The 54,456-nt window shown below is 66.9% G+C and carries 56 protein-coding genes (1 of these 56 only partly in view); 29 read left to right on the top strand and 27 right to left on the bottom strand.

Going from position 1 to position 54,456, the window contains the following annotated elements:
- Window positions 1-839: the 3' end of a penicillin-binding protein 1C gene (gene pbpC / locus ACFPOB_RS00525; protein ID WP_377795035.1), read on the top strand. It extends 1,237 nt beyond the left edge of the window; the window shows 839 of its 2,076 coding nt (coding positions 1,238-2,076); its start codon lies off the left edge, out of view; its stop codon occupies window positions 837-839.
- A gap of 66 nt (window positions 840-905) precedes the next feature.
- Here pbpC and ACFPOB_RS00520 read toward each other — a convergent pair whose 3' ends face one another.
- From ACFPOB_RS00520 to ACFPOB_RS00510, 3 genes are all read right to left on the bottom strand, one after another.
- Window positions 906-1,886, bottom strand: coding sequence for a tripartite tricarboxylate transporter substrate-binding protein (locus tag ACFPOB_RS00520; RefSeq protein WP_377795033.1), 981 nt, complete (start codon window positions 1,884-1,886; stop codon window positions 906-908).
- Window positions 1,887-2,096: 210 nt separating this feature from the next.
- Window positions 2,097-5,171: an efflux RND transporter permease subunit gene (locus ACFPOB_RS00515; protein ID WP_377795031.1), complete on the bottom strand. Its 3,075-nt coding sequence runs from the start codon at window positions 5,169-5,171 to the stop codon at window positions 2,097-2,099.
- Window positions 5,168-6,277 (bottom strand): efflux RND transporter periplasmic adaptor subunit, encoded by a 1,110-nt coding sequence (locus tag ACFPOB_RS00510; RefSeq protein ID WP_377795030.1) that lies wholly within the window; start codon window positions 6,275-6,277, stop codon window positions 5,168-5,170. Before ACFPOB_RS00510 ends, ACFPOB_RS00515 begins: the two co-directional genes overlap by 4 nt.
- A 136-nt stretch (window positions 6,278-6,413) precedes the next feature.
- Here ACFPOB_RS00510 and ACFPOB_RS00505 point away from each other — a divergent pair, with 136 nt between their 5' ends.
- The 5 genes from ACFPOB_RS00505 (at window position 6,414) to phnE (ACFPOB_RS00485) (ending at window position 10,860) form a co-directional block, all read left to right on the top strand.
- On the top strand, window positions 6,414-7,028 hold the full coding sequence (locus ACFPOB_RS00505; RefSeq protein WP_377795029.1) for a TetR/AcrR family transcriptional regulator: 615 nt from the start codon (window positions 6,414-6,416) through the stop codon (window positions 7,026-7,028).
- Window positions 7,029-7,175: 147 nt separating this feature from the next.
- A complete protein-coding gene (gene phnC / locus ACFPOB_RS00500) occupies window positions 7,176-7,994 on the top strand; it encodes a phosphonate ABC transporter ATP-binding protein (protein ID WP_377795028.1) in 819 nt (272 codons plus the stop codon).
- 75 nt (window positions 7,995-8,069) lie between these two features.
- Entirely contained in the window at window positions 8,070-8,987 is a 918-nt protein-coding gene (gene phnD, locus ACFPOB_RS00495) for a phosphonate ABC transporter substrate-binding protein (RefSeq protein ID WP_377795026.1), read from the top strand.
- A gap of 140 nt (window positions 8,988-9,127) precedes the next feature.
- Window positions 9,128-10,009 (top strand): phosphonate ABC transporter, permease protein PhnE, encoded by an 882-nt coding sequence (gene phnE, locus ACFPOB_RS00490; RefSeq protein WP_377795025.1) that lies wholly within the window; start codon window positions 9,128-9,130, stop codon window positions 10,007-10,009.
- Window positions 10,006-10,860, top strand: coding sequence for a phosphonate ABC transporter, permease protein PhnE (gene phnE, locus ACFPOB_RS00485; RefSeq protein WP_377795023.1), 855 nt, complete (start codon window positions 10,006-10,008; stop codon window positions 10,858-10,860). Before phnE (ACFPOB_RS00490) ends, phnE (ACFPOB_RS00485) begins: the two co-directional genes overlap by 4 nt.
- A 9-nt stretch (window positions 10,861-10,869) precedes the next feature.
- On the opposite strand, the gene phnF is transcribed toward phnE (ACFPOB_RS00485), so the two are convergent.
- On the bottom strand, window positions 10,870-11,619 hold the full coding sequence (gene phnF, locus ACFPOB_RS00480) for a phosphonate metabolism transcriptional regulator PhnF (protein ID WP_377795022.1): 750 nt from the start codon (window positions 11,617-11,619) through the stop codon (window positions 10,870-10,872).
- Window positions 11,620-11,708: 89 nt separating this feature from the next.
- On the opposite strand from phnF, the gene phnG reads away from it, so the two are divergent.
- From phnG to ACFPOB_RS00435, 9 genes are all read left to right on the top strand, one after another.
- Window positions 11,709-12,149, top strand: coding sequence for a phosphonate C-P lyase system protein PhnG (gene phnG, locus ACFPOB_RS00475; protein ID WP_377795020.1), 441 nt, complete (start codon window positions 11,709-11,711; stop codon window positions 12,147-12,149).
- Complete coding sequence (phnH, locus tag ACFPOB_RS00470; RefSeq protein ID WP_377795018.1) at window positions 12,149-12,754, top strand: phosphonate C-P lyase system protein PhnH; 606 nt, start codon at window positions 12,149-12,151, stop codon at window positions 12,752-12,754. Before phnG ends, phnH begins: the two co-directional genes overlap by 1 nt.
- A 22-nt stretch (window positions 12,755-12,776) precedes the next feature.
- A complete protein-coding gene (locus ACFPOB_RS00465) occupies window positions 12,777-13,961 on the top strand; it encodes a carbon-phosphorus lyase complex subunit (protein WP_377795016.1) in 1,185 nt (394 codons plus the stop codon).
- The gene (locus ACFPOB_RS00460; RefSeq protein ID WP_377795014.1) at window positions 13,958-14,992 is read left to right on the top strand and encodes an alpha-D-ribose 1-methylphosphonate 5-phosphate C-P-lyase PhnJ; all 1,035 of its coding nucleotides are present in this window, start codon (window positions 13,958-13,960) and stop codon (window positions 14,990-14,992) included. Before ACFPOB_RS00465 ends, ACFPOB_RS00460 begins: the two co-directional genes overlap by 4 nt.
- Window positions 14,989-15,795, top strand: coding sequence for a phosphonate C-P lyase system protein PhnK (gene phnK / locus ACFPOB_RS00455; RefSeq protein WP_377795012.1), 807 nt, complete (start codon window positions 14,989-14,991; stop codon window positions 15,793-15,795). Before ACFPOB_RS00460 ends, phnK begins: the two co-directional genes overlap by 4 nt.
- Window positions 15,796-15,841: 46 nt before the next feature.
- Entirely contained in the window at window positions 15,842-16,540 is a 699-nt protein-coding gene (gene phnL / locus ACFPOB_RS00450; RefSeq protein ID WP_377795011.1) for a phosphonate C-P lyase system protein PhnL, read from the top strand.
- Window positions 16,540-17,679 carry an alpha-D-ribose 1-methylphosphonate 5-triphosphate diphosphatase gene (locus ACFPOB_RS00445; protein WP_377795010.1) on the top strand — a complete coding sequence of 380 codons (1,140 nt, stop codon included), beginning with the start codon at window positions 16,540-16,542 and terminating at the stop codon, window positions 17,677-17,679. Before phnL ends, ACFPOB_RS00445 begins: the two co-directional genes overlap by 1 nt.
- A gap of 7 nt (window positions 17,680-17,686) precedes the next feature.
- On the top strand, window positions 17,687-18,388 hold the full coding sequence (locus ACFPOB_RS00440; RefSeq protein ID WP_377795009.1) for a DUF1045 domain-containing protein: 702 nt from the start codon (window positions 17,687-17,689) through the stop codon (window positions 18,386-18,388).
- A gap of 86 nt (window positions 18,389-18,474) precedes the next feature.
- Window positions 18,475-19,095: an LbetaH domain-containing protein gene (locus tag ACFPOB_RS00435; RefSeq protein ID WP_377795007.1), complete on the top strand. Its 621-nt coding sequence runs from the start codon at window positions 18,475-18,477 to the stop codon at window positions 19,093-19,095.
- Window positions 19,096-19,108: 13 nt separating this feature from the next.
- Here ACFPOB_RS00435 and ACFPOB_RS00430 read toward each other — a convergent pair whose 3' ends face one another.
- The 3 genes from ACFPOB_RS00430 to ACFPOB_RS00420 all read right to left on the bottom strand — a co-directional run bounded on the left by ACFPOB_RS00430 (window position 19,109) and on the right by ACFPOB_RS00420 (window position 22,348).
- Window positions 19,109-20,665 (bottom strand): outer membrane beta-barrel protein, encoded by a 1,557-nt coding sequence (locus ACFPOB_RS00430; RefSeq protein WP_377795006.1) that lies wholly within the window; start codon window positions 20,663-20,665, stop codon window positions 19,109-19,111.
- Window positions 20,666-20,816: 151 nt separating this feature from the next.
- On the bottom strand, window positions 20,817-22,133 hold the full coding sequence (locus ACFPOB_RS00425) for a zeta toxin family protein (protein ID WP_377795005.1): 1,317 nt from the start codon (window positions 22,131-22,133) through the stop codon (window positions 20,817-20,819).
- A gap of 8 nt (window positions 22,134-22,141) precedes the next feature.
- Window positions 22,142-22,348, bottom strand: coding sequence for a hypothetical protein (locus ACFPOB_RS00420; RefSeq protein WP_092159047.1), 207 nt, complete (start codon window positions 22,346-22,348; stop codon window positions 22,142-22,144).
- Between the two features lie 197 nt (window positions 22,349-22,545).
- Here ACFPOB_RS00420 and ACFPOB_RS00415 point away from each other — a divergent pair, with 197 nt between their 5' ends.
- Window positions 22,546-23,517, top strand: a complete 972-nt coding sequence (locus ACFPOB_RS00415; protein WP_377795003.1) for a KpsF/GutQ family sugar-phosphate isomerase — start codon at window positions 22,546-22,548, stop codon at window positions 23,515-23,517.
- 25 nt (window positions 23,518-23,542) lie between these two features.
- Window positions 23,543-24,445 carry a LysR family transcriptional regulator gene (locus ACFPOB_RS00410; RefSeq protein ID WP_377795001.1) on the top strand — a complete coding sequence of 301 codons (903 nt, stop codon included), beginning with the start codon at window positions 23,543-23,545 and terminating at the stop codon, window positions 24,443-24,445.
- A gap of 5 nt (window positions 24,446-24,450) precedes the next feature.
- Here the strand turns inward: ACFPOB_RS00410 and ACFPOB_RS00405 are convergent, their stop codons facing one another.
- The 7 genes from ACFPOB_RS00405 to ACFPOB_RS00375 form a co-directional block, all read right to left on the bottom strand.
- Complete coding sequence (locus ACFPOB_RS00405; RefSeq protein WP_377794999.1) at window positions 24,451-24,768, bottom strand: DMT family transporter; 318 nt, start codon at window positions 24,766-24,768, stop codon at window positions 24,451-24,453.
- Window positions 24,769-24,828: 60 nt separating this feature from the next.
- On the bottom strand, window positions 24,829-25,749 hold the full coding sequence (locus ACFPOB_RS00400; protein WP_377794997.1) for a DMT family transporter: 921 nt from the start codon (window positions 25,747-25,749) through the stop codon (window positions 24,829-24,831).
- Window positions 25,750-25,777: 28 nt separating this feature from the next.
- Complete coding sequence (locus ACFPOB_RS00395; RefSeq protein ID WP_377794996.1) at window positions 25,778-26,410, bottom strand: glutathione S-transferase family protein; 633 nt, start codon at window positions 26,408-26,410, stop codon at window positions 25,778-25,780.
- Between the two features lie 244 nt (window positions 26,411-26,654).
- Window positions 26,655-27,911, bottom strand: a complete 1,257-nt coding sequence (gene serA / locus ACFPOB_RS00390; RefSeq protein ID WP_091832731.1) for a phosphoglycerate dehydrogenase — start codon at window positions 27,909-27,911, stop codon at window positions 26,655-26,657.
- A 118-nt stretch (window positions 27,912-28,029) separates the two neighbouring features.
- Window positions 28,030-28,836, bottom strand: a complete 807-nt coding sequence (locus tag ACFPOB_RS00385) for a heme ABC transporter ATP-binding protein (RefSeq protein WP_377794994.1) — start codon at window positions 28,834-28,836, stop codon at window positions 28,030-28,032.
- Window positions 28,837-28,838: 2 nt separating this feature from the next.
- Complete coding sequence (locus tag ACFPOB_RS00380) at window positions 28,839-29,951, bottom strand: FecCD family ABC transporter permease (RefSeq protein WP_377794993.1); 1,113 nt, start codon at window positions 29,949-29,951, stop codon at window positions 28,839-28,841.
- Entirely contained in the window at window positions 29,948-30,919 is a 972-nt protein-coding gene (locus tag ACFPOB_RS00375; RefSeq protein WP_377794992.1) for a heme/hemin ABC transporter substrate-binding protein, read from the bottom strand. The genes ACFPOB_RS00380 and ACFPOB_RS00375 overlap by 4 nt, the downstream gene beginning before the upstream one ends.
- Before the next feature lie 210 nt (window positions 30,920-31,129).
- Between ACFPOB_RS00375 and ACFPOB_RS00370 the strand changes: the two genes are divergently transcribed.
- Together ACFPOB_RS00370 and hutX are read left to right on the top strand one after the other, a co-directional pair.
- On the top strand, window positions 31,130-31,477 hold the full coding sequence (locus ACFPOB_RS00370; protein WP_377794991.1) for an antibiotic biosynthesis monooxygenase family protein: 348 nt from the start codon (window positions 31,130-31,132) through the stop codon (window positions 31,475-31,477).
- A 14-nt stretch (window positions 31,478-31,491) separates the two neighbouring features.
- The gene (gene hutX, locus ACFPOB_RS00365; RefSeq protein ID WP_377794989.1) at window positions 31,492-32,022 is read left to right on the top strand and encodes a heme utilization cystosolic carrier protein HutX; all 531 of its coding nucleotides are present in this window, start codon (window positions 31,492-31,494) and stop codon (window positions 32,020-32,022) included.
- A 99-nt stretch (window positions 32,023-32,121) separates the two neighbouring features.
- Here hutX and ACFPOB_RS00360 read toward each other — a convergent pair whose 3' ends face one another.
- Window positions 32,122-32,286, bottom strand: coding sequence for a hypothetical protein (locus ACFPOB_RS00360; RefSeq protein ID WP_377794988.1), 165 nt, complete (start codon window positions 32,284-32,286; stop codon window positions 32,122-32,124).
- An 81-nt stretch (window positions 32,287-32,367) separates the two neighbouring features.
- On the opposite strand from ACFPOB_RS00360, the gene ACFPOB_RS00355 reads away from it, so the two are divergent.
- On the top strand, window positions 32,368-33,711 hold the full coding sequence (locus ACFPOB_RS00355) for a hypothetical protein (RefSeq protein ID WP_377794986.1): 1,344 nt from the start codon (window positions 32,368-32,370) through the stop codon (window positions 33,709-33,711).
- A 112-nt stretch (window positions 33,712-33,823) separates the two neighbouring features.
- Here the strand turns inward: ACFPOB_RS00355 and ACFPOB_RS00350 are convergent, their stop codons facing one another.
- Window positions 33,824-34,546: a fused DSP-PTPase phosphatase/NAD kinase-like protein gene (locus ACFPOB_RS00350; RefSeq protein ID WP_377794985.1), complete on the bottom strand. Its 723-nt coding sequence runs from the start codon at window positions 34,544-34,546 to the stop codon at window positions 33,824-33,826.
- Window positions 34,547-34,689: 143 nt separating this feature from the next.
- On the opposite strand from ACFPOB_RS00350, the gene ppa reads away from it, so the two are divergent.
- Window positions 34,690-35,229, top strand: coding sequence for an inorganic diphosphatase (gene ppa / locus ACFPOB_RS00345; protein ID WP_092159068.1), 540 nt, complete (start codon window positions 34,690-34,692; stop codon window positions 35,227-35,229).
- Window positions 35,230-35,290: 61 nt separating this feature from the next.
- On the opposite strand, the gene galU is transcribed toward ppa, so the two are convergent.
- Complete coding sequence (gene galU, locus ACFPOB_RS00340) at window positions 35,291-36,169, bottom strand: UTP--glucose-1-phosphate uridylyltransferase GalU (protein ID WP_377794983.1); 879 nt, start codon at window positions 36,167-36,169, stop codon at window positions 35,291-35,293.
- 321 nt (window positions 36,170-36,490) lie between these two features.
- On the opposite strand from galU, the gene galE reads away from it, so the two are divergent.
- The 3 genes from galE (at window position 36,491) to ACFPOB_RS00325 (ending at window position 40,270) form a co-directional block, all read left to right on the top strand.
- A complete protein-coding gene (gene galE / locus ACFPOB_RS00335) occupies window positions 36,491-37,480 on the top strand; it encodes a UDP-glucose 4-epimerase GalE (RefSeq protein WP_377794982.1) in 990 nt (329 codons plus the stop codon).
- A gap of 238 nt (window positions 37,481-37,718) precedes the next feature.
- Window positions 37,719-38,954, top strand: coding sequence for a lytic murein transglycosylase (locus ACFPOB_RS00330; RefSeq protein ID WP_377794980.1), 1,236 nt, complete (start codon window positions 37,719-37,721; stop codon window positions 38,952-38,954).
- A gap of 68 nt (window positions 38,955-39,022) precedes the next feature.
- Complete coding sequence (locus ACFPOB_RS00325) at window positions 39,023-40,270, top strand: SGNH/GDSL hydrolase family protein (RefSeq protein WP_377794978.1); 1,248 nt, start codon at window positions 39,023-39,025, stop codon at window positions 40,268-40,270.
- Between the two features lie 168 nt (window positions 40,271-40,438).
- Here ACFPOB_RS00325 and ACFPOB_RS00320 read toward each other — a convergent pair whose 3' ends face one another.
- Together ACFPOB_RS00320 and ACFPOB_RS00315 are read right to left on the bottom strand one after the other, a co-directional pair.
- Entirely contained in the window at window positions 40,439-41,593 is a 1,155-nt protein-coding gene (locus ACFPOB_RS00320; RefSeq protein ID WP_377794976.1) for a winged helix-turn-helix domain-containing protein, read from the bottom strand.
- Window positions 41,594-41,925: 332 nt separating this feature from the next.
- Window positions 41,926-43,440: a methyl-accepting chemotaxis protein gene (locus ACFPOB_RS00315; RefSeq protein WP_377794974.1), complete on the bottom strand. Its 1,515-nt coding sequence runs from the start codon at window positions 43,438-43,440 to the stop codon at window positions 41,926-41,928.
- A gap of 237 nt (window positions 43,441-43,677) precedes the next feature.
- On the opposite strand from ACFPOB_RS00315, the gene ACFPOB_RS00310 reads away from it, so the two are divergent.
- The gene (locus ACFPOB_RS00310; RefSeq protein ID WP_377794973.1) at window positions 43,678-44,979 is read left to right on the top strand and encodes a class I SAM-dependent methyltransferase; all 1,302 of its coding nucleotides are present in this window, start codon (window positions 43,678-43,680) and stop codon (window positions 44,977-44,979) included.
- 4 nt (window positions 44,980-44,983) lie between these two features.
- Here the strand turns inward: ACFPOB_RS00310 and ACFPOB_RS00305 are convergent, their stop codons facing one another.
- From ACFPOB_RS00305 to ACFPOB_RS00295, 3 genes are all read right to left on the bottom strand, one after another.
- Window positions 44,984-45,187: a hypothetical protein gene (locus ACFPOB_RS00305; protein WP_377794972.1), complete on the bottom strand. Its 204-nt coding sequence runs from the start codon at window positions 45,185-45,187 to the stop codon at window positions 44,984-44,986.
- A gap of 7 nt (window positions 45,188-45,194) precedes the next feature.
- Window positions 45,195-45,326, bottom strand: coding sequence for a hypothetical protein (locus ACFPOB_RS00300; RefSeq protein ID WP_377794969.1), 132 nt, complete (start codon window positions 45,324-45,326; stop codon window positions 45,195-45,197).
- Window positions 45,327-45,450: 124 nt separating this feature from the next.
- Complete coding sequence (locus tag ACFPOB_RS00295) at window positions 45,451-45,768, bottom strand: DUF2853 family protein (protein WP_377794967.1); 318 nt, start codon at window positions 45,766-45,768, stop codon at window positions 45,451-45,453.
- 236 nt (window positions 45,769-46,004) lie between these two features.
- On the opposite strand from ACFPOB_RS00295, the gene ACFPOB_RS00290 reads away from it, so the two are divergent.
- Entirely contained in the window at window positions 46,005-46,952 is a 948-nt protein-coding gene (locus ACFPOB_RS00290) for a 2-hydroxyacid dehydrogenase (RefSeq protein ID WP_377794966.1), read from the top strand.
- Between the two features lie 131 nt (window positions 46,953-47,083).
- Here ACFPOB_RS00290 and ACFPOB_RS00285 read toward each other — a convergent pair whose 3' ends face one another.
- The 4 genes from ACFPOB_RS00285 to ACFPOB_RS00270 form a co-directional block, all read right to left on the bottom strand.
- Window positions 47,084-47,611, bottom strand: a complete 528-nt coding sequence (locus ACFPOB_RS00285; protein ID WP_377794965.1) for a L,D-transpeptidase — start codon at window positions 47,609-47,611, stop codon at window positions 47,084-47,086.
- A gap of 386 nt (window positions 47,612-47,997) precedes the next feature.
- Window positions 47,998-48,444 (bottom strand): NfeD family protein, encoded by a 447-nt coding sequence (locus ACFPOB_RS00280; protein ID WP_377794963.1) that lies wholly within the window; start codon window positions 48,442-48,444, stop codon window positions 47,998-48,000.
- Window positions 48,445-48,446: 2 nt separating this feature from the next.
- Entirely contained in the window at window positions 48,447-49,424 is a 978-nt protein-coding gene (locus tag ACFPOB_RS00275; RefSeq protein ID WP_092159092.1) for an SPFH domain-containing protein, read from the bottom strand.
- Between the two features lies 1 nt (window position 49,425).
- On the bottom strand, window positions 49,426-49,989 hold the full coding sequence (locus tag ACFPOB_RS00270) for a MarR family winged helix-turn-helix transcriptional regulator (RefSeq protein WP_377794962.1): 564 nt from the start codon (window positions 49,987-49,989) through the stop codon (window positions 49,426-49,428).
- A gap of 54 nt (window positions 49,990-50,043) precedes the next feature.
- Here ACFPOB_RS00270 and ACFPOB_RS00265 point away from each other — a divergent pair, with 54 nt between their 5' ends.
- Window positions 50,044-50,943: an alpha/beta fold hydrolase gene (locus ACFPOB_RS00265; protein WP_377794960.1), complete on the top strand. Its 900-nt coding sequence runs from the start codon at window positions 50,044-50,046 to the stop codon at window positions 50,941-50,943.
- A gap of 9 nt (window positions 50,944-50,952) precedes the next feature.
- Here the strand turns inward: ACFPOB_RS00265 and hemH are convergent, their stop codons facing one another.
- Window positions 50,953-51,990: a ferrochelatase gene (gene hemH / locus ACFPOB_RS00260; RefSeq protein ID WP_377794958.1), complete on the bottom strand. Its 1,038-nt coding sequence runs from the start codon at window positions 51,988-51,990 to the stop codon at window positions 50,953-50,955.
- Window positions 51,991-52,143: 153 nt separating this feature from the next.
- Here hemH and ACFPOB_RS00255 point away from each other — a divergent pair, with 153 nt between their 5' ends.
- Both ACFPOB_RS00255 and ung read left to right on the top strand, forming a co-directional pair.
- Entirely contained in the window at window positions 52,144-53,664 is a 1,521-nt protein-coding gene (locus tag ACFPOB_RS00255; protein WP_377794957.1) for a bifunctional metallophosphatase/5'-nucleotidase, read from the top strand.
- Window positions 53,661-54,359, top strand: a complete 699-nt coding sequence (gene ung, locus ACFPOB_RS00250) for a uracil-DNA glycosylase (RefSeq protein WP_377794956.1) — start codon at window positions 53,661-53,663, stop codon at window positions 54,357-54,359. Before ACFPOB_RS00255 ends, ung begins: the two co-directional genes overlap by 4 nt.
- Window positions 54,360-54,456 lie beyond the last annotated feature (97 nt).

The following is a 54,456-nucleotide window of genomic DNA, read 5'->3' as shown; positions in this document are numbered from 1 at the left end:
AGCGCTTCCTGTCGCGCTTGAAGGATACCGGCGCCGCAGTCGCCATGCCCCGGGATGGCGGCGCGCCCGGCCTCGCCATTGGCCTCGGCGGCCTCGGCATCACCCTCTCCGACCTGACCAGGCTCTATGTCGCCCTCGCCCGCGGCGGCGAGGTCGTGCCGCTGCATGTGAAGCCGGCGAGTGGCTTGGCCGAGCCGCCCTTGCGCCTCGTCGAGCCGGTCGCCGCCTGGTATGTCGCCGATACGCTGCTCGGCGCGCCGCCGCCGCTCAACGCCCCGCCGGGGAGGATCGCCTACAAGACCGGCACCTCCTACGGCTATCGCGACGCCTGGGCGGTCGGCTTCGACCGCAAGCACACGATCGGGGTCTGGGTCGGCCGGCCCGACAATGGCGCGGTGCCGGGCCTCGTCGGTCGCGTCGTCGCGGCGCCGATCCTGTTCGACGCCTTCGCCCGCATCGGCCTCGATCCGCGCCCCTTCGTGCAGCCGCCCGGCACGATCGCCGCCAGCAGCGCGGCGCTGCCGCCACCGCTCCGGCATTTGCGCCAGGACGTGCCGAAGACCGTCGCGGCGCTGGCGACGCCCGCCCTCAAGCTCGCCTTCCCGCCCGAAGGCGCGAAGATCGATCTCGCTGCCTCCGGGGTCGATGGCGCTCCGCAGCTCAATCTCAAGGTCACCGGCGGCATCGCGCCCTTCACCTGGCTGGTCGACGGCGCGCCCGTGGTGGCGGCGGTGAAGCGCCGCGAGGCGGCCTGGCAGCCGCCCGGCAAGGGTTTTGTCCGGATCTCAGTGATCGATGCCGCCGGCGCCAGCGAGAGCGTCTCGGTCAGGCTGCAGTAGCCAGAGCATTTTCGAGCGAAGTGGCTACCGGTTCGCGTGAAGAAAATGCGATAACCAAAGCAGCCCTCACTCGATCTTGACGCCGCTCGCCTTGATGATCGGCTCCCAGCGCGCGATCTCGGCGCCGACGAATTTGCGTAGGCCGGCCGGCTCCTGCAATTCGGCCGAGGGGATTTCGGCGCCGAGCTCGTTGAGCTTGGCCTTGACCGTCGCATCCGCGAGCGCCGCCTTCAGCGCTCCGTTCAGCTTGGCGACGATCGGCGCGGGCGTGTCCTTCGGCGCGAACATCGCGTTCCAGACCTCGACCTTGAAGCCGGGCACGCCGGCCTCGGTGCTGGTCGGCACGTCCGGCAGGGCCGTGGCGCGGGCGTTCGAGGCGACGGCGAGCGTCTTGATCGTGCCGGCGCGGTGCTGCGGGGCGACGTTGACCGCCTGGTCGCAGAGATAATCGACCTGGCCGGCGACGAGGTCGTTCATCGCCGGGCCGGTGCCGCGATAGGGCACGCCGTTCGGTTTCACCCCGACGACGGTGTTGAAGAGCAGGCAGGTGGTGTGGCTGACCGAGCCGACACCGGCATGGGCGTTGCTGGCCGCCTTCTCGTTCGCCTTCACCCAGGTGACGAACTCGCTGAGCGTGACGCTCGGGTGGGTCTTGCGCACGGTCAGGAAGATCGGATTGGTGTTCACCAGCCCCACGGCTGCGAAATCCTCGACCGGCCGGTATTTCAGGTTCGGGTTGAGCGAGACGGCCGCAGCATGCGTGCCGGTATGGCCGATCAGGATGACATGACCGTCGGCGGGTGAGGCCATCAGGCGCTGCCCGGCGAGCGTGCCGGCGGCACCGACCGCGTTCTCGATGATCACCGGCTGGCCGAGCGTGCGGCTCATATGCTCGCCGACGAGGCGCCCGACCACGTCAGTCGGCCCGCCGGCCGCAAACGGGATCAGCATGGTGACCGGCTTGCTGGGGAAGGTCTGCGCCTGCGCAGTCGCGCTCGTCATGCAGGCGGCGAACGCCGCAGCCTTGAGCCAGAAACCAATCCTCATGCCGTTCCTCCCGTTCTTGTCACGGGCGGCACCTGAGTTCTCGCTCATTGGGCACCGCCGCCGCGACGGTTAGCGCCGGGCGGCGGCGAAAGCGAATAGAGGTTTCCGCTAAGGGCTATCCGGATATCCTCTACCCGGAGCAGAAAGCATGTGCGCCGAAGAGGTGCATGGTCGGGACAAACCCAACCATGCCGAGACATGGCGCAGGTGCTACTCCGCCGGCTGCGGATGGGCCTCGGCCGGGGCGTGGCGCGAGCCGTGCTTGCTTCGCGCCATGTAGCTGTAGGCGACCGGCACGACATAGAGCGTGAGCAGCGTGCCGAAGGTCATGCCGCCGACGATCACCCAGCCGATCTGCGAGCGGCTCTCGGCGCCGGCCCCTTCCGCCAGCGCCAGCGGCACGGCGCCGAGCACCATCGCGCCCGTCGTCATCAGGATAGGCCGCAGGCGCAGTTCCGCCGCATCGACCAGGGCGTCGATCATCTCGTGCCCCTCCTCGCGCAGCTGGTTGGTGAATTCGAGGATCAGGATGCCGTGCTTTGTGATCAGGCCGACCAGGGTGATCAGGCCGATCTGGCTGTAGACGTTGAGCGTGCCGCCGGCGAAATAGAGCGCGGCGAGCGCGCCCGTGATCGAGAGCGGCACCGAGACCATGATCACGATGGGATCGACGAAGCTCTCGAACTGCGCCGCCAGCACCAGATAGATGAAGCCCAGCGCCAGCAGGAACACCAGGAAGATGCTGGCGCCCGATTGCTTGAACTCGCGGCTCTGGCCGGAATAGTCGGTCTGGAACGAGGCCGGCAGCACCTTGGCCGCCCCCTGCTCGAGCACGTTGAGGGCGTCGCCGAGCGAATAGCCCGGCCCCGGCACCGCCGTAATCGTCGCCGAGCGCAACTGGTTGAAGCGGATCAGCTCCTTGGGCGCGACGTTCTCCTCGATCTGGACGAGGCTGGAGAGCTGCACCGCCTGGCCGCCGCGGCCGATCAGATAGATCGACTGCAGCGCCTGCGGCGTGCTGCGTTCGGCCCCGGCGACCTGGAGCATGACGTCGTACTGCTCGCCGTTCATGTTGAAGCGGGTCACCTGGCGGCCGCCGAGCAGCGTCTCCATGGTGCGGCCGATCACGTCGACGCCGACGCCGAGATCGGCGGCGCGCTGGCGATCGATCGAGACCTTGATCTGCGGCTTGTCGAGGATGAGGTTGGTCTCGATATTGGTCAGCGCCGGATGGCCCTGGACCTCGGCGATCAGCTTGTCGACGTTCTCCTTGATCGTGACGTAAGGATCGGAGGAGCGCAGCACGAACTCGACCGGCTTGCTGTTGGCGCCGCCTTGGCCGAGCGAGGGCGGGTTGGTCGCGAACAGGCGGATGCCGGGGATCTGCGACAGACCCCTGTTGATCTCGGCGACGAGATTCTGCTGCTTGCGCTGGCGCTCTTCCCAGGGCTTCAGGCGTGCGAAGGCGATCGCTCGCGTCACGTCGGGAAAGCCGACGATGACCAGATAGGTTTCCACTTCCTGGATCTTGCTGAAATAGTCCTCGACCCGCCTTGCATAATCGGCGGTGAAGGCCATGGTCGCGCCTTCCGGCGCCACGCCGATCGCCGTGATCGTGCCGCGATCCTCGACCGGGGCGAGCTCGGAGCGCAGATTGGTGAAGAACCACCAGCTGCCGCCGGCGACGAGCAGCGCGAGCAGCACGATCACAGGCCGGATCGACAGCGCAAAGCGCAGCGAGCTGCGATAGCCGCTGGACAATGCCTCGAAGAAGCGCTCCAGGATATTGTAGAGCCAGTTGTGCTTCTCGTGGTGCTTCAGCAGCTTGGCGCACATCATCGGCGTCAGCGTCAGCGCGACGAAGCCGGAGACCAGCACCGCGCCGGCCAGCGTCAGCGCGAACTCGACGAAGAGCTTGCCGGTGCGCCCGGTCGAGAACGCCATCGGCGCATAGACCGCCACCAGCGTCAGCGTCATCGCGACGACCGCGAAGGCGATCTCGTTGATGCCCTTGATCGCGGCCTTGGTCGGCTCCATGCCGTCCTCGATGTGACGGTGGATGTTCTCGAGCACGACGATCGCGTCGTCGACGACGAGGCCGATGGCGAGCACCATCGAGAGCAGGGTCAGCGTGTTGACCGTGAAGCCCATCGCATACATCAGCGCGAAGGCGCCGATCAGCGAGACCGGGATCGTGACGAGCGGGATCAGCGTCGCCCTGAACGAGCGCAGGAACAGGAAGATGATCAGGACGACGAGGACGACCGCCTCGCCGATCGTGGTGTAGACCGCCTTGATCGAGCGATCGATGAAGATCGAGGTGTCGTAGGAGGTTGCGATAGCCATGCCGTCCGGCAGGTCCTCGCGAATGCTCGGCAGTGCGGTGACCACGCCGGAGGAAACGTCGAGCGGATTGGCCGTCGCCTGCTTGACGATTCCGATCGTCACCGACGGATTGCCGCGGAACCAGGCGGCGTTGCGCTCCTCGCGGGCGCCGAGCTCGACCTTGGCGATGTCGCGCAGCTTGACCGGGAAGCCGTTGGCGTCCTTGACCGTGATCTCGCGGAACTGCTCGGGCGTGTTCAGGCTGGTCTGCGAGAGCACCGTGAATTCGCGGTCGTTGCTCTCGATCCGGCCGGAGGGAATCTCGACGTTCTGGGCCCGCAGCGCCGCCTCGATCTCCTGGACGGTGATGTTGTAGGCGGCGAGCCGGGCGCGATCGAGCCAGATGCGCATGGCGTATTGGCGCTGGCCTAGGATGCGGACCTCGGCGACGCCGGTGATGTTCTGGACACGGTCGGCGATGAAACGGTCGGCGAAATCGGTCAGCTCCAGCGGCGAGTGCCGCGCGCTGGTCAGCGACAGGTACATCACCGGCTGGGCGTCGGCCTCGACCTTGGCGATGATCGGCTCGTCGATCTCGTCGGGCATGCGGCCGCGCACGCGGCTGACGCGGTCGCGCACGTCGGAAGCGGCGACGTCGGGATCGACGTCCGGCCGGAAGCGCACCGAGATCTGGCTGCGCTCCTGGCGGCTGGTCGAGTTGATGATCTCGATGCCCTCGATGCCGGCGATCGAGTTCTCCAGGATCTGCGTGACCTGCGTCTCGATGATCTCGGCGCTGGCGCCACGATAGGTCGTCTGCACCGAGACGATCGGCTCGTCGATGTTCGGGTATTCGCGCACCGTCAGGCGCGTATAGGAAACGAAGCCGATCAGGACGACGAGCAGGCTGAGGACGGTCGAGAGGACCGGCCGGCGGACGAAGAGCTCGAACAGGCTCATCGTTGCACGGCGCCCGGCAGCGAGCTGGTCTGGACCACGGTCCGTTCCTTGATCGAGACGGTCGCGCCCTCACGCAGGCGCATCTGCCCGGCGGTGACGATCTGCATGCCGGGTTTAAGGCCCTTGACCACCTCGACCTTGCCGGTCAGACGCTTGCCGAGTTCCACCGGCATCCGCTTGGCCTTGCCGTTTTCGATGATGAAGACGGTCTTGCTGAGACCATCCGGGACAACCGCCGTCTCCGGCACGACCAGCGCGTTCTCGCGCTTGTCGACCATGATGGTGACGCGGGCGAACAGCCCGGGCTTCAGCACGAGATCGGCATTGGGAATGGTGGCGCGCAGCTTGACGGCGCGGCCATTGACGTCGACCACCGGATCGATCGCGAAGATCTTGCCGGCGAAGGGCTTTTCGGGCACGGCATCGACCTTGAGCTGGATCGGCTGGCCGACCTTGAGCTGGGTCAGGTAGATCTCCGGCACGCGGAAATCGACCTTGATCGGATCGATATTGGTCAGCGTGATCAGCGGCTTGCCGATGGAGACGAAGTCGCCGACGCCCACCGAACGCAGCCCCACCACGCCGCTGAACGGCGCCTTGATCGTCGCGAAGGCGAGCTTGGCCTGGGCGAGTTGCAGGCGCGCCTCCTGCGAGGCGAGCTGCGCCGTCGCCTGCTCGAGCGCGACCTGCGTTCCCGCCCCGCGCTGGACCAGCGAGCGGTTGCGGTCATAAGTGTCGCGGGCGAGCGAGAGATCGGCCTGCGCCTGCTTCAGCTCGGCATCGAGGATCGCGGTATCGAGCATGACCAGCGGCTGATCCTTGGCGACTCGCTCGCCTTCCCTGAAGCCGAGCGAGACGACCCGGCCGGCGATCTCGGGCGCGATGACGACGGATTCGTCGGCGGCCAGGGTCCCGAGCGCCTCGACTTCCTCGGCGACGGAGGTGAGCTCGATCGTGCCCACTTCGACCGGAATCGCAGCGTTCTGCGCGCCGGCGGCGCCTTGCGCCTTCGCCTGCTGATTGGGCGCATTGTAGTGATAGCGGTAACCGTAATACCCGCCACCCGCCAGCCCGGCGATCAGAACAAGGAGGAGAAAACGCTTCATCAGGCTGGACGCTCCGGTATCACGCGCTTAATTTAGACTGGACGGTCTAGTTTGATAAGAGCCCTTTAGGGGCACAAGCGTGACGGAATGATGGATGCACGGACGTAACGGCTCCGCTGCTGCAGAAGCAAGACAGATGCCGGCCGAAAAATCACGGCCGGATAAACATGACGCGATCACCCGAGCCGCTTCGGAAATGTTCCTTGCCGAGGGCTTCGACCGCGCCAGCCTCGACCAGATCGCCCAGCGTGCCGGCGTCTCCAAGCAGACGATCTACAGCCACTTCGCCGACAAGCAGGCGCTGTTCCTGGCGATTTGCAGCGAACTTACTGAAAAGCTGACGATTCCGCTGCGCCGCCCACGCAGCGAAACCGGCGATTTGCGTGCCATTCTGCTGCGCCTCGGCGAGGACGCGCTGGCGATGATGCTGCACCCCGCCTCGCTCGATCTGCATCGCCTGATCGTCGGGGCGGCCGCGCGTTTTCCCGAATTGGGACAAGCCGCCTACGAGGCCGGTGCAGGCCGTATGATCGCGGAACTTTCAGCCTTGCTGGAGCAGCGGTCACGATCCGGTGATGGGCTATCGCGCGAGCTAACGGCCGGCGAGGCCGCGACGCTGGCCGAACAGTTCATCGGCATGCTGCGCGGCTTCCACCAGGTCCGCGGCCTCCTCGGCATCGCTCCGGTTCCCGAGGCAGAGCGCAAGGCTTACGTCGCCGCCTGCGTCGATCTGCTCCTGCGGGCTGCCTGAGGCTCCGCCTTAGCCCCACGGGCTAGGCGGTATGGTTGACGAACGGTGACCGGCCCTCCGCCCTGGTCGTCCCGGAACGCGCCTCCTGTCACGGCGCTGTCATCTACCGCCGATACCGCATCGTTCCGCAATCGCGGGAGAGTGTTGATGCTGCGTATCGAGGGTCTGACCAAGCGTTTCGGCGGCAAGGCCGCCGTAGACAACGTCACCCTGTCGATTCCGCGCGGCGAGATGGTCGGCATCATCGGCCGCTCGGGCGCCGGCAAGTCGACGCTGCTGCGCATGCTGAACCGCCTCGCCGACGCCAGCGAGGGCCGCATCCTCAGCGAGGACCGCGACGTCACCGCCCTGCGTGGCGCGGCGCTCCGCGCCTGGCGGCGTGACACGGCGATGATCTTCCAGCAGTTCAACCTGGTCGGCCGCCTCGACGTGCTGACCAATGTCCTGCTCGGCCGCCTGAACCATCGCTCGGCCGCGCTGACACTGGTCAAGAGCTTCTCGCAGGACGACAAGGTCCGCGCCATCGCCGCGCTCGAACGGCTCGACATGGGCCATCTGCTCGCCCAGCGGGCCGAGACCCTGTCCGGCGGCCAGCAGCAGCGGGTCGCCATCGCCCGCGCGCTGGTGCAGGAGCCGAAGATCATCCTCGCCGACGAGCCGATCGCCTCGCTCGACCCGCGCAACACCCAGATCGTCATGGACGCGCTGTTCCGCATCAACCGCGAGGACGGCATCACCGTCATCAGCAATCTCCACCACCTCGACATCGCCGCCAAGTACTGTGACCGGCTGATCGGCATGGCCGCCGGCAAGGTCGTGTTCGACGGCCCGCCGCATGCGCTGACCAGCGAGATCGCAGCCGAGCTCTACGGCATCGAGGCCAAGGACGCCGGCGCCGAAGCGCTCGACGCGCTCGAGGCCATTGCGACCTCAGAAGCCAAGCGCGCCAAACAGAACGTCGCCTGAGCAAAAGGCGGCACGCCAGAGCCTGCCCTTAAGCCTGCCCTTCATCAGCAGTATTTTCTCAAAGGAGCACCCACCATGCTGACCCGTCGTCATACGCTTACGCTCGCCGCCGCCGGCCTTGCCGCGTCGCTCGCCACCCCGGCCTTTGCCCAGGACTGGAAGGCGAAGTACCCCGAGCTCGTCTTCGGCATCATCCCGGCCGAGAACGCCTCGGGCGTCGTCGAGCGTTACACCCCCTTCGTCAACTATCTCTCGAAGGAACTCGGCACCAAGGTCACCCTGCGCATCGCCAACGACTACGCCGCCATCATCGAAGGCCAGCGCGCCGGCAATATCCACATTGGCATGTACGGCCCGGCCTCCTTCGCCCGCGCGCTGATGACCGGCGCCAAGATTGACGCCTTCGCGATCGAGACCAACCTCGACGGCACCAAGGGCTACTATTCGGTCTTCTACGTGAAGAAAGACTCGCCCTATCAGAAGGTCGAGGACCTCAAGGGCAAGAATCTCGGCCTCGTCGACCCGAATTCGACCTCCGGCAACAACGTGCCTCGCTTTGCCCTTGACGGCATGAAGATCGAGCCCGAGACCTTCTTCGGCAAGGTCGTCTATACCGGCAGCCACGAGAACGCGATCATCGCCCTGCAGCAGGGCACCGTCGACATCGCCGCCAACTGGTGGAACGACGAGCAGGAATCCAACCTGCTGCGCATGGCACGCAAGAACATGGTGAAAGCTGAGGATTTCCGGATCATCTACAAGTCCGAGCAGATCGTGAACTCGCCGATGGCCTATCTCACCGAGCTGCCCACCGAGCTCAAGGCCAAGATCCGCGACGCGGTGCTGAACCTCGCCGCCAAGGACAAGGCCGCCTTCGACAAGATCTATGAAGGCAAGCAGGGCCCGCTCGTCGCCGTCGACAACAAGGCCTACGACCCGATCATCGAGCTGAACAAGTTCGTCGACGCGCTCCGCAAGAAGAAGTCGTCGTAACTCTGACAGCCGTCATGCTCGGGCTTGACCCGAGCATCTCCTGATCGAGATTCTCGGGTCTGCGCTTCGCTCCGCCCGAGAATGACGCCCAGTCCAGGACCGGTACCAGCCGGTCCTGCGACATGTGTGGAAGCGCTCCCATGACACTCGCGATCGATCGCAACGACCCGGCCATCGCCGCCCATGCCGAGCTCTATCGGCGCGAAATGGCGGCCAAGCGGCTGCAGACGCTGCTTGGCGCGGCGATCTTCATCGCCTGCGTCGTGCTCGCCGGCATCGGCTCCGAGGTCGACTTCGCGAAGTTCGCCGCCAACGCCTGGCGCTTCCCGAAATACATCCTCGAGACCATGCCGACGCTGCGCCTCGCGACGCTCGGCGCCGACCTCAAGGAATGGTACTGGGGCCTCAACGGCTGGCTCAAACTGCTCTGGCAGACGCTCCTGATCGCCTATATCGGCACCGTGCTCGGCGCCGTCGGCGGTTTCCTTCTCTGTTTCACCGCCGCCAGCAATCTTGGCCGCCTGCCCTGGCTGCGCTGGGGCACGCGCCGCTTCCTCGAATTCTGCCGCACCGTCCCCGAAATCGTCTTCGCGCTGATCTTCGTCATCGCCTTCGGCCTCGGCCCGCTGCCCGGCGTGCTCGCCATCGCCATCCACACCATGGGCGCGATGGGCAAGCTCTTCTCGGAGGTGGTCGAGAATATCGACATGAAGCCGGTCGACGGCCTGACCGCAACCGGAGCGAGCTGGTGGCAGACCATCCGCTTCGCGGTGGTGCCGCAGGTGCTGTCGAACTTCGCCAGCTACACGCTGCTGCGCTTCGAGATCAATGTCCGCGGCGCCTCGATCATGGGCTTCGTCGGCGCCGGCGGCATCGGACAGGACTTGATCGAGGCGATCCGCAAATTCTACTTCACCGATGTCAGCGCCATCCTGCTGCTGATCATCGTCACGGTGATGCTGATCGACTATGGCACCGAGCGCCTGCGCCATGCGCTGCTCAGCCTGGAGCACGGCAAATGACGCTCGCCCTCTCCGCCGCCGACCGCGCCGCGCTGATCGCCCGCCACCAGGCCGCGATCGACGGTTCCCTGAAGACGAAGCTCACGACGATCGCCGTCATCGGCGGCCTCGTCGGGCTCTTCCTCTACGGGCTGACCACGCTCGAGACATCGCTCTGGAAGATCATCGCCGGTTTTTCCAATCTCGGCACTTTCGTCGTGCTGATGCTACCGCCCGACCCCGGCTCGTTCGCCCGCGCCATCATCTTCGTCAAGGCGCTGTTCGAGACCATCGCCATCGCCTTCCTCGGCACGATCCTGGCGGCGATCCTCGCCTTCCCGCTCGGCTTCCTTGCAGCCAAGAACGTCGTCGCCAACCGCGTCGTGCATTTCCTGGCGCGCCGCTCGATGGACACGGTGCGCGGCGTCGATGCGCTGATCTGGGCGCTGATCTGGGTCAATGTCGTCGGCCTTGGCCCCTTCGCCGGCATGCTCGCGATCATGACCAGCGATCTCGGCGCCTTCGGCAAGCTGTTCTCGGAGGCGATCGAATCCGCCGATCGCAAGCCCGTCGAGGGCGTCACCTCGGTCGGTGGCGGCAAGGCTCATGAGATCCGCTTCGGGCTGATCCCGCAGGTGCTGCCGGTGATCGCCAGCCAGGTGCTCTATTACATCGAGTCGAACACCCGCTCATCGACCATCATCGGCATCGTCGGCGCCGGCGGCATCGGCCTCTACCTCGCCGAAACGATCCGCACGCTCGAATGGCAGCAGGTTTCCTTCCTGATCCTGCTGATCCTGGCGGCGGTGACGGCGATCGACTTCCTCTCGAACAGGCTGCGCTTCGCCATCATCGGCAAGCGCGCGGTCTGAGCCCGGCGGTCAGTCGCCGAAGGGCTCGACCACCATCTCCATTCGCTTGCCCGCGAAGACGCTGTTGACGATGTGGATCGGCGTCAGGTCGGGCAGCGCGTCGAGCGCATCGGAGGTCAGCACAGCGGCGCCCGGCTCGATCCTGAGCAGGGCCGCCTCGCGCTCGCTGGCCAGCCGCGCCGCCAGCCGCGTCGAGCGCCGGACATAGTCGGCGATGCCGCAGGCCTTAAAGGCAGCCGTGATCGACGAGCCCGCCTCGGTCAGGATCTCGTCGAAGCGCGGGAAGCGCGCGACGCTGAGGTAGTGGATGCCGGTGCCGACCGGCGTGCCGCCGGCCCGGCTCAGGGTCTCGATCGCCCAGAGCGATGTGCCCACAGGCAGGCCGAGCAGCATGCAATGCTCCGCCTTGCCGACAACGACTTCCGAAGCCAGCACAGCACCCGACACCGCGATACCCGCAGCCCCGAAATTCGTGCGCATGCTGACGCGGCGGCCGAGCTTGTAGGGGAAGCGCGGCGCCGTCACCTGCGTGCCACGGCCTCGTGATACCGTCACCAAGCCGCGTTCGGCCAGATGCCGGAAGGCTTGGCGCACCGTATGGCGGTGCACGCCATAGCGCTCGGCCAGGGCGACCGAGGCCGGCAGCGTATCGCCGGGTTCGTATTCGCCCTGCTCGATCGAGGCGGCAAGTGCGTCGGCGATCCGGCGCCATGCCGTTCCGCCATCAGCGCCCTGATTGTCCGGCAAGCCCGGCGTCATCAAAGTTTCATCCAAAATGTATAGACCTTTTCCAACAACATGCTTATTATAGTCTAGACATTAGCGCTTGGCGAGAGGCCGACACGGGTATGACCGACACCGCGACACGTCAGCAATGGATGGCAGTGCTGGCCCGCGCCACGCAAGGCGAGATCGACGCCTTGCTGCAGCAGGCCGGCCCGCTGCCGACACACGAGCTGCTGAAGGCGCCCGAGACCGGCACTGTCATGGTCGAGGGCCGCGCCGGCGGCGCTGGCCGCCGCTTCAACCTCGGCGAGGCGACGGTGACGCGCTGCGTCGTCCGCCTCGAGGGCGGTGCCATGGGCTTCTCCTATGCGCTCGGCCTTGACGGCCGTAAGGCGCGCCTCGCCGCCGTTACCGATGCGCTTCTCCAGGGCGAGATCGAGACCGGCCCGCTGCGGCGCGGTGTCTTTGCTCTGGCGCAGAAGCAGCAGGCTGCCCGCGAGCTCGCCTCGCGCAAGGCGGCTGCCACCAAGGTCGATTTCTTCACGTTGGTCAGGGGCGGCTGATGACTCCCAACGACACCCTCATCGGCGCCGGCTTCGCCGATCCGGTCTTCCAGTCACAAGGCGCTTTCCGCGCCTTGCTGGCCGCGCTCTCCGAGCCTGGCCTCTCTTGCGACATCGGCGTTTCGGTCGAGGCACCCGCTGGGCTCGCGCCGGCGACCGCGGTCGCACTGCTGACGCTGGCCGATTACGAGACCCCGATCTGGCTGCCGGCCGCCCTGCGCGACGGACCGGCCGGCGCCTGGCTGCGTTTCCATTGCGGCGCCGCCCTCGTCTATGATCCCGCCCGCGCCGCCTTCGCCGTGATCGACGGCGCCGCAACTGAGCCGAAGTTCGCCGCCTTCAACGCCGGCGACGACCAGTTCCCGGATCGCTCGACCACGGTGCTGGTCCAATGCGCCGGGCTCGATGGTGGCGAGGCGGTCACGCTCGAAGGCCCCGGCATTCCCGGCCGGCGCAGCATTGCCCCGACCGGCCTGCGACCCGGCTTCTGGGCTGAGGTCGAAAGCAACGCTGCGCTCTACCCGCGCGGTGTCGACCTTCTGCTGGTCCATGGCGCGCAGATGCTCGGCCTGCCGCGCTCGACGCAAATCGTGGAAACCCGCTGATGCCCCGCCGGGAGCTTTATTGATGTATGTCGCGGTCAAGGGCGGCGAAGCCGCCATCCTCGCCACCCATGATCTCGTTGCCGAGGCCCGCCGCGGCGACGAGAGCGTGCCGGAACTCGGTGTCGCGCAGATCCGCGAGCAGATGGGCCTCGCCTGCGGTCGCGTCATGAACGAGGGCTCGCTCTACGATCCCGATCTCGCGGCGCTGGCGCTGAAGCAGGCGCAGGGCGATGCGATCGAGGCCGCCTTCCTGATGCGCGCCTATCGCACCACGCTGCCGCGCTTCGGCTCCTCCGAACCGCTTGATACGGCCAAGATGGCGATCCGCCGCCGCGTCTCGGCGACCTACAAGGACCTGCCGGGCGGCCAGGTGCTCGGCCCGACCTATGACTACACCCACCGGCTCTTCGATTTCACTCTGATGGAGACCGCCGACGTCATGGTCGGGCTTGACCCGACCATCTCAGGACAAGAAGGCGCTTCCCGCGCAAGCGCGGCAGGAGATGCTCGGGTCAAGCCCGAGCATGACGTGAAACCTCTCGACGCCCACATGCCGCGCGTGCCCGACATCCTCGGCGCCGAAGGCCTGATGGAAGAAGAAGCGCCGCCGGAAGGCGATCCGCGTCCCTTCGACCTCACCCGCGAGCCCGTCACCTTTCCGGCCGAGCGCGATGTCCGCCTGCAGGCGATGGCGCGCGGCGACGAGGGCTTCCTGCTCGGCCTCGGCTATTCCGTGCAGCGCGGCTACGGCAACAGCCACCCCTTCGTCGGCGAGGTCCGGGTCGGCGAGGTAGCGGTCGAATTCGTGCCGGAGGAGCTCGGCTTCGCCGTCGATCTCGGCGAGATCACTTTGACCGAATGCCAGATGGTCAACCAGTTTGCCGGCTCAAAGGAGGTGCCGCCGCAGTTCACTCGCGGCTACGGGCTCTCCTTCGGCCATAGCGAGCGCAAGGCGATGTCGATGTCGCTGGTCGACCGGGCGCTTAAATGCCGCGAGTTCGGCGAGGCCGCGACCTATCCGGCCCAGCAGGACGAATTCGTCCTCTACCACTCCGACAATGTCGAGGCGGCCGGCTTCGTCGAGCATCTGAAGCTGCCGCATTACGTCGACTTCCAGGGCGAGCTCGAACTGATCCGCCGCATCCGCAAGGAGCGCGAGCAGCGCCTTGCCGAGCAACAGGAAGCCCTGCCGGAGGCCGCGGAATGACTGTCTTGTCCCACTCCTCCAGCCCTCATCCTGAGGAGGCCCGCAGGGCCGTCTCGAAGGATGCTCCAGCTCCCTATGAAACATCCTTCGAGACGCGGGCTGCGCCCGCTCCTCAGGATGAGGGCCCGCGGAATTCGAAGCCCGCCTACAACTACGCCTATCTCGACGAGCAGACCAAGCGGATGATCCGCCGCGCGCTGCTCAAGGCGGTCGCGATTCCCGGCTACCAGGTGCCGTTCGGCTCGCGCGAGATGCCGCTCGCCCGCGGCTGGGGCACCGGCGGCATCCAGGTCACCGCTGCGATCATCGGGCCCGACGATACGCTCAAGGTCATCGACCAGGGCGCCGACGACACCACCAATGCCGTCTCGATCCGCCGCTTCTTCGAGCGCACCGCCGCTGCGCGCACCACCGAGGCGACCGATGAGGCGACGATCATCCAGACGCGTCACCGCATCCCCGAGGCGCCGCTGAAGGCCGGTCAGATCATGGTCTATCAGGTTCCGCAGCCCGAGCCGCTACGGAAGCTCGAGCCGCACGAGGCCGAGACGCGCAAGATGCACGCCTGGGCCGAATACGGGCTGATGCAGGTCAAGCTCTACGAGAACATCGCCCGCTTCGGCGAAGTGACGACGACCTATGACTACCCGGTCATGGTCAACGGCCGCTATGTGATGGCGCCGTCGCCGATCCCGAAATTCGACAATCCGAAGATGCAGATGTCGCCGGCTCTGCAGCTCTTCGGCGCCGGCCGCGAGAAGCGCATCTACGCGGTGCCGCCGCATACCAGCGTGCGCAGCCTCGATTTCGACGACCATCCCTTCCGCATCCAGAGCTGGGAGCAGCCCTGTGCGCTCTGCGGCGCCGCCGATTCCTATCTCGACGAGGTGGTGATCGACGACCAGGGCGGGCGGATGTTCGTCTGCTCCGACAGCCACCATTGCGAGACGCGGCGGGCCGACGGCCATCGCGGCGCCATGCTCGCCGATGCCTCGGCGCTGCATCTGGTCGAAGACGAGGCCAAGCCATGAACATGCAGGTCAATCCGCAGGAGCTGACGCTCGATCCTGCCCCGCTGCTCTCGGTCGACGGGGTCAGCCGCTTCTATGGCGAGCGCATCGGCTGCGCTGACGTCTCCTTCGAGCTCTGGCCGGGCGAGGTTCTCGGCATCGTCGGCGAATCCGGCTCGGGCAAGTCGACCCTGCTGCGCTGCCTTGCCGGCATCGACAAGCCCGACGAGGGGCAGGTGCTGTTTCGGGGCGGGGTCGAACCGCTCGACATCTACTCGGTCGCCGAGCAGGAGCGTCGTCGGCTGATGCGCACGGCCTGGGGCATCGTCCACCAGAATCCGCGCGACGGCCTGCGCATGGACGTCTCGGCCGGCGGCAATGTCGGCGAGCGGCTGATGGACAATGGCGCCCGCCATTACGGCAGGATCCGCGAGACCGCGCTCGACTGGCTGCAGCGCGTCGAGATCGCGGCCGGGCGCATCGACGACCGGCCGCGCCAGTTCTCCGGCGGCATGCAGCAGCGCCTGCAGATCGCCCGCGTGCTGGTCTCCGAGCCGAAGCTCGTTTTCATGGACGAGCCGACCGGCGGCCTCGACGTCTCCGTCCAGGCCCGCCTGCTCGACCTCTTGCGCGTGCTGGTGCGCGATCTCGGCCTCGCCGCGATCATCGTCACCCACGACCTCGCTGTCGCCCGCCTGCTCACCGACCGTTTGATGGTGATGAAGGATGGCCGCGTCGTCGAGCAGGGCCTGACCGACCAGGTCCTCGACGATCCCCAGCACGCCTACACGCAATTGCTGACCTCGGCGGTGCTCACCGTATGAGCGCCGTCACAACCGCGTCACCCCGAACCCGCAAGGCATCTCGATCATGACCACGATGATTCACGTCGAGAACGTCGCCAAGGAATTCACCCTGCACAATCAGGGCGGCGTGCGCCTGCCGGTGTTCGACAATGTCAACTTCTCGGTCGCTGCCGGCGAGGCGCTGGTACTGGCGGGGGCCTCGGGCGCCGGCAAGTCGAGCCTGCTGCGCATCCTCTACGGCAATTACCGGCCGACCTCCGGCACCATCGCCATCACCCATTGCGGCCGCCCTATCGACATCGTCTCGGCCGTGCCGCGGACCGTGCTCGACATCCGCCGCCGCACGCTCGGCTTCGTCTCGCAGTTCCTGCGCGTCATCCCGCGCGTCACGGCGCTCGACATCGTTCGCGACCCGCTGCTCGCCCGCGGCGCTTCCCCTGAGGAGGCGAGCGAGCGCGCGAAATCCATGCTGGCGCGTCTCAACCTGCCGCAGCGTCTCTGGGATCTGGCGCCTGCGACCTTCTCCGGCGGCGAGCAGCAGCGGGTCAACATCGCCCGCTCCTTCGTCGATCCCTCGCCGATCATGCTGATCGACGAGCCGACCGCCTCGCTCGACGCCAACAACCGCAACGTCGTGGTCAAGCTGATCGCCGAGGCGCGCGAGCAGGGCTCAGCCATCGTCGGTATCTTCCATGACGAAGCCGTGCGAGAGGCTGTCGCGACCCGCTATCTCGACATCACCGATTTCCGGAAGGCCGCCTGATGTCCACCATCCTGACCAATGCCCGCCTGATCCTCGAGGACGAGGTCGTCACCGGGACCATCGCCTTCGACGAGAGCGGCATACGCTCGGTCGACCAGGGCCGTTCCTCCCTGCCGGAGGCGATCGACGTCCAGGGCGACTATGTCGCGCCCGGCCTCGTCGAGATGCACACCGACAACATGGAAAAGCACTTCATGCCGCGCCCGAAGGTGTTCTGGCCGAACGGGCTCGCGGCGGCGCTGGTGCATGACGCGCAGATGGCGGCGGCCGGCGTCACCACCGTCTACGACGCGATCTGCGCCGGCACGCCCTTCTCGGCCAAGGACTATCGCAAGGACATCTTCGCCGACGTGATGGATGCGCTCAGACTCGGCAGCGCCGCGGGCGTCTTCCGCATCGACCACCGCATCCATATGCGCTGCGAACTGACCAGCCCGGACCTGCTCAGGGATATCGAGCCCTATCAGGACGATGCCCTGGTCCAGCTCGTCTCGCTGATGGACCACACCCCCGGCCAGCGCCAATGGCGCAATCTGGAGGATCTGCGCACCTATGCCCTCGGCACCGGCAAGACCCAGGCCGAGTTCGAGGAGGATGTCGTCGTCCGCCAGCGCGAGGGCGGGGCGAATGTCGCGCGCAACTGGAGCGCCGTGGTCGAGATGTTCCAGTCGCGCGGCATCCCGATCGCGACCCATGACGACACCACGGTCGAGCATGTCGAGGCCGGCATCGCCTCGGGCGCGGTGATCTCGGAATTCCCGACCACGGTCGAGGCTGCCGAGGCCGCCAAGCAGCGCGGTCTCGCCACCATTGCCGGCGCGCCCAATGTCGTCCGCGGCGGCTCGCATTCCGGCGGCGTCTCGGTGGCCGAGCTTGCCGAGAAGGACCTGCTCGACGGGCTCTCCTCCGATTACGTCCCGGCAAGCCTGCTGCAGGCGGTGCTCAAGCTCCACGACAAGCACGGTATCACCCTGCCGGCAGCGATGGCCAAGGTGACCTGGAAGGTCGCCGACATCCTGGGCCTGACAGATCGCGGTCATCTCAAGCCCGGCCTGCGCGCCGATATCGTGCGCTTCAAGGCGCTGGGCGCGACGCCGGTGATCGCCACCGTCTGGTCGCAGGGACACCGGGCCTTCTGAGCGCAGCATGACTGAGACCGCGCCGCGCTATGCGCTCTACTACGCTCCCGCCGCCGACAGCGCCCTCTGGCGCTTCGGCAGCGCGACGCTGGGCTATGACGCCGTCACCGGCGCGGGTGCCGACTTCGCCGTCCCGCCGGGCTGCGAGAGCCTCGACTGGTCGGACGTCACCGCCGAGCCGCGCCGCTACGGCTTCCATGCGACGCTGAAGGCACCGTTCGAGCTCGCCAATGGCCGCAATGAGGGCGCCCTGCGCGCCTTCGCCCGCAATTATGTCGCCGGACGCCCGTCGGTCCGACTTGCCGGACTATCCGTCAATGCGCTCGGCCGCTTCATCGCGCTGACCCCGTCCGAGCCGAGCGAGGCGTTGCAGCGCTTCGCCTTCGACATCGTCCAGGCCTTCGAGCCGTTCCGCGCGCCGCTGTCTGAAGCGGATTTGGCGCGCCGCCTGCAGAGTCCGCTGACGCCGGCACACCGGGCCTATCTCGAGGCCTATGGCTACCCTTATGTCGACGACGCCTTCCGCTTCCACATGACGCTGACCGGCTCGCTGCCTGAGGATCAGGTCGCGCCGGTCAAGGCGGCACTGGTCGAGGCCCATGCGCAGGCCGTGCCGGCCGGCCCGGTACTGATCGACCGCGTCGCCATCTTCAAGCAGGCGAGCCGCAGCAGCCGGTTCGTGCTGCTCGACAGCATCCCGCTTGGCTAAAGCAAATTTCAGCAGAAGTGCGTAGCGGTTTTGCGTCTCGAATTGCGTGAAACCGAGGAGATAGACGTCGTCCAAGGAACCCTGTCATGGCAGGCAAGAAGCTGGGGCTCGAACCCGTCATCGATGCGACCGCCAGGGTCCGCGACGCCGTGCTCGGCCGCTATACCGAGATCGGCGCCCGTACCTCCTTCGCGGAGTCGACGCTCGGCGACTACTCCTATGTCGTGAACGATTCCGATGTGATCTACACGACGATCGGCAAGTTCTGCTCGATCGCGGCGCATACCCGCATCAATCCAGGCAACCACCCGATGCAGCGCGCGACCCAGTCGCATTTCACTTATCGCGCCAGCGCCTATTTCGAGGATGCGCAGGACGAGGCCGCCTTCTTCGACTGGCGTCGTATGAGCCCGGTGACGATCGGCCATGATGTCTGGATTGGCCATGGCGCCATCGTGCTTGCCGGCCGCAGCATCGGCACCGGCGCGGTCGTCGCGGGCGGCGCGGTCGTGACCAAGGATGTGCCCGACTACACCATCGTCGCCGGCAACCCGGCCCGCATCATTCGCCGGCGGTTTCCGGAGGAGATCGCGGAGCGGCTGAAGGCACTTGCCTGGTGGGATTGGGAGCACGTCGCCCTGCGCGCCGCACTCGACGATTTCCGCGCGCTGCCGGTTGAGGCCTTCCTGGACAAATACGAGGGCTGATGGCGTAACGCCGTCAGAACTGCACCCTGAGGCCGACCTGCGCGACATTCGCGGTGTAGTCCGAGCCCTGATTGGTCGAGTTCAGCCGCTCATGGGTGAAGCTGGCGCGGATCGAGAAGGTCCGGGTCAGCTTGTATTCGATTCTGGCGCCGATGGTCGTCAGGTCCTCGCGCAGATCCTGCCCGTCATATTCGGTGCGGCCATAGCTGGCGAGCCCGGTGACGGTGAGGTTCCGGCGCAGCGCATGCGCCACTTCGAGATTGACGCGACGCGCCGTCGTGCCGCTCGAACCGGGGATGGTGGTGTCGCCGAGCTCGGCCGTGCCGCGCAGCGTCACCGTGGTCAGCGGCGTCGGCGTCCACAGGATCGCCGCATCGCCGACGAAGCCGCGCAGGTTCCGCAGCCGGCCATCCTCGTATTTGCGGTCCTGGTAGCCGCCCGAGACCTCGCCGGTGAGCATGCGGCTGATCTCGAAGGTCGAGCCGAGGCGAACCGTATAGCCGTCCGAGGAGCGCATATAGCCGCTGGAATCGACCTTTTCGTCGAACTGGCGGGTGTCGATCTCGCCCTGGACGAAGGGCTTGAAGCCCGGCGTCACCTCATAGGCCGCGCGCAGGCGCAGGCCGTATTGCGTCTGGTTGCGATCGGCCTGGCTGAGGATGCGGCCATTACCGAGTTCGGCGTCCTCATAGTCCTGTCGGTCGACCGAGCCGCGCAGGGTCAGCTGCAGGCGGTTGAAATCATGGGTGACGCCGGCCGCGGCGCCATAGGCCCAGGTGATCGGCCGGCCCTGCACGGCGGAGGTCAGGTCGGGCGAGCCTGGCCGCTGCGTATCGAGCCGAAGCCGCGATTCGAGCAGGATGCGCGTGTCGCGCGTTGCATCGAGTCGCAGCGACATGTTGCCTTCCGCATCCGGGCGCGAGGCACTGTCATTGCGATAATAGCGGCTGTAGCCGCCACGCAGCATGCCGGTGAGCTCGTGCACGTTCCAATCGGACTGGACGCCGAGCTCACCCTCGGTACGGGTGAACAGCGAGCCCTTGCTCGGGCCGGAGACGCGTTCGGGATTGCTGTCATAGCCGACCGAGCCGGTGATCGCCGGGCGCAGGATGACATTGCCGAGCCGCAGGCCGAGCGGCGCATACGGGTCCTCCTCCGGCCGCTTGCGCTTGCGCGGTTCGGGCGCCGGCGGAGGCGTCGGCGGCAGGTTGGACACCATCGGCTGCGGCGCGCGGAACTGGCGCTGGGTGACGCCGCGCAGGCGCGCGGACTGTAGCGGCTGGCTGGCGCGCGGCGGCTGCCCGCGCGCGATCGCACTGGAGCGGCCTAGAACTGGCGCAACCGGATCGGCGACCCCATCCGGCAGAGCCGAGGCCTCGCCAGGAGGCGGGCCCGGCCGCTGCGCGACATAGTCGGGAGTGCCGGTCCGCAGGGCCGGAGCGCGCGGGCGCGCGGGCATGTCGATCGGCTGCGTCTGCGCTGTTGCCGGCTCGGGCCAGACCGTCAGCCCGGCGGCGCCGCAGCAGCCTGCGACGCCGGCCAGCCAGCAGATCTGGGCGAAACGGGACACGAGGCGGACGCTGCTCCGGCGAGGCAAAGGCTCATCCGCGCCGGGAGGGCGCGCATGGTTAACGGAGTTAGAACGAAGAGGGTTAATACCGCGTCAACGCCGTCGAGCTGGGCGCGTGACGGCTTGCTTTCGGGCCCTTGCCAACGCTGTGTCAGCCGCCGATGAGGACCGTCGTCATGCCCATGACGATCTTGTCGGGCCCGCCGAGCGCTTCGAGCACGGTATCGCCCTGCCGGCACAGCGGCAGGCCGTTGACCAGCACCGTCTGCGATCCGTCGATCACCATGCCGGGGCCATGCGGCGGCACCGGCGTGGGTATCGAACAGAAGTGGATGTCGACCGATCCGCCGGACGCCGCTCCGGCGGCGGCAGCCATTCCCGACATCATCGAGCTCATGCTGGCGGCCGCCGTCGTTTTGGCGGTCTGCTCGGCTGCATAGGCCGCCGGCGCTCCCGGCGTTCCCGCCGCGGCCAGTGTCGCGGCTTCGGCGGTTTTGATGGCCGTATCGACCGCAGCCTGGGCGGACTGGAGCGCAGCCGCCGCGGCGGCGGGCAAACCACGCCAGGCCAGCAAGCCGCCGATGATGACGTTGGGGCTTCCGGTACCAGGGGTAAGCGGGATTGTGTGCGCCGTCGGATCGGTGACGCGCGCGGCCGGGCGCCCGCCGCCTCCGCCTCCGCCTCCGCCGGCTGCGGAGGAGGGGGAACTCGAACTGGCGCTTGGCGCAGGAGGTTTCGGGCCGGTTCCTCGCGCTTCGGCCACCACCGAGGTGATCTTGCCCTGTCCCTGCGCGGCTCCGGCGGCGGCGAGCGCTTTCGGCTGGGACGCATACAAGATGTCGCCGCTCCGGTTGACGATCTTCAGCGACGTCGCCTTGCCCTGCTGCTCGATCCGCTCCAGCGATTCGACCATGCCCTTGACGGCGGCATCGTGAATGCTGCGCGGCACCATGCGCCCATAGCCCTGGGTGCGCTTCTGATTGTTGTAGCGATCCTGAACGCCCTGCCAGCTCACTTCGGGCGATACGGCCAGCGCGATCACCTCGACCTCGTAGCCCGCATCGACCAGCTTCTGCACCAGCCGTTCCGCCTTGTCCGGCGATTTCAGCGTGCCGTCGATGATGAGATCAAGGCCGTTCTCGATCGCCGCCTCGAGCACCGCCTCGGCGGCGTTGCTGGCGTCTTCATGCGTCTTGTCGGCAGCGGTCGTGTCATCCTCGCGCATGAGCTGGACATGGAGGGGATGGTTGGCGCGCGACGCGTCCGGATCGATGACGACCGCGCCGCCGGTCTCCCGCGCGGCCTCGATCGCCTTCTCGGTGAGCCCGCCCTTCCCGGAACCGGGCTGCCCGGCGAGGATCGTCGCCTTCTTCTGGCCGGACGATGGCGAGACGCGGTTGAGCGAGCGCTCGATCTCGGCGTCGAAATAGTCCTGGCGATCGGCGGGGGAGAGGAGGGATTGCGTCATGCCCGGACTCAATGCCGGGACAGGACGTCGAGGATTTCCTGGTAACGGCGCGCGATCCGCTCGCTTTCCTCCTGATCCCCGCGTGCGAGCGCTTCCTTCTTGGCTTTGCGGAGCGCTGGCAACTGGGCGATCAGGCCTTCACGCCAGATCGAGAGATCCTCGGCATAGCGCTGATACTCCGGCGACATGGCGGCCTTGATATCGCTATCCTTCATGCTCGAACTCCTGGCATGGCGATGCGCAGCCTGTGGACGACATCGTCGGGTAGCAGCGTGGCATCGTCAACACATCATCCGGCGCGGCGACTGACTCTGCCTATGCCGGAGACAGAAGCGGTTTCGGATGGCGCGAGCACCTGCGTGCCCGCAAAAAGTGTTTTCCACTTTCCCGGAACATGGTCTAGACGCCCGCCATGATCGCGACCATCAGCGCTTCCGCCCTCCGCACCATCGCCACCGAGCGCGCCGGGCTCGATGCCCTGCACGAGGCGATCGGCAACGGCCTCGCCGAGCCCTTTGCCGCCGCCGTCGAGATGATCCGCTCCTCCTCGGGCCGGGTTATCGTCACCGGCATGGGCAAATCCGGCCATGTCGGCCGCAAGATCGCGGCGACGCTCGCCTCGACCGGGACCCCCTCCTATTTCGTCCACCCGGCCGAAGCCAGCCATGGCGATCTCGGCATGGTCCAGCCCGAGGATGTCGTCATCGCCCTGTCCTGGTCGGGTGAGGCGGTCGAGCTCTCGGCGATCGTCGGCTACACCCGCCGCTTCCGCGTCGGGCTGATCGCGATCACCGCCAATCGCGACAGCGCGCTCGGCCGCGAGGCCGACATCCCGCTCGTCCTGCCGAAAGCCGAGGAGGCCTGTCCGAACGGGCTCGCGCCGACGACGTCGACGACGATGCAGATCGCGCTCGGCGATGCGCTCGCGGTCGCCCTGCTGGAGGCGCGCGGCTTTTCGCGCCAGGATTTCTATGTCTACCATCCCGGCGGCAAGCTCGGCGCGCAGCTCAAGACGGTCGCGACCATCATGCACTCCGGCGAGCGCCTGCCGGTTGTCGGCGAGACAGCGGCGATGGCCGATGTCGTCGCGATGATCACCGCCAAGGGTTTTGGCTGCGCCATCGTCATCGATGCCGACGGCAGGCTCACCGGCGTCGTCACCGATGGCGACCTGCGCCGCAAGCACGGCTCCGGCTGGGGCGGGCGGCTGGCGCGCGACGTGATGACGAAGGATCCGCGCAAGATCGCGCCGGACGCGCTGACCGCCGAAGCGCTGGAGATGGTCAACCGGTTGCGCGTCACCGCGCTGATCGTCGCCGATGCCGATGACAGGCCGGTCGGCCTCGTCCATGTCCACGACCTCTTGGCGCTAGGCGTCGCCTGATTCAGAGCACCTGGCGAGGATGCCCATGGCCGCGCTCGAATGGGATGACCTGCGCTATGTCCTCGCCGTCGCGGATGCCCGCTCGCTCGCCGGCGCAGCGCGCGAGCTGCGCGTCAACCATTCGACGGTGCTGCGCCGCATCGCCGCCTTCGAGCAGCAATTGGGCCTTCGTCTCTTCGAGCGCCTGCCGACCGGCTATGTGCTGACGGCCGGCGGCGAGGAGCTCGTCGCGGCTGCGCGCAGCATCTCCAGTACCGTCACCGAGCTCGAACGCAAGATCGCCGGTCAGGACCTTCGCCTCTCCGGCACGCTCCGGATCACCGCGACCGACACGCTGATGGGTTCGATCCTGCCGCAGATTCTCGCCGAGTTCGGCGAGGCCCATCCCGGCATCGCGCTGGAGGTCGCCGTCTCGAACCTGATGTTCAACCTGACCAAGCGCGATGCCGACGTCGCCTTGCGCACCGCCGACAATCCCCCAGTGACCTTGATCGGACGCCGGGTTGGCAAGATAGCCTTCGCGATCTATGCCGCGCCCGCCTATCTCGCGCGGCGCGACCACGTCGACCTTGCCGAGCATCGCTGGGTCGGCCCGGACGACACGCTCGGCGGCACCTCGGTGGCGCGCTGGATGCAGGCGAAGCTGCTTAGGAGCGAGATCGTACTCAGGGCCGATTCTCTCCTGGCGATGCAGCAGGCGGCGGTGGCCGGCTTAGGGCTGGTGGCGCTGCCCTGCTATCTCGGCGACAGCGTGCCGGCCCTGGCTTGCGTGCGCCGACCGGTCCCGGAGATGGAGACCGCGCTCTGGATCCTGACCCATGAGGACCTGCGCGCCGCGGCGCGGGTCCGCGCCTTCACCGATTTCGCCTATGGCGCCTTCCGCAAGCGCCGCGCTCTGCTGGAGGGCGAGGGCCCGTCCTCCGCTTGAGGAGATCAGGCCTCGACCAGCTTGAGGCCGATCACACCGATCAGGATCAGCGCGAGCAGGGAAAGGCGCACGGGCGAAGCGCTCTCGCCGAGGGCGACGATGCCCGCGATGGCGACACCGAGCGCGCCGATGCCGACCCAGACCACATAGGCGGTCCCGACCGGCAATTGCTTCAGCGCCAGCGACAGCATGATGAAGCTGGCGACCGCCGAGACGATGCCGATCAGGCTCGGCCAGAAGCGGGTGAAGCCTCCGGCCTGCTTCAGCGCAATCGCCCAGACGATCTCGATCAGTCCGGCTCCGGCGAGCAGCAACCAGGACATGGAATGTCTCCCTGGAATAGGACGGACGGCGCCGCGCCGGCGCCGTCAGAGAGCTGACGATCAGAAGACCTTGATCGCGGCGACGCCGAGCAGCAGGACGACGACACCGGCGAAGCGCAGGGTCGAGATCTCGCGCCGGGGCAGGCGGAACCAGCCGTAGCGATCGACGAAGAGCGAGACGATCTGCTGGCCGGCGACGGTCAGGCCGACGGTCGCGGCGGTGCCGATCACGGGAATCGCGACGAACACGGTGGTGACATAGGTCGCGCCGCAGACCGCGCCGATCCAGCCCCACCAGGGCATGGTGCTGAGGCCACCGAGCTGGGGCCTGGCGCCGCCCGTCAGCAGAGTCAGCAGCAGCACCGCGATCATCGACAGTGTCGCAACTGCGAAGCTGATCGTACCGACGACGAAGGGCGCGCCGAGATCCTGCCGCAGCAGCCCGTTGATCGCGCCCTGCACCGGCAGCACTGCGCCGGCGACGAGGGCGAGCAGTACCCAGCCGAGCTTGGCGCCGGAGAGCTCCTTGGTCGCGCCTTTCTGGCCAAAGACGATCGCGACCACGCCGACGAGGACGGCGGCCGTGCCGAGCAGTGTGGCGGGCTTCGGCGCCTGCTGGGGTACGCCGAGCACGCCGAAGCTGTCGAGCCCGAGCGAGGCCAGCATCTGGCCGGCGATGAAAAGGCCGACCGCGACGACCGCGCCGAGCCGCGGGAAGACCAGGATGGTCGAGGCGACGTAGAGCGCCGTCGCGACGCCGCCGATCGCATGCCACCAGGGCACGGCCTGCAGGCCTCCGAAGGCGGCCGCCGTGCCGGTTGCGATCGCGACGATCAGCAGGAGGAGGGCGGCCAGGACGACCTGGATCGTGGTCGCGGCGAAGGGGCTTCCCGTCGCCTTCGACAATTGCGCATTGGCGCCGGCCTGCACCGCCAGCAGACCGCCGGCGGCGAGGGACAGCGGGATGAAGAGGGTATCCATGACGAATATCCTGTCGGGAGCGACGCGCTCAGGCGTCGGCGTGCGCGAGCGCCGGCACGGCAAGGCCGCGCTGCACGGCGGGGCGGGCGGCGATCGTCTCGTGCCAGCGCTGCAGATGAGGGGTGTCGTCGAGGCTCACGCCGAGCTGGGGCAGGGCGTTGATCCAGGGCCAGACCATGATGTCGGCGATGCCGTAGCTGGCTTCGACCAGATAGGGCCGCAGCGCCAGCTCGCCGTCGAGGACACGCAGGATGCGGGCCGTCTCGCGCTCATAGCGCTCGATCGCATAGGGCAGCGTCTCCCTGGCGAAGACCTTGAAATGCCAGAGCTGGCCGATCATCGGCCCGACATGGGCCGCCTGGAAGAAGCTCCATTGCAGCGTCTTGCTCAGCGCTTGTGGGCCGTTCGGCTGGAGCACGCCGGAGCGCTCGGCGAGATAGAGCAGGATCGCGCCGGACTCGAAGATCGTGCGGTCATGGTCGTGGTCGACGATGACGGGGATCTTGTTGTTCGGGTTGAGCGCCAGGAAGCTCGGCCGGTGCTGCTCGCCCGCCTCGATGTCAATCACATTGACGGCGTAGGGCAGGCCGGTTTCCTCGAGCATGATCGAGGCCTTGTGGCCGTTCGGGGTCTGGTAGGTATAGAGGTCGATCGGGGTCATCGGCTTGCTCTGAGGTTTGGATGCCGATGAGATAGCCTGTGCAATGACGCATCACGATGTGTGATAAGGCGTCAGGAAAATGCGAAATCGCACAGCTTGTGAGACGTGTCTGCGCTTCCTCGTCATGGTCGGGCTTGTCCCGACCATCCACGTCTTCATTTCACTGGTCGAGAGCGGCGTTCGAGACGTGGATGCTCGCCACAAGGGCGAGCATGACGAACTGAGACAGGTGGTGGGAGCAGGCTCAGCCGCGCTCGTAGAGCAGGCGGGCGCGGATCGTGCCGTCGAGAGCGCGGATCTCCTCGATGATCTCGCGCGCGACCTCGCCGACCGGATCGGCCTCCATCACGACATAGCCGATCTCGCCGTCAGTCTGGAAATTCTGGGCGGCGATATTGATGTTGCGGCTGGCGAAGACGTCGTTGAGGCGGCGCAGCATGCCCGGCGCATTGCGCTGGACCTGGATGAAGCGGGTGCCGGCCGGGCGTGCCGGCAACTGCACCTGCGGGAAATTGACCGCGCCGACGGTCGAGCCGACATCGGAATAGTCGACCAGCTTGCGCGCCACCTCGGCGCCGATGCGCTCCTGCGCCTCTTCCGTCGAGCCGCCGACATGCGGGGTCAGGATGACGTTGGACAGGCCTTGCAGCGGAGTGACGAAGCGCTCGCTGTTGGAGGCCGGCTCCTTCGGGAAGACATCGACCGCCGCGCCGGCGAGCGCACCGCTGCGCAGCGCTTCGGCGAGAGCATCGAGATCGACGACCGTGCCGCGAGAATTGTTGATGAGATAGGCGCCTTGCTTCATCGCCGCGATCTCGGCCTTGCCGATCATGTTGTGCGTGGCCGGCGTTTCCGGGACATGCAGCGAGACGACGTCGCTGTTGGCAAGCAGGGCCTTCAGGCTTTCGACCGGCTCGGTATTGCCATGGCGCAGGCGGTCGGTGTGATCGTAATAGATCACGCGCATGCCCATCGCCTCAGCGATGTTGGACAGCTGGCTGCCGATATTGCCGTAGCCGACGATGCCGAGCACCTTGCCGCGGACCTCGAAGGAGCCGTTGGCCGACTTGTCCCAACCGCCCTCATGCGCCGAGCGCGAGCGATCGGGAATCCGGCGCAGCAGCATGACGATCTCGCCGATCGTCAGTTCGGCGACGCTGCGGGTGTTGGAGAAGGGCGCGTTGAAGACCGGGACGCCGCGCAGGCGGGCAGCGTCGAGATCGACCTGATTGGTGCCGACCGAGAAGCAGCCGACGGCGAAGAGGCGTTTGGCGGCGGCGAAGACCGGCTCGGTCAGCTGCGTGCGCGAGCGGATGCCGAGGATGTGCGTCTTCTCGATCGCTTCGATCAGCTGGGCTTCGTCGAGCGCCTTCGGCAGGCGGGTGAGGTTGGTGTAGCCGGCCTGCTGCAAGGCAGCGACGGCGGAATCGTTGATTCCTTCGAGCAGGAGGACGCGGAGGCGGTCCTTCGGAAAGGAAAGCCGGTCGGTGGGGAGGTTCATGGCGCGCTCGACGGTCCAGCGATGCGCCCGCTCGCCTGTTCGGGCGGAAGGCGCCGGAGCGCCCGCTATAGACCTGTTGTCGCAGCGCACAACCGCAAAGTTGTCACGCCCGGCCGAGCTAAATTGCCGAAAGGTGCTGCTGCGGCAGCAGGAAAGGCTGGCCGGCCGGCGGCAGGCGGCTGAAGGAGAGCGAGACGCGGAAGACGCCGCGCAGCAGGTTGTCGTCGAGGATCGTCGCGGGCTCGCCCTGTGCGACGATCGAACCCTCATGCATCACCACCAGCCGGTCGGCATAGGTGACGGCGAGGTTGAGATCATGCAGCACGACCAGCACGGCCGCACCCTGCGCCGCGATGCTGCGGGCGGCGTCGAGCAGCGAGAGCTGATGGCAGAGGTCGAGGCTGGCGATCGGCTCGTCGAGGAAGAGGATCTGGCGCTGCGCGACGCTGCGGCCGGCCTCAAGCTGGCAGAGCGCCCTGGCGAACTGGACGCGCTGCTGCTCGCCACCGGAGAGTGTCTGGTACTGGCGGCCGGCAAGGCCGACGACGCCGGCCGTCTCCAGCGCCTGGGCGATGATCTCAGCCTTGCGGGCGCGCGATTGCGCCCGGCCGACACCTTCCAGGCCGAGGCGCGCGACCTCGTAGACGCTGAACGGGAAGGCAAGGCGCTGGTTCTGCACCATCACGGCGCGGCGGCAGGCGAGCTCCCAGGCCGGAATCTGCGGCAACGTCGCGCCGTCCATGCGGACCGAGCCCTGCGAAGGGGCAAGCTCGCCGGTAAGCAGCTTGAGCAGGGTCGACTTACCCGCGCCGTTGGGGCCGACGACGATGGTGGTGGCGCCCTCCTCCAGCGCGAGCGAGGCGCCGCGCACGAGGGTGCTACTGCGTACCGAAAAGGACAGATCGGTCGCTTCGAGGATCGCCATGCTCAGAGCTCCGCGATCCGGCCGCGGCGCAGCAGCAGCCAGAGGAAGAAGGGCGCGCCGATGAAGGCGGTGACGATGCCGATCGGCAGTTCGGCCGGCACGACGACGAGGCGGGCGATGATGTCGGCGCCGACCAGCAGGGCCGCGCCGCCGATCGCCGAGAGCGGCAGCAGCAGGCGATGATCGGGCCCGATCGAGAGCCGGATCAGATGCGGCACGACGATGCCGACGAAGCCGATCACGCCGGCCGCGGCGACGCTGGCGCCGACCGCGAGCGCGACCAGCAGGATCGCGAGCGCCTTGATGCGCTGGACGGGGATGCCGAGATGATAGGCCTCGGCCTCGCCGAGCATCAGCGCGTTGAGCCCGCGCGCCAGCAATGGCACTGCAAGGAGCAGCGGCAGCACGATCGGCGCCACGACCGAGAGCTTGGTCCAGCTCGCGCCGCCGAGGCTGCCGAGCGACCAGAAGGTCAGGTCGCGCAACTGCCGATCGTCGGAGACGAAGGCGAGCAGGCCGGTGAGCGAACCGGCGAGCGCGCCAAGCGCAACACCGGCAAGCAACATGGTCGCGACAGAGGTGCGGCCCTGGCGCGTCGCGATCAGATAGAGCGCCAGCGTCGAGACGAGACCGCCGAAGAAGGCGCCGAATGGCAGCACCGCGAAGGGCAGCTTCATCGCGAAGGCCGCGAGGAAGCGGTCTCCGAGCACGATGGTCGCAGCGGCGGCGAGACCGGCGCCGGCCGAGACGCCGACCAGGCCGGGATCGGCGAGCGGATTGCGGAACAGGCCCTGCATCAGCGCGCCGGAGATCGCGAGCGCCGCCCCGACCAGCGCGCCGAGCAGCAGGCGCGGCATGCGGATATTGAGTACGACCAGCGCCTCCCGGCTCCCCAGCAGCTCGGCCGGACCGAAGCCGAGCTTCGCCATCAGGATGTCGGCGACGCGGCCAGGCGCGATCGCGAAGGCACCTGCCCCGAGCGAGAGCAGCATCAGCAGCAGGCAGATCCCGACCAGTGCCGCGACGGCGATCACGCTTTTGCGGCGATGGCCAGCCGTGAGCACCGCCAGCGCGGCCGCACTCGCACCCGCGGTCTGCTTCACGGCCAACGTCATTTGGCGGCGGAGAGCTGGGCGATCTTGGCGTCGGGATAGAGCTCGGCCATCAGATCGCGGGCCGCATTCGGCGTGCGCGGGCCGAAGCCGAGCAGATAGAGCCCGTCCATGCGGATCAACGCCTTCTGCTTCGCCGCCGGCGTCTGCGAGAAGGCCGGCATGGCGAAGAGCTCGTCGGGGCCGGCATTGTGTGCGCTCGAATGGCGCATCATCAGGATGACATCGGGCGCTGCGGTGATGATCGCCTCGTCGGTCATCGGCTTGAAGCCTTCGACGGCGCTCGCGGCATTGACGCCGCCTGCTAGCGCGATGATCGCATCGGCCGTGGTGGCCCGGCCGCCGACCATGGTGCGCCCGTTCTGCAGGGAGAGCACGAACAGGACGCGCTTCTGCCCGGGCAGGCCAGAGCGCAGCTTGTCGAGCTCTTGGAAGCGCCCTTTCACCGCGGCGGCGAGTTGCTGCGCCGGCTCGGCGACACCGGCGGCCTTGCCGATCGCCGCGATCTTGCCAACGACTGCCTCCGGAGAAAGCGCCTCGGGGATCATCGTGATCGGCGTGCCCGATTCCCTCAGCAAGGCGAGCGCGTCGGGCGGGCCTGCGCCCTCGACAGCGATAATCTGTGATGGCTTGAGCGAGAGCACGCCCTCGGCCGAGAGAGCCCGGACATAGCCGACGCTCTTCTTCTCCTTCAACGCCTCGGGCGGCCACTGGCTCGTCGTATCGACGCCGACGACCTTGTCCTGCTGGCCGAGCGCATAGAGGACCTCGGTGACGACGCCGCCGGCAGCGACGATACGCTCGGCGGCCTGCGCCCTGGCGGGAGCGACGACGGCCAGCGGCTCCAGCGACCCGGAGAGCCCGGCCAGCGCCAGCAGGGACACGACCGCAGCAGCCGCGATTTCCCGGCCGAGGCGCTTGGCCCTGAAGCCTGCGAGGGGAACGGATGAAGGCGCTTGCGGCGTGCCCATGATCGATCTCGTGCGTGCGACGACGCGCAGCAGAAGCGCTCGCAACGCTCAGCTACACTGAAGTCATTACAAAGTAATGGCTCTTTTATAATCATTCAAAACAACGATTATTGGAGCCGTTATTGACGGTGATATTCGGCTTTACTAAGGAGGGTCAAGAGCGGCAAAACCGCCCGACCGTCACCGTTCAAGAGCCGCCGAGGTTTCCCGATGTTCATCGCCATGAACCGCTTCAAGGTCGTCAAGGGTGAGGAGGAGGCCTTCGAGACGGTCTGGTCCTCGCGCAAGACCCGTCTCGACGAGATGCCGGGCTTCATCGCCTTCCACCTCCTCAAGGGCCCGGAGAAGGAGGACCACACCCTCTATTCCTCGCACACGACCTGGGCATCGAAGGACGATTTCACCGCCTGGACCAAGTCCGAGCAGTTCCGCGAGTCGCACCGCAATGCCGGCCAGCCCCGGCCGAAGCCGCTCTATCTCGGCCATCCCGAGTTCGAGGGCTTCGAGACCATCCTCACCGAGCACAACCCGCATCTGCCGCGCCAGGCGGCCGAGTAAGAAGGCTCCAGACGATGTCGCTCGCTGAAACGCTGGCTCCGGCCGCTCCGGCCGAGGCCATGGAAAAGGTCCGGGCGGCGCTCGCCGCCAAGCCGGACGGGGTGATCGAGGCGGTCGCGCGCGAGCACGGCGTCTCGACGCTCGCCGTGCTCGAGGCGACGCCGGAGGAGCAGCGCCGCCTCATCGCCGCCGAACGGTTCGAGGCGCTCTGGCAGGAGCTCGCCACCTGGGGCACAGTGCTCTTCATCGTGCACACGCCGGATATCGTGCTGGAATGCGAGGGCTCGCTGCCGGTGGGCTCCTTCGGCCATGGCTACTACAACATCCACGGCGACAGCCCGATCGGGGGCCATATCAAGGCCGGCAGCTGCAAGGCGATCTATCTCGTCGACCGCGCCTTCCATGGCCGCCGCTCCTGCTCGGTGCAGTTCTTCAACGGCGCCGGCGAGGCGATGTTCAAGGTCTTCGTCCGCCGCGACGCCGCGCGCGAGCTTCTGCCCGATCAAGTTGCGCGCTTCGAGGCGCTGAAGCGCGACTTTGCCTGAGATAGGCAGCTTCGGCTGTCGGGCACACCAGCAAAGCCTCTGCCGGCCGCCGGCGGAGGCTTTGCGTCGTCGATCGATGCGCTTGTGGCGGCAAGCCGATCACCTATAAATGACGTCAGTCGCCACTTTTCCGCCATAGCCACCATCATATCGATTGAGCTGCGCCATCGGCGCCTGAAAGGTCAAGAATTTACCAAACGTTAACCATACAGGCGCAGCCTTCAAGATGCGGAGCGAAGCGACGTGATCGAGCCCGTTGATCACGCGCCGGCTCCGTCAGGCGAACGCCGTGGCCAGCCAGCCGGCGCAGGCAGCCTGCTTGAGGCCCCGGTTGAGGACGCTGAGATGGCGGCGCAGCTAGCCCTGACACGGGCCAACCTGGCCAAAGATTTAATCGGCCCCACGCTGGCCGCTGCCAACTCCAACACCTTTCCCGCCGCGCTGGTAAGGCACGGCAGCTTGCGCAACGGGGCGATGCTGGCGTTGCGTTTCGTCCAGGCAAGGCTGCTGTCGGTGTGGGGGCTTCTGCTCGCCGCGGCCCTGTGCCCGCCGAAGGTCTTCACCGATTTTGCGATCTTCGGAGCGCTGGCGAACTTCGTCGCGATCATGGTGCTGCTGCGTTTCGAGGCGGTTTTCTTTCAGAGCAACGACCGGATGCGGCTCGGCCGGGCCTTTCGCCTGGCGGTGACCGCGGGCACGATGTTTCTCGCCGTAGCGACGATCCTGGTTCTGTTCGCGGCGGCGCAAAGCTGGGTGCTGCGTGGTTTCGGCGCGCTCTTCCTGATCTCCCTGGCCAGCCGGGCGGCGATCCGCCTGCTTCTGGCAGAAGCCACGGCGGAAGGCGACTTCGGCACGATCGGCAACAGCAACGTCGTTCAGGCATTGGTCCAGCCAGGAATGATGATCCTGCTGATCTGGCCGCTCGGACCGGTCTCGCTTGCCCTGTTCGCGGCCGATGCCTTCGGTCACACCGTCACGGCCTGCTATCTCGTCTGGCGGCGACGGCGCTCGCTGCTGCGGATGCTGCATCCTGCGCGCTGGTCGCTGACCGAGCTGCTCGCTGCCGGTTGGCAATGGCGCAGCGCGCCGACTTATCTCCTGCCGTCGACCTTGCTCTCCTTTGGCTTCTCGGTAGCGCCGTTAGTGGTTCTGCCGATGTCGAGCGACCCGGTCCTGGCGGCGCATGTGGTGCTGGCGATGCGTCTGCTCGACATGCCGGCGCAGATGTTCGGCGCCGTGACGACGCCGCTGGTGATGAGCGATCTGCGCGGGCATCGGGATCGCGACCGGCAACGACGCGCCCGCCTGTTGACATGGGCCATGATGGCCGCCGCGATCGCACTCTTCGTCGCTATTGCCCTCGTCGCGATCGGCGCCGACCTGCTCATCCTGAATGGCACCAAATGGGGCGGTGTCGGCGAGGTGATGGCGGTCATGACGCTGTTCTATGGCTGCAGCGCGCTGGTCGGCCCCTTGCAGGAAATGGGGACCTTCTCATCGCGCCCGCGCAGCCAGATGTCGGCCAATGCCCTGGCGCTCGCCGTAATCGCGATCGTGATCTGGAGTTTCGGCAGCCTGTCGCCCGCCCTGCTTGCCGCGATCGGCCTGGTCTCGCTGCTGCGCCTGCTGCTGCATCTGCGCCTGACATGGACTGCGATCGGCAAGGCACCACTCGCGGCAGCCGCCTGAAGCAATCCTGGCAGAACGATGCGCAGCGGTTCCGCTTCGGGAATCGCTCACAAGCAATGCGAGGACGCCTGGACGGCAAAGTAGCGCCCGCCGGCGAGGCTCCAGGCTTGGACTATTCGCGCCGGATCAGCCGGTCGGCGAGCAGCGAGGAGAAGAAGCCCGGCTTGAACTCGCGCTCGAGCCGCTCGGGATCATACTCCTTCGCCACCCAGTCGAGGAACGGCATGCCTTTGCTGGCGCCTTCACGGGCATAGGCCTCGAAGAAGGCATCGAGGATGCCGGTCTTGGCGAAGCGGAAATGGCCGTAGCGCAGCGAGAGCTCGGCCATCGCCTCGGCGAGCGGCCGCTTCTCATGGAGCAGCAGATAGAGCGCGGCGAAAAAGCCGGCCCGGTCGGCTCCGGATTTGCAATGCACCAGCGCGGGCGTCTTCAGCCCGGCGAAGAAGGCCGGCGCGGCGAGGATGGTATCGCGGTCGGGCGCGCCGCGCGAGCGCAGTACGAACTCGACCAGCGCGATGCCATGGCGCTCGCAGGCCTCCTTCTGCAGCGGCCAGGCACCGTGCTCGCGGCCGCCGCGCAGGTTGACGATGGTGTTGACGCCCTGGCGGGCGAACCAGGCGATGTCCGTCGGCGCCGGCTGGGCGGCGCGCCAGAGCTGCGGCGTGACGCGATGGGCGTTGAGATAGGCGAGCCGGAAGATGCCGTGATCGGACAGCAGCATATTGGCCCAGGCACGGGCACGATCGAGCCGGCCGCGCAAGGGGCGGTCCCAACGCGCGATCCGCGCCATGCGCCTCGCATAGCGGTCTTCCGGCCGCCGCCAGCGGTTCAGCATGGGATCGCACCTGTCATCCCGGCCCGATAGCAGCGCGCGCGCCACTGCGCAAATCGGTAACTCCGACTAAAAGCCGGGCTTGGCCTTTGCGCCGCAACCGCGCATAAGGCCTCCCGAAGTTTTGTCATCGACAGGTCAGGTACATGCGGCTCGACGCCATCGCCATCGGCAAGAATCCCCCGGAAGAGGTCAACGTCGTCATCGAGGTCGCGATCGGCGGCGAACCGATCAAATACGAGATGGACAAGGAAGCCGGCACGCTCTTCGTCGACCGCTTCCTCTATACCCCGATGCGCTATCCCGGGAATTACGGCTTCATCCCGCATACGCTGTCGGAAGACGGGGACCCCTGCGACGTGCTCGTCGCCAATACCCGTCCGCTGGTGCCGGGTTCCTATATCGCGGTCCGCCCGATCGGCGTGATGATGATGGAAGACGAGGGCGGCGGCGACGAGAAGATCATCGCGGTGCCGGTCCCCAAGCTGACCAAGCGCTACGAGAACGTCACGAACTACACCGATCTGCCGCAGATCACGCTCGACCAGATCCAGCACTTCTTCGAGCACTACAAGGACCTGGAACCCGGCAAGTGGGTGAAGCTCACCGGCTGGGGCGACGCCGCCAAGGCCAAGCAGCTGATCGTCGAGGCGATCGAGCGGGCCAAGAAGGCCAAGTCGGGCTGATCCCCGTCATTGAGAGACGCGCCATGGCCGGGCTCGACCCGACCATGGCGTTCAGTGTTGTCTATCTCTTCAACAGCCGCTCGATCTCGGCCCGCAGCTGCGGGCCGAGATCGCCGCGCTCCAGCGCATAGGCGACATTGGCGCTGAGGAAGCCGATCTTCGAGCCGGTGTCGAAGATGTCGCCGTCGAAGCGCACGGCGAAGAACTTCTCCTTCTGCGCCAGCGCGATCATCGAATCGGTGAGCTGGATCTCGTTGCCGGCGCCCTTCTCCTGCTTGGCGAGCAGATCGAAGATCGTCGGCTGCAGGATGTAGCGGCCGGTGATGTGCAGGTTCGACGGTGCCGTCCCCTTCGGCGGCTTCTCGACCATCTTGCTGATCTGCGAGACCTTGGCCTTGGCGTCGGCGACGCCGACGATGCCGTATTGATGGGTCTGGTCCTCCGGCACCGGCGCGACCGCGATGTGGTTGCCGCCATGCTCCTCATAGGCCGCAATCATCTCGGCGAGGCAGCCCTTGCCGCTGGTGTGGTGCAGCATGTCCGGCAGCAGCAGCGCGAAAGGCTCGTCGCCGACGATGTCGCGGGCGCACCAGACCGCGTGGCCGAGACCGAGCGGCGCCTGCTGGCGGGTGAAGCTCGCCGTCCCGGCGGCCGGCAGATCGTGCTTGAGCGCGTCGAGCTCCTTCACCTTGCCGCGCTTGGCCAGAGTGTCGTCGAGCTCATAAGCCATGTCGAAATGGTCTTCGATCACAGCCTTGTTGCGGCCGGTAACGAAGACGAAATGCTCGATCCCGGCGGCGCGCGCCTCGTCGACGACATGCTGGACCACCGGCCGGTCGACGATGGTCAGCATCTCCTTCGGGATCGCCTTCGTCGCAGGCAGGAAACGGGTGCCGAGGCCGGCGACGGGGAAGACCGCCTTGCGGATTTTCTTGATCATGCGCGTCCATCTCGCGCGCCGAGGCGCGCGCCTGCTGAAGATCGGAGGGCTTCGGGAGAGCCGGCTTCGCCCGATTCATGCCGGCTGCTCAAGGCTGGCCCGTGAATCTGGCGAAAGCCGGGCCGGCCCCGCTTTCGAATACCAGTAGGGCCTTGCCGACACGTCAATATTTTTTCCGCACTCTGCCAGATTTGCCACCCTGGTCACCAATCTTGCATGGCTTCATCCGGGCGACGCCAGAGATTAGTCATGTGCGGCAGACAGGCTGGTTCGAACTGTCGTGATTCCGTTCTATGGGGATCACGTGACGAGGAGACGAAGATGGCAATTCTGGTTTCGGGCGGCGCCGGCTATATCGGCAGCCACATGGTCCTCGAGCTTCTGGACCGCGGCGAGAAGGTCGTGGTGCTCGACGATCTCTCGACCGGCTTCTGGTGGGCGGTGCCGCAGGAGGCGACCCTCGTGCGCGGGGACATGGGCGACCAGGCCCTGGTCGAGCGCACCATCGCCGAGCATGGCATCAGCGAGATCGCGCATTTTGCCGCGAAGATCGTGGTGCCGGATTCGGTTTCCGATCCGCTCGGCTACTACCACAACAACACCGTCAAGACGCGCGCGCTGCTCGAAAGCGCCGTGCGCGGCGGCGTCAGGCATGTGATCTTCTCCTCGACCGCCGCCGTCTATGGCGAGCCGCCGGTCTCGCCGGTGCCGGAGGAGATCGCGCTCAACCCGATCAACCCCTATGGCCGCTCCAAGCTGATGAGCGAATGGATGCTTGGCGACGTCGCCCGCGCTCATGGCCTGACCTATGTCGCGCTGCGTTATTTCAACGTCGCTGGCGCCGACCCCAAGGGGCGTTCGGGCCAGTCCAGCACCAACGCCACCCATCTGATCAAGGTCGCGAGCCAGGCCGCGCTCGGCCAGCGCGCCGGGCTCGACATCTTCGGCACCGACTATCCGACGCCGGACGGCACCTGCATCCGGGACTATATCCACGTCACCGACCTCGCCCGCGCCCATCTGGCGGCGCTCGATCATTTGCGCGCCGGTGGCGAGAACCTGACGCTGAACTGCGGCTATGGCCGCGGCTATTCGGTCAAGGAGGTCACCGAGGTGGTGAAGCAGGTCTCAGGCGTCGACTTCCCGGTCCGCCTCTCGCCGCGGCGCGCCGGCGATCCGGCAGCGCTGGTCGCCAAGGCCGACCGCATTCGCACCGAGCTCGGCTGGCGGCCGGAGCATGACGACCTCACCGAGATCGTCACCCAGGCGCTGGCCTGGGAGGAGAGCCTGCGCAAGCGCAATGCGAGCTAACACCGCATTCTCTCAGCCCTCATCCTGAGGAGCGATCGCAGATCGCGTCTCGAAGGTGGTCCACGAGGCTCCGGAGACAGCTGAAGCATCCTTTCGAGACGACCGCTGATGCGGCCCGCTCAGGATGATGGCTTCATGTTTGGCCGCTGGGACAGGGATTGGCGCGGCGTTAACCCATGGTTAACCTCGATCAGGCGCTGTGGTGGAAAGACCCCGCGACCGAGCCAGAGGAGCAACCATGCGCCCCGTCACCGTTCTCGCCTTCGCAGCGGCGCTCGGCCTCGGGCCAGCGCTCGCGCAGACGACGGGTTCGATCAATCCGGCGCGGGCACAAGTTCCCAAGCCCGAGGCCCGCCCAGCCGCACCCGGCTTCGATGGCTTCCTGAAGACGCTTTGGCCGCTGGCGCAGTTGCGCGGCATCTCGCGCAAGACCTTCGACCTCGCCTTCCAGGGCGTGACGCCAGATCCCTCCATCGTCGCGCTGACCCGCAAGCAGTCGGAATTCACCGCGCCGATCTGGAGCTATCTCAACAGCGCCGTCGGCGGCTCGCGCATTTCACGCGGCCGGGAGATGCTCGATGCCCAAGCAAGCGTGCTGGCCCAGGCCGAATCCCGCTATGGCGTGCCCAAGGAGATCATCCTTGGCATCTGGGGGATGGAGACCAATTACGGCTCGTTCAAGGGCGACAAGGACGTGATCCGCTCGCTCGCGACCCTGGCGAGCATCCGCTATCGGGGCGACTTCTTCCGCGACGAGCTCCTGACCGCGCTGGAGCTGATCGAGAAGGGCTATGTCGAGCGCAGCGAATTGCGCGGCTCCTGGGCCGGCGCCATGGGCCACACCCAGTTCATGCCGTCGAGCTACATGAAATACGCGGTCGACCAGACCGGCGACGGCCATGCCGACATCTGGACCTCGACCAGCGACGCGATCGCCTCGACCGCCAACTACCTCAAGGGCTATGGCTGGACCCCCGGCCTGCCCTGGGGGATCGAGGTCGTGGTGCCCGACGGCTTCGATCACAACCTCTACCGCGCCAGCTTCTCATCGTTCCGTTCCGCCGGCGTGCGCCGCGCCGACGGCGGCTCGCTCCCGTCCTCCGGTGAGGCGCGCCTGTTCTATCCGGCCGGCCATACAGGCCCGGCCCTGCTGCTGACCGCGAATTTCGACGTGATCAAGAAGTACAACTCGTCCGACGCCTATGCGCTCGCCGTCGGCCATCTCGGCGACCGGATCGTCGGCAGGCCCGCGCTGCAGGGCGAATGGCCGGTGAAGGCACCACGGCTCGACAAGGCCGGCACCACCGACGTCCAGCGCCGGCTGAAGGCCCTCGGTCTCTACAATCACGACGCCGACGGGCGCATCGGCACCGGCACGCGCGAGGCGGTCAGACAGTATCAGCTGCGCGTCGGCATGCTCGCCGACGGCTACCCGACCCCGGCGCTACTGGCGCGGATGAAGGCGCCCCGCTGACGAAGCGGGCAATCGCGACTATATTGCCTTCCGGTGCCACTCCCCGACCGGCGCCGATCGAGAGCACGATGCGTCCGCGTTCGCTCTTCATGGTACTGGCTGCGGCCCTGCTCGTGCTCGTCACCGGCGGGCCGATCTCGGTCGCCCAGAACCCGGTGCCGCCGGGCCGGATACCGCAGGCACCGCCGCAGGGGCGCAGCCTTTTCAACATGTTCTGGCAGATTCCCGAGAAGCCCGTCGCTCAGCCACGCCCGCAGCGGCAGCGCGTCGGCCCGGTCCAGCAGCGCCGGGCGCCGACCCGCGTCGTCGTCCGAGACGACCCGGTCATCCCCAAGGTCGACGTCAACCACCACGTCCTGGTCATCGGCGACACGCTCGCCGGGCAGATCGCCGAAGGGTTGGAAGACAGCCTGCAAGACCGCGCCGACGTCGCGGTCGAAAACAAGGCCAAGGCCGATAGCGGCCTAGTCCGCAGCGATTTCTACGACTGGCCCAAAATGGCCGGCGAGCTGCTGGCGGCGGACGCCAAGGTCATGGTCGGCGTCGTCGTGCTCGGGCCGAACGACCGGCAGGTCATCCGCGAAGGCGAGATCACCCATGAGCCGCTGAGCGAGCGCTGGCTCCAGCTTTACAGGGCGCGGATCGAGGCGGTCGCCTCGGCCTTCAGCGCCAAGCGCGTGCCGCTGATCTGGGTCGGCGCGCCGCCGATGCAGAATCCTCGCCTATCCACCGACCTGACCACGCTGAACGATCTCTTTCGCAAGGGAACCGAGGGGGCCGGCGGCCAGTTCGTCGACCTCTGGGAGGCCTATGTCGACACGGAGAACCGCTATACGGCGATGGGGCCGGACGTGAACGGCCAGGTCGCCCGGCTGCGGCTCGGCGACGGCGTCCATTTCACCAAGGCCGGCGCCCGCAAGGCGGCGCATTTCGTCGACGTCGTCATCCGCCGCATCCTGGAGAAGACGCCGACGCAGAACGTCATCGCCCTGCCCGTTCCTCCCGAGGCAGAGGGCACGCCCTCGCCGCCGCCGCAGCCCATGGATGTCGAACGCCTGATCGACCGCATGGTCAGCGGCGCGCCGACTGATCTTCCGCTCTTGCCGGTGGTCCCGCCTAGGCCGCTTGCCGGCCCGATCCTGCCCCTGACCGGGGCGGTCTCCCTGGGCGGCGATGCGTCGCTGATCGCCTCGATCCAGGAAGCGCGCGGCCGCGGCGACGTCGCGGCGGGGCTCGACCGCGTCTTCGGCCAGGGCATCGCGCCTGAGCCGCGCCCCGGCCGCGCCGACGATTTCCGCTGGCCGCGGGGCGATTGAAGCAGCGGAGCCGCTCCGTCTTTCCGGGGCACGCCAAAGGCGTGAGCCCGGAACCCATAGCCACAGCGCATTTCCACAAGGGCGATGATCGGTGAGTCTTGTTCGGCTCTGCCGGTGTTCATGGGTTCCGGGCTCGTTGCAACGCCGCGTCCTGGAAAGACGGCGTGGTTATGCCAGCTGAAAGCGCTCGAAGCGCTGCATCTCCTCGTCGACCTGCCGCCGCAGCTCCGCGGACGGCTCAGGCTCCAGCCAGGTCCATTGCTGCACCAGGAGCTTGCGCGCCGCCCGGTCGGTCTTGAGGTCGGCGACGGCGACGATGCGGTCCCCCGCCAGTACCGGCAGGCCGAAATAGCCGAAGACGCGCTTTTCCTTCGGCAGATAGGCCTCGAAGACATGGTCATAGCCGAAGAATAGCTTCAGCCGCTTGCGCTGGATGATCAGCGGGTCGAAGGGCGAGAGGATGTGGACGAGGCTGTCGTCGACCGGCTCCGATGGCTCCAGCACCTCCGGCATCGCCCAATGCGGGGTCCTCTCGGCACCCTCGATCGCGACCGGCACCAGCTCCTTGCGCCTGACGCGCGCAGCGATCAGTTCGGCGATCGCCTTCTTGCTGGGCGCATCGAGATGGCAGATCGAATCCAGGCTGACGATCCCTTGCGCCCGCAACGCCCGGTCCAGCTTGTAGGCGGCGACCTGACGCTCCGATGCCGGCGCTGGCTGCTTTCCCCAGCCGAAATGCCGGTCGATCAGCTCATAGGTCTTGAGCATGCCGGCGCGGGCCGAAATCGCGAGCTCGCCATCATAGAAGGCGCGCTCGAGCAGGCCTTTTGACGGCTTCTTGCTCGCCCACAGATGCGTCTTCTCGACCAGGACGTCGGTGTCGATGTCGCGGATGGTGAGGGCGCCGTCCTTGCGGATTCGGCGCAGCAGCTTGCGCGTCTCCTCGCGGCTGCCGACCGCAGCCCAGCGCTTCGGCTCGGCGCGATGTGCCTTCATCGCCGGCAGGAAATAGCGCAGGTCCGCAGTCGGCACATAGGACAACGCATGCGTCCAGTACTCGAACACCGATTTGTCCTGCGACTGCGCCTGCGCGAGGTCGTCGCGGCTATAGCCGGGAATCCGGCTGTAGAGGATGTGGTGGTGACAGCGCTCGACGACATTGATCGTGTCGATCTGGACATAGCCGAGATGGGCGACCGCAGCCGCCGTCGCCTCCGCGCCAGAACCGAAGGGCTCGCGCATGTCGAGCTTCTGGGCCTTGAGCCAGCCCCGGCGCGCCGCCGCCTTGTCGAATGTCAGAATCTTTCGCGGTCGCGTCGCCATCTGGGCAAGCTAGCGACAAGCCGGTGCGCCGATAAGTGGCGATGGCCCGCATTCCTGACAGAAGCTGTCGGCGGCGACGAGTGACAGGCCCGGTACCTTGCCGGCCGTTGATCTGGGGCAGGACTGCCGCGCTGGCGTCGACGAAGCCCTTGGTCCGCCACCCTTGGCACACACTGCGTCCCAGCTTGCGATCGCCGATACGCTTTCCGCCGAAAGCAGACGGCTCCGAGCGCCGCAACTCAAACCTGGATCGGCTGCAGCGAGCGGAACACCGGAAAGACGGAGGTGCCGTGTGTTGCAGCCCACGCGGCCCCGGCCGTTCCGGCAGAGGCTCAGGCCGCCCGGCTGCGTCGAGCCGGTGCCGTTGCCTCCTCGCCTTGCGTGGTCCGGAAGGTGCTGACGAAACGGTTCAGGCGCTCGATCTGATCGAGCAGGGCCCGTGCCGAGGCGGCGCTCTCCTCGGCCAAAGCGGCATTGCTCTGGGTCATCTCGTCCATATGGCTGACGGTGCGGGCCATCTCGTCGATGCCGTTGGCCTGCTCGCCGGCGGCGGCGGCGATCTCGTTGACGGTGGACGAGACCTGCATCGAGGCCTCGACGATTTTCTCCAGTGTCTCGCCGGCCTGGCGGACCAGGCGCACACCCTCGACGACCTCGACGTCGGAGGAACCGATCAGGCCGGTGATGTCCTTGGCGGCCTCGGCCGAACGTTGCGCCAGCGCCCTGACCTCGGCGGCGACGACCGCGAAGCCGCGCCCGGCATCGCCGGCCCTGGCGGCTTCGACGGCTGCGTTCAAGGCCAGGAGGTTGGTTTGGAAGGCGATGCCATCGATCACGCTGGTGATCTCGGAGATCTTCTTTGAGGCCCCCTCGATGCGCGCCATCGCCTCGATCGCGTCCTTGACGATCTCGCCGCCGGTGCGGGCCACGGCCGAGGCGTTGTCGGCCAGCATCACCGACTGACGCGAGGACTGGGCCGAGCTCTTGACCGAGGCGGTGAGCTCTTCGGTGGTCGCCGCCGTCTGCTGCAGGGCCGATGCCTGCTGCTCGGTGCGCAAGGACAGATCGTTGGCGCCGCTGTTGATCTCCTGCGACGAGGCGGCGATGGCGGCGGAGCTGGTCTTGATGCTCGCGACCATCTCGCCGAGCTTGGTCATGGCATCGTTGAAATGGTCGCGGATGCTGGCGTATTCGGCCGGCATGTCGTCAGCCATGCGATTGGTCAGGTCGCCGCGCGCCAACGCCGCCATGCCGTTGCCGACATAGCCGATCGCCTTGTCGCGCTCCTTCGCCTTGGCCTCCTCGACGGCGCGGGCCTCCGCTTCGATCTTGAGGCGCGCCGCCTCGGAGGCTTCGAGATAGACCGAGATGGCGTAATCCATGTCGAGCAGGGCGGCCTTGACGATGGCGCCGATCTCGGCGCCGCGCTCGGCCGCGCCGGGTAGCTGGCCGCCGAAACGGCTTTTCGGCCAGCGCTCCTCCAGCACCTTGGCGAGCAGGTTCTCGAGCAGCAGGGCATAGCCGCCGATATACCAGCGCGGCTCCAGCCCGATCTTGGCATGGATCTGGCCGACGGTGGTGACGGCGCGGACATAGTCCTGGTCGAACTGGCCCTTGGCGATGCGGTTCCAGTGCGAGATCTGGCGGTTCTTCGCGCCGTCCATATGGGCGGCATTGCTGAAGAAGGCCTTCGTCTCGGGGAAGGCAGCGACCTGGGTGTAGAAGGCATCGAGCGCGCCGGGCAAGGCGCCGAGGATGCTCTTTTCCATTCCGGCGATGCGCTCCCGCGCCTCGCGATCGAGCTGCATGAAGTCCAGCCGTCTGTCGAGCTGATCCCCTGACGACATGATGTGATCCCCCAACCACGATGCGCGGCCCCCTTTGGCCACTCTGCAATCAGAGCAAAGTATGGTTAAGAAATGAACAATGGTTGCCTAGCCGGGCTCTTGCACGTTTTGCGTGTTGTGCCGTTTCGACAAGCCGCCGCTGATTGCAGAAGGGCAAGGCCGTTCTGACGGCGTGAATTCCGATCGGGCGAAAACCGCGCTAAGAGGGCGGCGCATATCGGTCGGAACAGGCAAGGCATGAGCGGCGACGGCAAGAGAATTGAGGCGCTGCGGCGGCTCCTGACCGAGGCGTACCAGAAGCTGGGGCTGAAGCTCGGTTTCTCGCTTTGGGACGGCTCGCGCGTGCCGGCGAGCTGGCCGGCAGACGGACTGATGATCGCGATCCGCGATGCCGGCGTCGTCGCGGCGCTGCTGCGCAAGCCGAAGCTCGATACTTTGCTGCATCTGCACGTCTCCGACCGGATCGCGATCGAGAACGGCACGATCTTCGATCTCGCGGCGGCAAGGCCCGACGGCAAGGTCGGCCGGCTGGCGCGCGGCATCTCCAAGGCGGCGGCGTTCGATGTGGTCAGGCACTTCCTGTTCGCGCCGGGACGGGCGCCGCAGGCGGTGGAGCACATCAAGGGCGACGAGATCGCCCGCGACGGCAAGCCGGCGACGAACAAGGCCAACATCGCCCATCACTACGACGTCTCGAACGCCTTCTACAGGCTCTTCCTCGACGAGCGTATGGTCTACACCTGCGCCTATTTCACCGAAGACCATGACGATCTCGAACGGGCGCAGACCGACAAGCTCGAGATGATCTGCCGCAAGCTGCGCCTGAAGCCGGGAGACAAGCTGCTCGACATCGGCTGCGGCTGGGGCGCTCTGGTCTGCTACGCCGCCCAGCATTACGGCGTCGAGGCGCATGGCGTGACGCTGGCCGAGGAGCAGCTCAAGCTGGCGCGCGAGAAGGTCGAGGCGCTCGGCCTCACCGGCAAGGTCACGCTCCATCTCAAGGACTTCACCCAGATGGAGGGGGAGTTCGACAAGATCTCATCGATCGGCATGTTCGAGCATGTCGGCATCCGCAACCATCCGACCTATTTTCAGGCGGTGAACCGGCTGCTCAAGCCGCGCGGGCTCTATCTGCACCACTCGATCTCGCGGCGCGCCAAGAAGACCGAGAAGGCCTTCAACAAGATGCCGGCCGAATACCGGGCTCTGGTGCGCTACATCTTCCCGGGCGGCGAGCTCGATCATCTCGGCATGTCGATCGCCAATCTCGAGCGCTACGGCTTCGAGGTCCACGATGTCGAAGGCTGGCGCGAGCATTACCAGCGCACGACGCGGCTCTGGTTCGAGCGGCTGAATGCGAACAAGTCTGCGGCGGAGGCCGAGGTCGGGCCGGAGCGGACGCGGATGTGGCTGCTCTACCTCGCCGGCTGCTCGCTCGCCTTCGAGCGGGGCGGGGCGCTGATCAACCAGACGCTGGTCTCGAAGCGGCGCAAGGGCCCGTCGGGCCTGCCGCTGACGCGGGCCGATCTCTACCGCTGAGCTGTCATGAGAGGCGCAGTGCGAGCGGCCGGTTGCTGAAGCTCACGGCTCCGGCGCCTGCCTCGGCGCGGGCATAGTGCAGGGCATCGTCCCGGCTGCGGAAATAGCCGCCGCCGCGGCCATGCGTCTCGACCGCGATCCAGTGGCCCTCACGGTCGCGCCCGATCTTGAAATGCGGGCGGGCGGCTGAGGCGGCGACGGTCGGCATGACCGCCTCAAAAGAAACCGATGGTGGCGCCAAAGGCGAGGCCGGTGCCGAAGACGATCAGCGAGGCGAAGGTCGCCTCGGCGACGGTGAAGAGCGTCTGGGCGTGACCTGAGAGAACGGAGCGGGACAGCGTGAACATCGAAAACCCCCAAGCGGATCGTTCGTGTTCGGGCTTGCGGCGCTCTGCGCGGTTTTCGCGACAGGTCCTGAAAATGCGAATGGCGCCCGCAAGGGCGCCATCAGGTCAGGCCAGGCTTTCAAACCTATTTCTTCACGAAGGCGTCGAGCTTGCCGTAATGTTCGGCCAGCAGATAGTAGAAAGTCAGGCGCGACTTGGTCTTGTCGGCCTTCATATGCTCGCAGGTCGCCTTGACGGTGGCGTCGAGGTCGGCACTCTTCAAGCCGAGTTTCTTCTTCAGGAAGTTATCGCGGACGCGTTCGAGTTCGGCGGGGTCGGAGCAGGCGACGTAGCGCGTGTCGGGCTTGCTCATCACCAATGCATAGGCCTTGCTCATGCCGGCGAAAGCGGCCTCGTTCACGGGCTTCTTGGCGAACTTCTTGACGTCGGCGAGATGATCCATCGGGTACCCCTCTGAAGACATATCGGTTCGAAGGCGCGCTGGACTCAGCGTTAACCGCCACGGAAAACGATATCCGGCTTTTTTGCCGCAGGCGAGAGGAGGGGTTCAGGAAAATCCCGCCGATTGCCCGGTGTTTTCGTATTGCATCTGCGAGATGGCCGACCGGCGCCAGGGGTTGTTGAAGCAGGGGGCGGCAAGTGCTGCGATGCAGCAATCGCCCCGAGGACCTTTCAGCCATGAAGCCGACGATCCTGATGGCCCCGCGCATGCCGGCTCGCCTGGTGGCGCGCTTGCAGGAACGGTACGAGGTGCTCGGGCCGATGAGCCATCCCCGGCCGGAGGCATTGCCAGCCGGAGCGGAGGCAGCGCGCGCGCTCCTGACAGTCGGAACCTGGAAAACCGACGCGGCCCTGATCGAGGCCCTGCCCAATCTCAGCCTCATCGCTTGTTATGGCACGGGCAATGAAGGCGTGGAGCGGGCCGCTGCGAGGGCGCGCGGCATAATGGTCAGCAATGCCGCCGACGCGAATGCGACGAGCGTTGCCGAATTTGCGATGGGACTGATGCTGGCGAGCGCCCGGCAGATCGGAGCCGCCGAACGCTTCGCGCGGGCTGGCCGCTGGCAGGGCAACGCGATCGAGCGCATGGCGACGGTGCCGGGCCTGGCCGGTCGCAAGCTGGGCATTTTCGGGCTGGGTGCCATCGGCCAGCGCATTGCGGTGCGCGCTGCCGCCTTCGACATGACGATCGGCTACCATAACCGCTCGCCGCGTCCGGAGCTGCCCTATCAGTACCATGCCAGCCTGCTCGGGCTGGCGGAGTGGGCCGATATCCTGATGGTCTCGGTCCGCGCGAGCGGCGAGACCCGGCACGCGATCGATGCGCGGATCCTGCGTGCTCTCGGTCCGGACGGTCATCTCGTGAACATATCGCGCGGCATCGCGGTCGACGAAGCCGCACTGATCGAGGCGCTGGAAAGCGGAACAATCGCGGGAGCCGCGCTCGACGTCTACGAGCACGAGCCCGCGATTCCGGATCGGCTCAAAGCGCTCGAGAACGTGGTGCTGACGCCGCATATCGCCGCGAACGCGGAATCGGCCCAGGTCGCGCAGCAGGAGCTGCTGCTCGCCAATCTGGAGGCATTCTTCGCCGGCCGACCGTTGCTGTCGCCAGTCGCACTCTAGAGCATTTTCGAGCGAAGTGGACACCGGTTCGCGTGAAGAAAATGCGACAAGAGAAATACTTAGAGCAATTCTGCGATTCGGAGAATTGCGGAATTGCTCTAGGTGCGAGGGACGCTGCCGCGTATTGGCTGTCAGGGCATCACGATGACGGGCGTCCCCATGCGGACCCGGGCGTAGAGATCGATCACGTCGCTATTGTACATGCGAAAGCAGCCATAGGAGGCGGCGGTGCCCACCGAGCGCGGATTATTGGTGCCGTGGATGGCGTATTGCCCGCCTGGCCCAAGGCCGATGACGCGCGCGCCCATCGGATTGTTGGGCGCACCGCCGGGGATCACGTCGGGCAGCCGCGGATTGTCGCGCCTGACCTCGGCCGGCGGGCTCCAGGCCGGGTCGACCTGGAGTTCCTCGACATATTTGACGCCGCGCCACTGCTTGCCAGCCTTGCCGACGGCGATGGTGTAACGCAAAGCCTGCCCTGGTGCGGCGATGTAGTAGAGCTTGCGCTCGGCCGTGCGGATCAGGATCGTGCCGGGCTGGTAGCGGTAATCGGGGAAGTCGACGACCTCCCGCGCCTGCGCCGGCCGCACCGCCAGCAGCATCAGCAGCGAGGCTGCTGCTGCGAGGATTAAATCGATCGGTCCGTGCCGGCCCGCCATGGCCTTCTCCTTGCGCATCTGAACGCTTCGGAGGCGGATTTGGACGAGCGGCCGGTGAATCCGGGGTTCAGCAGCATGGTGAACCGCCGATTCAAACGGGTTCAGGATGAATCCTGGCTTAACCGACCTCACCTTCAGGCGACAGCGCCGCCGAGCGCGAGCATCGCCAGCAGCAGCGACAGCAGGGCGGCGAGGGCGAGGTCGATCGGACCGTGCGAAATGCTCATGGCGGATACCTCCGCGCGGCCTGAGATACGATACCCGGCGGCGCTGGGCCCGTCATGACGCAAGCGGCGGACATGGTCCACGAGCAGCGATGGCTGGCATGAACGGCCCGTTAAGCGCTTCCGCAGGGTTTGCGAAAAATGCCCGCCAGCGGCGGGTGTTCAAGCCTTCTCGACCACGAGCGTCGCGCCGTCGACGCGCACCACGCGAACCTCGGTGCCCGCCAGCAGCTCCGGGCCGGTAATACGCCAGGAGGAATCGCCGACGCGGATGCGGCCCTCGCCGCCGGCCATGGTCGCTTCCAGCTTGAAGATCTTGCCGATCAGCTGGCGGCCGCGATCGTTCAGGCCGGACGCGGTGTCCGGCTCCTCGCTGCGATGGCGCGTGACGGCGCGGCCAAGGAGGACGGAGGCCACGGCGAGCGCCGCGAAGACCAAGAGAGCGCCTTGCCAGGCGAGGCCGGTCAGCCCGACAATGGCGCCGGTCAGCAGCGCGGCGAGGCCGAGCCAGAGCAGGAAGACGCCGGGCGCCAGCATCTCGCCGCCGACCAGGACGAGTCCGAGCACGATCCAGGCCCAGCCGCCGAAGGAAGCGAACCAGTCGAGCATGCTCAGCCCTCCGTGCGGCCCGCTGCCGGTACGGAGCCGGAGCGCCGGCTCGCCGCCGCATCCTCGCCGAACACGGCCTTGGTGAGCTGGGCGATGCCGCCGACGGTGCCGGCGAGCGCGGCGGCCTCGATCGGGACGATCACAACCTTGCTGTTATGGGCGCTCGCCATCGCTTTCAGCGCCTCGGTATAGCGCTCGGCGATCAGGAAGTTGGCGGCCTGGATGTCGCCGCGGCTGATCGCCTCGCTGACCATGGCGGTCGCGTTCGCTTCCGCCTGGGCGAGACGCTCGCGCGCCTCGGCATCGCGCAGCGCCGCCTCCTTGCGGCCCTCGGCGGCGAGGATCTGCGATTGCTTCTGGCCCTCCGCCTTGAGGATCTCGGCCTGGCGCAGACCCTCGGCCTCGAGCACGGCGGCGCGCTTCTCGCGCTCGGCCTTCATCTGCCGGTTCATCGCGCCGGCGATGTCGGCGGGCGGCAGGATGTCCCGGATCTCGATGCGGGTGACCTTGACGCCCCAGGGCGAGGCGGCGGCGTCCATCACCCGCAGCAGCCGCTCATTGATCTCGTCGCGATGCGACAGCAACTGGTCGAGGTCCATCGAGCCGACCACGGTGCGGATATTGGTCATGGTCAGGACGATCAGCGCCTGGTCGAGCGAGGCGACCTCATAGCAGGCCTTGGCGGCGTCGAGCACCTGGTAGAAGGCGGCGGCGTCGATGCGCACGCCGGCATTGTCCTTGGTGATCGCTTCCTGGCTGGGAATGTCGAGCACCTGCTCCATCACATTCACCTTGTGGCCGATCCGCTCGATATAGGGGATGATCAGCCCGAGGCCGGCCCCCAGCGTGCGCGAATAGCGGCCGAAGCGCTCGACCGTATAATTGAAGCCCTGCGGGATGGTACGCACCCCCAGAGCGATCGTTAGGATCACCAGCGCGACCAGTGCGACGACGACGATGTCGAAGCCAGTGGGATTCATCTCAGCTCTCCGGCGCAATCGGGGACTTCGGTTCAAGCGTGCCTTTGCGAGCATCTGATGACGGCTCGCGCGGCGGCCTGCCTTCGAGGTAGCCGACGACCCGCCACATCATCGTGCCGACGGCGTTGCATTCCTCGTCGCTGAGCACGCCCATCATCGCCTCGATCCGGGCGGCGTGGATCGCCAGCGCCTTGCGCGTCAGGACCTCGCCATCCCCGGTCAGCCAGAGCCGGCGCACGCGCCGGTCGGCCTCGTCATTGCGGCGCTCGATCAGGCCGCGCCGCTCGAGCTCGGGCAGGAGCATGCTCATGGCGCTGCGGCCGACGAGCAGCTTCTCGGCAAGCTGCTGCTGGGTCAGACCGGGGGTACGGAAGACATTGGCGAGGACATCGTAATGGGCAAGCTGGATGCCGAGCGGGGCCAGCGCCTCGGAGAACACCTTTTTCCAGAGCTGGTGCATGCGCGCGACCGCGAGCCAGTTCTTGAAACGCGGCAGGTCCCAGGGAAGCCCCGACTTCACGGTGCTACTCGGCTCAGTTGCGGGTGCGGAAATCGGCTCTTGCATTTTGTTCATCGCTGAACATAATAGTTCAAGGCTGAACGAACAAGGTTTCCGATCATGCCCGGCACAGCGCTTCGCGTCATTCGTCCTCTCGTCCGCATCGGCAGTTTCATTGCTCCGCATACGGCCGGGCGCGCCGCCTTCAAGCTCTTCTGTACCCCGCCGCGCCCGCCCGGCCCACAGAGCCGGACCGGCAAGGCGATCATCGCCGCCCGTGCCCGGCTCGCGCCGGCGATCCGGCAGGCGGTATCCTACCCGTGCGGGACGGTCAGCACCTATCTGTTCGAACCTGAGCCCCGCTTGCAAGATGGCGATGGTCCGGCGCCGACAGTGATACTGCTGCATGGCTGGAACAGCGAGGCGGCTTTTATGACCGCTTTCGTGCAGCCGCTATTGGCGCAGGGCTTCCGCGTCGTCGCCTTCGACATGCCGGCGCATGGCACGTCGACCGGGGCAGAGCTCAACATCCCGCTCGGCGTCGCCGCGCTCGCCGCCGTGGCGCGTGTCTTTGCGCCAGTGCATGCGATCGTGGCGCATTCCTTCGGCGGCGCGATCGCATTGGCCGGCCTCGCCCGCAGCGTGCCGGGCCAGCCGCGGGTGAGGGCCGGTCGTCTCGCTCTGGTAGCCGCGCCGTCCTCGGTCACGACGATCACCCGCAATTTCGGCGCGACGATCGGGCTCGGGCGCCGCGGCCAGGCGGCGCTGGAGCGTCGCATCCACAGTGTCGCCGGCAATCCTGTCGAGGCCTTCGAGGGCCGCGGGCAGCTGGAGGCGATCGGCCTGCCGACCCTGGTAATCCATGACCGGCAGGATCGCGAGCTTGATTTCCATCATGCGCAAGCGCTGGCGGCGGCCGGGCCGTTCGTCACCTTGCAGGAGACGAGCGGGCTGGGACACCGGCGCATCCTGCAGGCCAGGCAGGTGGTGGAGAGCGTGACTCGCTTCGTGGTGGGGTAGCGTCCTCGCTCACACCCAGCCCATCAGCTCCCGGCGCACCACCGCCTCGATCACCTGCATGCCCTCCTCGGAATCGTTGAGGCAGGGCAGATAGGCGAAGTCCTTGCCGCCATTGTGCAGGAAGATCTCGCGGTTCTCGCCGTCGAGCTCCTCCAGCGTCTCCAGGCAATCGGCCGAGAACCCCGGCGCGACGATCGCCAGCGACTTCGTCCCGCCCTGCGCCAGCGCCTTCACGGTCTCGTCGGTGTAGGGCTGCAGCCATTCGTCCGGTCCGAAGCGCGACTGGAAGGTCAGGCGGAAGCGCTCCTTGCTGAGGCCGAGCTTGTCGCGCAGCAGCCGGGCGGTGACGGCGCACTGGCAGTAATAGGGATCGCCCTTGAGCAGATATTCCTTGGGCATGCCGTGCAGCGAGCAGAGGATGACCTCCGGCTCGAAAGGGAGCTTGCCGAGCGAGGCGCGGACCGACGTGGCCAGCGCGTCGATATAGACGGGGTCGGCATAATAGGGATGGGCGACCCGCACCGTCGGCTGCCAACGCATTTCCATCAGGGCGCGAAAAGCCTGGTCGCAGGCGGTTGCCGAGGTCGGCGCGGCATATTGCGGATAGAGCGGCACCAGAAGGATGCGGTCGCAGCCTTGGGCGAGCAGCGCCTTCAGGCGGCTTTTCACATCCGGCAGGCCGTAGCGCATCGCCCAGTCGACGGTGATGCGGCCATGGGCAACCCCCGCCAGCCGTTCGGCGAGCTTCTCCGTCTGCGAGCGGGTGATCGTCTTGAGCGGACCCTCATCGCGCTCATTGTTCCAGATCGTCGCGTAGTCCTTGCCCTTGCGGCTGGGCCGCGTCGACAGGATGATCAGGTTCAGGATCGGCCACCATTTCCAGCGCGGTTCCTCGATGACGCGGCGGTCGGAGAGGAACTCCTTGAGATAGGCCCGCATCGGCTTGTAGCTGGTCCCCTCGGGCGTGCCGAGGTTCATCAGGAGCACGCCGATGCGGCCGCTTCTGATGCTGGCGTGGTCAGGAGGCAAGCTCGGCTCGAGGTTCATCGCATCCGCTTTCGTTCGGCTGTGATTTAGACGAGTTACGGTTTTCGTCCAGTCGGGCCATACGGGGTGCGACACTGCGTGAGCAGGGGTCTCGCACGCCGGCAAGGCTCTTGCTAGTCTTGGACGAAATCAAAACCGCAGGGGTTCGCGCCGATGACCAAGATGACCCGCCGCCACGCGTTGCGCGTTCTCGGCGCTCCAGCAGCCCTTGCCGCGACCGCGCCCGTGGCGAAGGCGCAGACGCCACCGGCGAGCTTCACGCTGCTGCTCGTCAACGACATCTACAAGATGAGCGACGACAAGGGCAAAGGCGGCTTCGCCCGCGCTGCAGGCATCGCCAAGGCCGAGCGTGCGCGCGGCGTGCCCGTGCTGTTCTGCCATGCCGGCGACTGCTACTCACCCTCGCTGATGTCGGGCTTCGATCAGGGCGCCCATATCGTCGCGATGCAGAACAAGATGGGCATCGACGTCTTCGTGCCCGGCAATCACGAATTCGATTTCGGCAAGGAGAACTATCTGAAGCTCGCCGCCGCCCAGACTTACCCGACCTTCGCGGCCAATCTGCGCGACGCGGCCGGTAACCCGTTGCCCGGCCACAAGGATTCCCAGATCTTCGAGCTTGGCGGGATCAAGGTCGGCGTGATCGGCACGACCTTCGACCCGACGCCGCAGCTCTCCAATCCCGGCGACCTGACGTTCTCCTCGACCATGGAGGCGCTGCGGCGCGAGGCGCGCAAGCTGAAGGGTGAGGGCGCCGACATCCTGGTCGGCGTTGTCCATGCCGACCGGAGGATGGATTACGAAATCGTGCGCTCGCGGGTCGTCGACATTCTGCTGACCGGCCACGACCACGACCTCGCCATCGCCTATGACGGCAAGGTGGTGATGGTCGAGTCGAACGAGGAGGGCAATTACGTCACCGCGATCGACATCGCCGCCAAGGCGACGGGCGAAGGCGGCAATCGCAAGGTCGAGTGGACGCCGACCTTCCGCGTCAACGACAGCCGCGCCGCGACGCCCGATCCCGAGGTCGCCGCCATCGTCAAGGGCTATGAGAGCGAGCTGTCGAAGGAGCTCGACATCGAGATCGCAACGCTGGGAACCCCGCTCGATTCCCGAACCTCCGTGATCCGCACCCAGGAGTCCGCGATCGGCAATCTGATCGCCGATGCGATCAGGGCCGCGACCGGCGCGCAACTCGCCATCACCAATGCCGGCGGCATCCGCGCCAACAAGCAATATCCCGCCGGCCACAAGCTGACGCGGCGTGACGTCTTGAGCGAACTGCCCTTCGGCAATGCGACCTCCATGGTCGAGATCACCGGCAAGGATGTGAAGGACGCGATCGAGAACGGGCTGCGCGACGCGCCGCAGGGCTCCGGCCGCTTCCCGGTGGTGTCGGGCCTCACCTTCGAGGCCGACCTCAAGCAGCCGCAGGGCTCGCGCGTCACCTCCGTGAAGGTCGACGGCAAGGAGATCGATCCGGCCGGCAAATACACGGTCGCCACGAACAACTTCATGCTGACGGGCGGCGACGGCTACACCGCGCTCGGCCGTGGCAAGACGCTGATCGGCCTGACCGACGGCAAGCTGATGGCCAATGAGGTGATGGTCTATATCCGCCGCCTCGGCACGGTCGAGGCCAAGGTCGAGGGGCGGGCCGTCCTGAAGTGAGCGGCTATCGCGAGGCGCTCGACGCCTTCCTGGCTGCGCCGGCCTCCGCCTCCTGGCGCGACCTTGCCGTTTTCCGCGATGGGTCGGTGGCGCGCGCCTGCGCCGCCGTCGATGCCGAGCGCGCGGCCGGACATGTCGTCGCGCCCGCGCCCGAACGGTTCCTGGCGGCGCTGGCGCTGATGCCGCTCGACCAGGTCCGCGTCGTCATTCTCGGCCAGGATCCCTACCCGACGCCGGGCCATGCCAACGGGCTCGCCTTCTCCTACGTCGGGCCGCCGCCGCTGCCGCGCTCGCTGGTCAACATCTATCGCGAACTCGGTGCGGATCTGGACCGCGCCATCGTCCGCAATGGCGATCTCTCCGACTGGGCGGCCAAGGGCGTGCTGCTGCTCAACACCGCGCTCAGCGTGCGCGAGGGGGCAAGCCTCGCCGGCTCGCATCTGCGGCTGGGCTGGCGTGAGGTCACGGATGCGATCCTGGCGGCGATCTCGCAGCGCCGGCCGCATGTCGTCTTTATGCTCTGGGGTGCGCCGGCGCAGGCCAAGCGCGCTTTGGTCGACGAGAACAAGCACCTCGTCATCGCCAGCGCCCATCCCTCGCCGCTCTCGGCCAATCGTGGCTTCTTCGGCTCGAAGCCGTTCAGCCAGGCCAATGCCTGGCTGAAGCGGAACAAGGAAGAACCGATCGCGTGGTGAGCGACTGTCTTGTTGGTCAAGCGGTTTGTTCGCGCCATGGTTGTCTGTCCCGGATGACGGCGTTGAGGATTGTGACGAGCTTTCGGGCTGTCGCGAT

The sequence above is a fragment of the Allobosea eneae genome (assembly GCF_042657265.1).
Lineage (GTDB): Bacteria > Pseudomonadota > Alphaproteobacteria > Rhizobiales > Beijerinckiaceae > Allobosea > Allobosea eneae.
Note: the sequence above shows the minus strand (reverse complement) of the source record. Positions and strands in the feature narration are given on the sequence as shown.

Bases quoted from the DNA above. Each gene is read 5' to 3' on its own strand.
- ACFPOB_RS00520 (WP_377795033.1), bottom strand. From the start codon at position 1,886: ATGAGGATTGGTTTCTGGCTCAAGGCTGCGGCGTTCGCCGCCTGCATG.
- ACFPOB_RS00515 (WP_377795031.1), bottom strand. From the start codon at position 5,171: ATGAGCCTGTTCGAGCTCTTCGTCCGCCGGCCGGTCCTCTCGACCGTC.
- ACFPOB_RS00510 (WP_377795030.1), bottom strand. From the start codon at position 6,277: ATGAAGCGTTTTCTCCTCCTTGTTCTGATCGCCGGGCTGGCGGGTGGC.
- ACFPOB_RS00505 (WP_377795029.1), top strand. From the start codon at position 6,414: ATGCCGGCCGAAAAATCACGGCCGGATAAACATGACGCGATCACCCGA.
- phnC (WP_377795028.1), top strand. From the start codon at position 7,176: ATGCTGCGTATCGAGGGTCTGACCAAGCGTTTCGGCGGCAAGGCCGCC.
- phnD (WP_377795026.1), top strand. From the start codon at position 8,070: ATGCTGACCCGTCGTCATACGCTTACGCTCGCCGCCGCCGGCCTTGCC.
- phnE (WP_377795025.1), top strand. From the start codon at position 9,128: ATGACACTCGCGATCGATCGCAACGACCCGGCCATCGCCGCCCATGCC.
- phnE (WP_377795023.1), top strand. From the start codon at position 10,006: ATGACGCTCGCCCTCTCCGCCGCCGACCGCGCCGCGCTGATCGCCCGC.
- phnF (WP_377795022.1), bottom strand. From the start codon at position 11,619: ATGACGCCGGGCTTGCCGGACAATCAGGGCGCTGATGGCGGAACGGCA.
- phnG (WP_377795020.1), top strand. From the start codon at position 11,709: ATGACCGACACCGCGACACGTCAGCAATGGATGGCAGTGCTGGCCCGC.
- phnH (WP_377795018.1), top strand. From the start codon at position 12,149: ATGACTCCCAACGACACCCTCATCGGCGCCGGCTTCGCCGATCCGGTC.
- ACFPOB_RS00465 (WP_377795016.1), top strand. From the start codon at position 12,777: ATGTATGTCGCGGTCAAGGGCGGCGAAGCCGCCATCCTCGCCACCCAT.
- ACFPOB_RS00460 (WP_377795014.1), top strand. From the start codon at position 13,958: ATGACTGTCTTGTCCCACTCCTCCAGCCCTCATCCTGAGGAGGCCCGC.
- phnK (WP_377795012.1), top strand. From the start codon at position 14,989: ATGAACATGCAGGTCAATCCGCAGGAGCTGACGCTCGATCCTGCCCCG.
- phnL (WP_377795011.1), top strand. From the start codon at position 15,842: ATGACCACGATGATTCACGTCGAGAACGTCGCCAAGGAATTCACCCTG.
- ACFPOB_RS00445 (WP_377795010.1), top strand. From the start codon at position 16,540: ATGTCCACCATCCTGACCAATGCCCGCCTGATCCTCGAGGACGAGGTC.
- ACFPOB_RS00440 (WP_377795009.1), top strand. From the start codon at position 17,687: ATGACTGAGACCGCGCCGCGCTATGCGCTCTACTACGCTCCCGCCGCC.
- ACFPOB_RS00435 (WP_377795007.1), top strand. From the start codon at position 18,475: ATGGCAGGCAAGAAGCTGGGGCTCGAACCCGTCATCGATGCGACCGCC.
- ACFPOB_RS00425 (WP_377795005.1), bottom strand. From the start codon at position 22,133: ATGACGCAATCCCTCCTCTCCCCCGCCGATCGCCAGGACTATTTCGAC.
- ACFPOB_RS00420 (WP_092159047.1), bottom strand. From the start codon at position 22,348: ATGAAGGATAGCGATATCAAGGCCGCCATGTCGCCGGAGTATCAGCGC.
- ACFPOB_RS00415 (WP_377795003.1), top strand. From the start codon at position 22,546: ATGATCGCGACCATCAGCGCTTCCGCCCTCCGCACCATCGCCACCGAG.
- ACFPOB_RS00410 (WP_377795001.1), top strand. From the start codon at position 23,543: ATGGCCGCGCTCGAATGGGATGACCTGCGCTATGTCCTCGCCGTCGCG.
- ACFPOB_RS00405 (WP_377794999.1), bottom strand. From the start codon at position 24,768: ATGTCCTGGTTGCTGCTCGCCGGAGCCGGACTGATCGAGATCGTCTGG.
- ACFPOB_RS00400 (WP_377794997.1), bottom strand. From the start codon at position 25,749: ATGGATACCCTCTTCATCCCGCTGTCCCTCGCCGCCGGCGGTCTGCTG.
- ACFPOB_RS00395 (WP_377794996.1), bottom strand. From the start codon at position 26,410: ATGACCCCGATCGACCTCTATACCTACCAGACCCCGAACGGCCACAAG.
- serA (WP_091832731.1), bottom strand. From the start codon at position 27,911: ATGAACCTCCCCACCGACCGGCTTTCCTTTCCGAAGGACCGCCTCCGC.
- ACFPOB_RS00385 (WP_377794994.1), bottom strand. From the start codon at position 28,836: ATGGCGATCCTCGAAGCGACCGATCTGTCCTTTTCGGTACGCAGTAGC.
- ACFPOB_RS00380 (WP_377794993.1), bottom strand. From the start codon at position 29,951: ATGACGTTGGCCGTGAAGCAGACCGCGGGTGCGAGTGCGGCCGCGCTG.
- ACFPOB_RS00375 (WP_377794992.1), bottom strand. From the start codon at position 30,919: ATGGGCACGCCGCAAGCGCCTTCATCCGTTCCCCTCGCAGGCTTCAGG.
- ACFPOB_RS00370 (WP_377794991.1), top strand. From the start codon at position 31,130: ATGTTCATCGCCATGAACCGCTTCAAGGTCGTCAAGGGTGAGGAGGAG.
- hutX (WP_377794989.1), top strand. From the start codon at position 31,492: ATGTCGCTCGCTGAAACGCTGGCTCCGGCCGCTCCGGCCGAGGCCATG.
- ACFPOB_RS00355 (WP_377794986.1), top strand. From the start codon at position 32,368: ATGGCGGCGCAGCTAGCCCTGACACGGGCCAACCTGGCCAAAGATTTA.
- ACFPOB_RS00350 (WP_377794985.1), bottom strand. From the start codon at position 34,546: ATGCTGAACCGCTGGCGGCGGCCGGAAGACCGCTATGCGAGGCGCATG.
- ppa (WP_092159068.1), top strand. From the start codon at position 34,690: ATGCGGCTCGACGCCATCGCCATCGGCAAGAATCCCCCGGAAGAGGTC.
- galU (WP_377794983.1), bottom strand. From the start codon at position 36,169: ATGATCAAGAAAATCCGCAAGGCGGTCTTCCCCGTCGCCGGCCTCGGC.
- galE (WP_377794982.1), top strand. From the start codon at position 36,491: ATGGCAATTCTGGTTTCGGGCGGCGCCGGCTATATCGGCAGCCACATG.
- ACFPOB_RS00330 (WP_377794980.1), top strand. From the start codon at position 37,719: ATGCGCCCCGTCACCGTTCTCGCCTTCGCAGCGGCGCTCGGCCTCGGG.
- ACFPOB_RS00325 (WP_377794978.1), top strand. From the start codon at position 39,023: ATGCGTCCGCGTTCGCTCTTCATGGTACTGGCTGCGGCCCTGCTCGTG.
- ACFPOB_RS00320 (WP_377794976.1), bottom strand. From the start codon at position 41,593: ATGGCGACGCGACCGCGAAAGATTCTGACATTCGACAAGGCGGCGGCG.
- ACFPOB_RS00315 (WP_377794974.1), bottom strand. From the start codon at position 43,440: ATGTCGTCAGGGGATCAGCTCGACAGACGGCTGGACTTCATGCAGCTC.
- ACFPOB_RS00310 (WP_377794973.1), top strand. From the start codon at position 43,678: ATGAGCGGCGACGGCAAGAGAATTGAGGCGCTGCGGCGGCTCCTGACC.
- ACFPOB_RS00305 (WP_377794972.1), bottom strand. From the start codon at position 45,187: ATGCCGACCGTCGCCGCCTCAGCCGCCCGCCCGCATTTCAAGATCGGG.
- ACFPOB_RS00300 (WP_377794969.1), bottom strand. From the start codon at position 45,326: ATGTTCACGCTGTCCCGCTCCGTTCTCTCAGGTCACGCCCAGACGCTC.
- ACFPOB_RS00295 (WP_377794967.1), bottom strand. From the start codon at position 45,768: ATGGATCATCTCGCCGACGTCAAGAAGTTCGCCAAGAAGCCCGTGAAC.
- ACFPOB_RS00290 (WP_377794966.1), top strand. From the start codon at position 46,005: ATGAAGCCGACGATCCTGATGGCCCCGCGCATGCCGGCTCGCCTGGTG.
- ACFPOB_RS00285 (WP_377794965.1), bottom strand. From the start codon at position 47,611: ATGGCGGGCCGGCACGGACCGATCGATTTAATCCTCGCAGCAGCAGCC.
- ACFPOB_RS00280 (WP_377794963.1), bottom strand. From the start codon at position 48,444: ATGCTCGACTGGTTCGCTTCCTTCGGCGGCTGGGCCTGGATCGTGCTC.
- ACFPOB_RS00275 (WP_092159092.1), bottom strand. From the start codon at position 49,424: ATGAATCCCACTGGCTTCGACATCGTCGTCGTCGCACTGGTCGCGCTG.
- ACFPOB_RS00270 (WP_377794962.1), bottom strand. From the start codon at position 49,989: ATGCAAGAGCCGATTTCCGCACCCGCAACTGAGCCGAGTAGCACCGTG.
- ACFPOB_RS00265 (WP_377794960.1), top strand. From the start codon at position 50,044: ATGCCCGGCACAGCGCTTCGCGTCATTCGTCCTCTCGTCCGCATCGGC.
- hemH (WP_377794958.1), bottom strand. From the start codon at position 51,990: ATGAACCTCGAGCCGAGCTTGCCTCCTGACCACGCCAGCATCAGAAGC.
- ACFPOB_RS00255 (WP_377794957.1), top strand. From the start codon at position 52,144: ATGACCAAGATGACCCGCCGCCACGCGTTGCGCGTTCTCGGCGCTCCA.